The 57,671-nt window shown below is 35.6% G+C and carries 46 protein-coding genes (2 of these 46 only partly in view); 40 read left to right on the top strand and 6 right to left on the bottom strand.

Translation table 11 applies throughout. The features are described 5' to 3' along the window. The 9 genes from ACJJVP_RS02960 to ACJJVP_RS02920 all read left to right on the top strand — a co-directional run. Nucleotides 1-1,227: the 3' portion of a c-type cytochrome gene (locus ACJJVP_RS02960; protein ID WP_405410620.1), read on the top strand. The gene continues 147 nt to the left of window position 1, outside the view; 1,227 of the gene's 1,374 nt are visible here — the last part of the coding sequence; its start codon lies beyond the left edge, outside the window; the stop codon is at nucleotides 1,225-1,227. A 35-nt stretch (nucleotides 1,228-1,262) separates the two neighbouring features. Next, nucleotides 1,263-4,382, top strand: coding sequence for a TAT-variant-translocated molybdopterin oxidoreductase (locus tag ACJJVP_RS02955; RefSeq protein ID WP_405410618.1), 3,120 nt, complete (start codon nucleotides 1,263-1,265; stop codon nucleotides 4,380-4,382). Nucleotides 4,383-4,414: 32 nt separating this feature from the next. Further along, nucleotides 4,415-6,160, top strand: a complete 1,746-nt coding sequence (nrfD, locus tag ACJJVP_RS02950; RefSeq protein ID WP_276491962.1) for an NrfD/PsrC family molybdoenzyme membrane anchor subunit — start codon at nucleotides 4,415-4,417, stop codon at nucleotides 6,158-6,160. 2 nt (nucleotides 6,161-6,162) lie between these two features. Continuing rightward, nucleotides 6,163-6,693 carry a DUF3341 domain-containing protein gene (locus tag ACJJVP_RS02945; protein ID WP_076547283.1) on the top strand — a complete coding sequence of 177 codons (531 nt, stop codon included), beginning with the start codon at nucleotides 6,163-6,165 and terminating at the stop codon, nucleotides 6,691-6,693. Between the two features lie 2 nt (nucleotides 6,694-6,695). Then, a complete protein-coding gene (locus ACJJVP_RS02940; RefSeq protein ID WP_405410615.1) occupies nucleotides 6,696-7,256 on the top strand; it encodes a c-type cytochrome in 561 nt (186 codons plus the stop codon). A gap of 15 nt (nucleotides 7,257-7,271) precedes the next feature. After that, on the top strand, nucleotides 7,272-8,606 hold the full coding sequence (locus tag ACJJVP_RS02935) for a quinol:cytochrome C oxidoreductase (protein ID WP_405410614.1): 1,335 nt from the start codon (nucleotides 7,272-7,274) through the stop codon (nucleotides 8,604-8,606). 32 nt (nucleotides 8,607-8,638) lie between these two features. Next, nucleotides 8,639-9,742, top strand: a complete 1,104-nt coding sequence (locus ACJJVP_RS02930) for a cytochrome c oxidase subunit II (RefSeq protein WP_405410612.1) — start codon at nucleotides 8,639-8,641, stop codon at nucleotides 9,740-9,742. A 61-nt stretch (nucleotides 9,743-9,803) separates the two neighbouring features. After that, nucleotides 9,804-11,633 (top strand): cbb3-type cytochrome c oxidase subunit I, encoded by a 1,830-nt coding sequence (locus tag ACJJVP_RS02925; RefSeq protein WP_405410610.1) that lies wholly within the window; start codon nucleotides 9,804-9,806, stop codon nucleotides 11,631-11,633. Between the two features lie 135 nt (nucleotides 11,634-11,768). Beyond that, entirely contained in the window at nucleotides 11,769-12,596 is an 828-nt protein-coding gene (locus ACJJVP_RS02920) for a GIN domain-containing protein (RefSeq protein WP_405410608.1), read from the top strand. On the opposite strand, the gene ACJJVP_RS02915 is transcribed toward ACJJVP_RS02920, so the two are convergent. After that, nucleotides 12,593-14,857 carry an acyl-CoA dehydrogenase gene (locus ACJJVP_RS02915; RefSeq protein WP_405410606.1) on the bottom strand — a complete coding sequence of 755 codons (2,265 nt, stop codon included), beginning with the start codon at nucleotides 14,855-14,857 and terminating at the stop codon, nucleotides 12,593-12,595. The genes ACJJVP_RS02920 and ACJJVP_RS02915 overlap by 4 nt on opposite strands. 129 nt (nucleotides 14,858-14,986) lie before the next feature. Between ACJJVP_RS02915 and ruvB the strand changes: the two genes are divergently transcribed. From ruvB to tsaB, 26 genes are all read left to right on the top strand, one after another. Next, nucleotides 14,987-16,009, top strand: coding sequence for a Holliday junction branch migration DNA helicase RuvB (gene ruvB / locus ACJJVP_RS02910; protein WP_036151894.1), 1,023 nt, complete (start codon nucleotides 14,987-14,989; stop codon nucleotides 16,007-16,009). A gap of 2 nt (nucleotides 16,010-16,011) precedes the next feature. Beyond that, the gene (gene queG / locus ACJJVP_RS02905; RefSeq protein WP_405416123.1) at nucleotides 16,012-16,932 is read left to right on the top strand and encodes a tRNA epoxyqueuosine(34) reductase QueG; all 921 of its coding nucleotides are present in this window, start codon (nucleotides 16,012-16,014) and stop codon (nucleotides 16,930-16,932) included. Nucleotides 16,933-17,100: 168 nt separating this feature from the next. Further along, nucleotides 17,101-18,615: an MFS transporter gene (locus ACJJVP_RS02900; protein WP_405410604.1), complete on the top strand. Its 1,515-nt coding sequence runs from the start codon at nucleotides 17,101-17,103 to the stop codon at nucleotides 18,613-18,615. A gap of 126 nt (nucleotides 18,616-18,741) precedes the next feature. Continuing rightward, complete coding sequence (locus tag ACJJVP_RS02895; RefSeq protein ID WP_405410602.1) at nucleotides 18,742-21,036, top strand: NADP-dependent malic enzyme; 2,295 nt, start codon at nucleotides 18,742-18,744, stop codon at nucleotides 21,034-21,036. Nucleotides 21,037-21,111: 75 nt separating this feature from the next. Beyond that, on the top strand, nucleotides 21,112-21,693 hold the full coding sequence (gene ruvA, locus ACJJVP_RS02890) for a Holliday junction branch migration protein RuvA (protein ID WP_405410600.1): 582 nt from the start codon (nucleotides 21,112-21,114) through the stop codon (nucleotides 21,691-21,693). Between the two features lie 5 nt (nucleotides 21,694-21,698). After that, a complete protein-coding gene (sprA, locus tag ACJJVP_RS02885; protein ID WP_405410598.1) occupies nucleotides 21,699-28,892 on the top strand; it encodes a cell surface protein SprA in 7,194 nt (2,397 codons plus the stop codon). A 130-nt stretch (nucleotides 28,893-29,022) separates the two neighbouring features. After that, nucleotides 29,023-29,403 carry a glycine cleavage system protein GcvH gene (gene gcvH, locus ACJJVP_RS02880; RefSeq protein ID WP_405410597.1) on the top strand — a complete coding sequence of 127 codons (381 nt, stop codon included), beginning with the start codon at nucleotides 29,023-29,025 and terminating at the stop codon, nucleotides 29,401-29,403. A 37-nt stretch (nucleotides 29,404-29,440) separates the two neighbouring features. Next, the gene (locus tag ACJJVP_RS02875; RefSeq protein WP_405410595.1) at nucleotides 29,441-29,788 is read left to right on the top strand and encodes a VanZ family protein; all 348 of its coding nucleotides are present in this window, start codon (nucleotides 29,441-29,443) and stop codon (nucleotides 29,786-29,788) included. A 62-nt stretch (nucleotides 29,789-29,850) separates the two neighbouring features. Beyond that, nucleotides 29,851-30,555 (top strand): energy transducer TonB, encoded by a 705-nt coding sequence (locus tag ACJJVP_RS02870; RefSeq protein ID WP_405410593.1) that lies wholly within the window; start codon nucleotides 29,851-29,853, stop codon nucleotides 30,553-30,555. Between the two features lie 224 nt (nucleotides 30,556-30,779). Next, on the top strand, nucleotides 30,780-31,682 hold the full coding sequence (cyoE, locus tag ACJJVP_RS02865) for a heme o synthase (protein ID WP_405410592.1): 903 nt from the start codon (nucleotides 30,780-30,782) through the stop codon (nucleotides 31,680-31,682). A 2-nt stretch (nucleotides 31,683-31,684) separates the two neighbouring features. Further along, on the top strand, nucleotides 31,685-32,266 hold the full coding sequence (locus ACJJVP_RS02860) for a heme-copper oxidase subunit III (protein ID WP_405410591.1): 582 nt from the start codon (nucleotides 31,685-31,687) through the stop codon (nucleotides 32,264-32,266). Between the two features lie 96 nt (nucleotides 32,267-32,362). Then, complete coding sequence (locus ACJJVP_RS02855; protein WP_405410590.1) at nucleotides 32,363-33,337, top strand: cytochrome c oxidase subunit 3; 975 nt, start codon at nucleotides 32,363-32,365, stop codon at nucleotides 33,335-33,337. Nucleotides 33,338-33,390: 53 nt separating this feature from the next. Further along, nucleotides 33,391-33,774: a cytochrome C oxidase subunit IV family protein gene (locus ACJJVP_RS02850; RefSeq protein WP_276491976.1), complete on the top strand. Its 384-nt coding sequence runs from the start codon at nucleotides 33,391-33,393 to the stop codon at nucleotides 33,772-33,774. A gap of 125 nt (nucleotides 33,775-33,899) precedes the next feature. Then, complete coding sequence (locus ACJJVP_RS02845) at nucleotides 33,900-34,523, top strand: hypothetical protein (protein WP_405410587.1); 624 nt, start codon at nucleotides 33,900-33,902, stop codon at nucleotides 34,521-34,523. 3 nt (nucleotides 34,524-34,526) lie between these two features. Continuing rightward, nucleotides 34,527-35,261, top strand: coding sequence for an SCO family protein (locus ACJJVP_RS02840; protein ID WP_405410586.1), 735 nt, complete (start codon nucleotides 34,527-34,529; stop codon nucleotides 35,259-35,261). A gap of 4 nt (nucleotides 35,262-35,265) precedes the next feature. Next, complete coding sequence (locus ACJJVP_RS02835; RefSeq protein ID WP_405410584.1) at nucleotides 35,266-35,799, top strand: DUF420 domain-containing protein; 534 nt, start codon at nucleotides 35,266-35,268, stop codon at nucleotides 35,797-35,799. Next, nucleotides 35,789-36,007, top strand: a complete 219-nt coding sequence (locus ACJJVP_RS02830; protein WP_396632205.1) for a hypothetical protein — start codon at nucleotides 35,789-35,791, stop codon at nucleotides 36,005-36,007. The genes ACJJVP_RS02835 and ACJJVP_RS02830 overlap by 11 nt, the downstream gene beginning before the upstream one ends. A 116-nt stretch (nucleotides 36,008-36,123) precedes the next feature. After that, complete coding sequence (locus ACJJVP_RS02825) at nucleotides 36,124-37,371, top strand: ABC transporter permease (protein ID WP_405410583.1); 1,248 nt, start codon at nucleotides 36,124-36,126, stop codon at nucleotides 37,369-37,371. A gap of 37 nt (nucleotides 37,372-37,408) precedes the next feature. Continuing rightward, complete coding sequence (locus ACJJVP_RS02820; RefSeq protein WP_036151940.1) at nucleotides 37,409-38,665, top strand: ABC transporter permease; 1,257 nt, start codon at nucleotides 37,409-37,411, stop codon at nucleotides 38,663-38,665. Nucleotides 38,666-38,695: 30 nt separating this feature from the next. Further along, complete coding sequence (locus ACJJVP_RS02815) at nucleotides 38,696-39,811, top strand: efflux RND transporter periplasmic adaptor subunit (RefSeq protein ID WP_405410581.1); 1,116 nt, start codon at nucleotides 38,696-38,698, stop codon at nucleotides 39,809-39,811. Between the two features lie 93 nt (nucleotides 39,812-39,904). Next, nucleotides 39,905-40,606, top strand: coding sequence for an ABC transporter ATP-binding protein (locus tag ACJJVP_RS02810; RefSeq protein ID WP_027064946.1), 702 nt, complete (start codon nucleotides 39,905-39,907; stop codon nucleotides 40,604-40,606). Next, the gene (locus ACJJVP_RS02805; RefSeq protein WP_405410578.1) at nucleotides 40,599-41,828 is read left to right on the top strand and encodes an ABC transporter permease; all 1,230 of its coding nucleotides are present in this window, start codon (nucleotides 40,599-40,601) and stop codon (nucleotides 41,826-41,828) included. The genes ACJJVP_RS02810 and ACJJVP_RS02805 overlap by 8 nt, the downstream gene beginning before the upstream one ends. 1 nt (nucleotide 41,829) lies before the next feature. After that, on the top strand, nucleotides 41,830-43,086 hold the full coding sequence (locus ACJJVP_RS02800; RefSeq protein ID WP_405410576.1) for an ABC transporter permease: 1,257 nt from the start codon (nucleotides 41,830-41,832) through the stop codon (nucleotides 43,084-43,086). Between the two features lie 44 nt (nucleotides 43,087-43,130). After that, entirely contained in the window at nucleotides 43,131-44,255 is a 1,125-nt protein-coding gene (locus tag ACJJVP_RS02795; protein WP_405410574.1) for an efflux RND transporter periplasmic adaptor subunit, read from the top strand. 67 nt (nucleotides 44,256-44,322) lie between these two features. Then, nucleotides 44,323-45,663 carry a TolC family protein gene (locus ACJJVP_RS02790; RefSeq protein ID WP_405410572.1) on the top strand — a complete coding sequence of 447 codons (1,341 nt, stop codon included), beginning with the start codon at nucleotides 44,323-44,325 and terminating at the stop codon, nucleotides 45,661-45,663. An 85-nt stretch (nucleotides 45,664-45,748) separates the two neighbouring features. Further along, nucleotides 45,749-46,429 carry a tRNA (adenosine(37)-N6)-threonylcarbamoyltransferase complex dimerization subunit type 1 TsaB gene (gene tsaB, locus ACJJVP_RS02785; protein WP_405410571.1) on the top strand — a complete coding sequence of 227 codons (681 nt, stop codon included), beginning with the start codon at nucleotides 45,749-45,751 and terminating at the stop codon, nucleotides 46,427-46,429. Nucleotides 46,430-46,490: 61 nt separating this feature from the next. Here tsaB and ACJJVP_RS02780 read toward each other — a convergent pair whose 3' ends face one another. From ACJJVP_RS02780 to ACJJVP_RS02765, 4 genes are all read right to left on the bottom strand, one after another. Then, nucleotides 46,491-47,321: a mechanosensitive ion channel family protein gene (locus ACJJVP_RS02780; protein WP_405410570.1), complete on the bottom strand. Its 831-nt coding sequence runs from the start codon at nucleotides 47,319-47,321 to the stop codon at nucleotides 46,491-46,493. 77 nt (nucleotides 47,322-47,398) lie between these two features. Next, nucleotides 47,399-49,450 (bottom strand): thioredoxin domain-containing protein, encoded by a 2,052-nt coding sequence (locus ACJJVP_RS02775; protein ID WP_405410569.1) that lies wholly within the window; start codon nucleotides 49,448-49,450, stop codon nucleotides 47,399-47,401. Nucleotides 49,451-49,516: 66 nt separating this feature from the next. Beyond that, a complete protein-coding gene (locus tag ACJJVP_RS02770) occupies nucleotides 49,517-49,717 on the bottom strand; it encodes a dodecin family protein (RefSeq protein WP_036151958.1) in 201 nt (66 codons plus the stop codon). A gap of 73 nt (nucleotides 49,718-49,790) precedes the next feature. After that, a complete protein-coding gene (locus ACJJVP_RS02765; RefSeq protein ID WP_405410567.1) occupies nucleotides 49,791-50,702 on the bottom strand; it encodes a NifU family protein in 912 nt (303 codons plus the stop codon). 122 nt (nucleotides 50,703-50,824) lie between these two features. Here ACJJVP_RS02765 and ACJJVP_RS02760 point away from each other — a divergent pair, with 122 nt between their 5' ends. Next, complete coding sequence (locus ACJJVP_RS02760) at nucleotides 50,825-51,847, top strand: type IX secretion system membrane protein PorP/SprF (protein WP_405410566.1); 1,023 nt, start codon at nucleotides 50,825-50,827, stop codon at nucleotides 51,845-51,847. A gap of 42 nt (nucleotides 51,848-51,889) precedes the next feature. Here the strand turns inward: ACJJVP_RS02760 and ACJJVP_RS02755 are convergent, their stop codons facing one another. Next, complete coding sequence (locus ACJJVP_RS02755; protein WP_405410564.1) at nucleotides 51,890-53,065, bottom strand: vWA domain-containing protein; 1,176 nt, start codon at nucleotides 53,063-53,065, stop codon at nucleotides 51,890-51,892. A 202-nt stretch (nucleotides 53,066-53,267) separates the two neighbouring features. On the opposite strand from ACJJVP_RS02755, the gene ACJJVP_RS02750 reads away from it, so the two are divergent. The 4 genes from ACJJVP_RS02750 to fabD all read left to right on the top strand — a co-directional run. Next, complete coding sequence (locus ACJJVP_RS02750) at nucleotides 53,268-55,472, top strand: histidine kinase (protein WP_405410562.1); 2,205 nt, start codon at nucleotides 53,268-53,270, stop codon at nucleotides 55,470-55,472. Beyond that, the gene (locus ACJJVP_RS02745) at nucleotides 55,469-56,200 is read left to right on the top strand and encodes a LytR/AlgR family response regulator transcription factor (protein ID WP_405410561.1); all 732 of its coding nucleotides are present in this window, start codon (nucleotides 55,469-55,471) and stop codon (nucleotides 56,198-56,200) included. Before ACJJVP_RS02750 ends, ACJJVP_RS02745 begins: the two co-directional genes overlap by 4 nt. Before the next feature lie 10 nt (nucleotides 56,201-56,210). Then, nucleotides 56,211-56,720: a gamma carbonic anhydrase family protein gene (locus tag ACJJVP_RS02740; protein WP_405410559.1), complete on the top strand. Its 510-nt coding sequence runs from the start codon at nucleotides 56,211-56,213 to the stop codon at nucleotides 56,718-56,720. 77 nt (nucleotides 56,721-56,797) lie between these two features. Then, nucleotides 56,798-57,671 carry the 5' portion of an ACP S-malonyltransferase gene (fabD, locus tag ACJJVP_RS02735; RefSeq protein ID WP_405410558.1) on the top strand. The gene runs 14 nt beyond the window's last position, so the window shows 874 of its 888 coding nt (coding positions 1-874); it begins with the start codon at nucleotides 56,798-56,800; the stop codon falls past the right edge of the window.

The raw sequence follows: 57,671 nt of genomic DNA, 5'->3' as shown, positions 1-57,671 counted from the left end.
GCTAAAAATGGTAAGTCGCTGTTCAATCAGAACTGTGCTGCTTGTCATGCATTGAATCGTAAGATGACCGGTCCTGCATTGGAGAATGTGGAAGCTAGATTGAGTGAAGAAGAAGGCTTAGACAGAGAATGGTTGTATGCTTGGATTAAGAATAGTCCAGGTGTTATTAAATCTGGAGATGCTTATGCTAACAAATTGTACGCTGAGTACAATCAAGCGGCGATGACTGCTTTCCCAACATTATCTAATACTGACATTGATGATATTTTAGCGTATACTGCTGCCGCTCCGGCTGCCGCGCCTGCAGCTGCTGCGGGAGGTGCTGAAGTTGCTGCTGGCGGGTCTGGTGATTCTTCAGGTGTTTCTAATGAAATTATATTAGGAGCCTTGGTGCTTGTGTTCGGTTTGTTGGTAGTTATGTTGTTGTTGGTGAACAAGACGCTTCAACGTATAGCTCAGGCAAATGGTGTTGTTCTTGAAAAAGAGAATGCAGAGAAAAGAACACCGATTTGGAAAGCGTTCGCTCAAAATCAATTTTTGGTTTTGGTTACTGCAATATTTTTATTGTTGGGTAGTGCTTACTTTGCATACGGATGGATGATGCAAGTAGGGGTTGATCAAGGTTATGCGCCTATTCAGCCAATTCACTATTCGCACAAAATTCATGCTGGTGATAATAAGATAGAGTGTAAATATTGTCACTCTTCTGCTAGAGTCTCTAAGCATTCTGGTATTCCTTCGTTAAATGTATGTATGAACTGTCATAAATCTGTTTATGAGTACACTGGAAATCCAGAAGGTCCTTCTCAGGAAGATTTGGAAAACGGGTATACAAACGAATTCTACACTGGTGAGATAAAGAAATTATACAAAGCAGTTGGTTGGGATGAAGAAAATCAAAAATACACTGGTGAGAGTCAGCCTGTAGAATGGGTTAGAATTCATAACCTGCCAGATTTCGCATATTTCAATCACTCGCAGCATGTTTCTGTTGCTGGTGTTGAGTGTCAAACTTGTCACGGTCCGGTAGAGGAGATGGAAATTATGTATCAGTATTCTCCATTAACAATGGGTTGGTGTATAGATTGTCATAGAGAGACCAATGTTAAGGTTGAGGGTAATGAGTATTACGAGAAAATTCATGCTGAGCTTTCAAAGAAATACGGTGTAGATAATTTAACAGCTGCTCAATTGGGCGGACTGGAATGTGGTAAATGTCACTATTAATAATAATTTAAAGAAGCTAATTACAGATAATACGTATGGCATCAAACAAAAAATATTGGAAGAACGAGGCGGAGTTAAATCCTAATGATTCCATTGTTGAGGCGCTAAAGCAGAACGAATTTGTAGAGCAGATTCCTGTGGATGATTTCTTGGGTGACAAGGAAACTTTGTCTTCTACAAATACAAATCGTAGAGATTTCTTGAAGTATGTTGGGTTTAGTACTGCAGCTGCTTCTTTGGCAGCATGTGAAGGACCGGTTGTAAAATCTATTCCTTATGTTGTATTGCCGGAAAATATAGTTCCTGGTGTTGCTAACTATTATGCGACAACAATTGCTAACGGTTTTGATTTTGCTAGCATATTAATAAAGACTCGTGAGGGTCGTCCTATCAAGGTTGAGAATAATACTTTGGCTAAAATTGGTGGTTCTGCCAATGCTAGAGTGCAGGGTTCTGTTCTTTCATTGTACGACAGTACAAGATTACAGGGGCCAATGGCAAATGGTGAGCCTGTTGATTGGGATGTGTTGAAGGCAACGGTAAAAGCTAAGATGGGTGGACTTAAAGGTTCGGCTAAAAAAATAGCAATACTTACGCAGACATATGCAAGTCCGTCAACTGACCGTTTAATGTCTGATTTAGTAGCGGCGAACGAGAATGTTGTTCATGTTACTTATGATGCTATTTCTGAGGATGCGGCTTTAACTGCATTTGAAAATAAATATGGTGAGCGTGCTTTAGCTGATTATGATTTTGAAAAAGCAGGACTGATTGTTTCTTTCGGTGCTGATTTTATTGCTGATTGGCAAGGTGGTGGTTATGATGCTGGTTATTCTAGAGGTCGTGTACCTAAGAATGGTAAAATGTCAAGACACGTGCAGTTAGAGGCTAATATGTCATTAACTGGTGCTAACGCAGATAAGCGTGTGGCTATGAAGCCAAGTGCGCAAAAAGTGGTTTTAGCTAAATTATACGGAAAATTAAATGGTACTTCTGTTGGTGGTAACACTTCAGAGTATGATGCATTGGTTGATTCCATTGCTACTGAAATAAAGAAGGCGGGTTCTAATGCAGTTGTTGTAACTGGTTTGGACGATGTTAATGCGCAAGCGGTTGTTTTGGCAATTAATGAAATGCTATCAAGTAAAGCTTATGATGCTGCGGCGCCTAAGTATATTAGAAAAGGTAGTGTAAAAGCGGTGAATGCTCTTATAGCCGATATGAAGGCTGGTAGAGTTGGTGCTTTGTTGATGGACGGTGTAAATCCTGTTTATTCTTTGCCTAATGCTGCAGATTTTAAAGAAGGTTTGGAAAAGGTTGATCTTTCGGTTGCTTTCTCTACTAACTGGAATGAAACTACTGAGGCTGTGCAATATGTAGGTGCTACAAATCACTACTTAGAGTCTTGGGGAGATATTCAGATTAAAAAAGGGCATTACAGTTTAATGCAGCCTACCATTAAAGAATTGTTTGATACAAAGCAGTTTCAAACTGTAGTTTTAGAGCTACTTGGAAGCGAGCAAACGTATTATGATTATATAAAAGAAACTTGGTCTTCATCTGTGCTTAATGGTGCAAGTTGGAATCAAGCATTGCAAGATGGTGTTTTCAGTGCCGAAACAATGGTGGTAAACGCTGAGGGTGCTGCACAAAATATTGTGGCAACAGAAGATGCAACTGAGGTTGTAATCAATACTTCTTTAGCTTCTGCTGTGCGTAGTTTGGCAAATACCACTAGTGATGGAATGGAACTTACTTTGTATTCTAAAGTAGGTATGGGTGATGGTCAGCAAGCAAGTAATCCTTGGTTGCAAGAGTTTCCTGATCCAATTACTAGAGTATCTTGGGATAACTATGTGACTATTTCTAAAGCAGATGCTGCTGAATTAGGTGTAGAAAACGTTAATGTAGCCAATGGCGGTATGGACGGTAGCTATGTAAAGCTTACCGTTAATGGTGTTAGTTTGGAGCAAGTCCCTGTAGTTGTTCAGCCAGGGCAAGCTAAAGGTACAGTAGGTCTTTCTTTTGGTTACGGTAAGAAAGTAGGCTTGAAAGAAGATATGCAGACAGGGGTTAATGCCTTTGAATTGTATGAAGGTTTTAATGCCAATCAATCTGTAAGTGTAGAAAAAGTAGCGGGTAACCATGAGTTTGCTTGTATTCAATTGCATAAAACCCTTATGGGTAGAGGTGATATCATAAAGGAAACAACTTTAGAGATATTTAATACTAAAAATCATTCTGAGTGGAATGAGGTTCCCATGGTTTCTTTAGATCACCAAGAAGTTCCTGCAACTTCTGTTGATTTATGGGATAGCTTTGATCGTACCATTGGGCATCATTTCAATATGTCAATCGACTTGAATGCTTGTACCGGTTGTGGTTCTTGTGTTATCGCTTGTCATGCTGAGAATAATGTACCAGTAGTTGGTAAAGCCGAAGTAAGAAAATCAAGAGATATGCACTGGTTGCGTATCGATAGATATTATTCTTCAGAAGAAACTTTTGAAGGTGATAACGCTAAGAAAGATGGTTTTGAAGGATTATCTGGCGACAATGGTTCATTAGGTGGTTTTGGAGAGTTGGAAGATCCTTCTGCAAATCCGCAAGTTGCCTTTCAGCCTGTAATGTGTCAGCACTGTAACCATGCGCCTTGTGAAACTGTTTGTCCAGTAGCGGCAACTTCACATGGTAGACAAGGTCAAAATCAAATGGCTTATAACAGATGTGTTGGTACAAGATATTGTGCAAACAACTGTCCATATAAAGTACGTAGATTCAACTGGTTCTTGTATAACAACAATGACGAGTTCGATTTCCATATGAATAACGATTTGGGTAAAATGGTATTGAACCCAGATGTAAACGTTCGTTCTAGAGGTGTTATTGAGAAGTGTTCTATGTGTATTCAAAAAACACAAAAAACTATTCTTGATGCTAAAAGAGACGGTCGTGTTATTGAGGATGGCGAGTTCCAAACAGCTTGTTCTTCTGCATGTAGTAACGGTGCCATTGTATTTGGTGATGTTAATGACGAGAAGAGTAAGGTATCAGAATTAAAAGCGAGTGACCGTATGTACCACTTATTGGAGCATGTAGGTACTCAACCAAATGTTTTCTACCACGTTAAGGTTAGAAACACCAACGAAGCATAAACAATAGTAGAAAGTAATTATAACAAAAGTCTATGGCGTCGCATTACGAAGCACCTATACGTAAACCCCTAGTAATTGGAGACAAAGGCTACCACGATGTAACTGTGGATATTGCCGCTCCAGTAGAAGGTAGAGCTAATAAGCACTGGTGGATAGTATTTTCCATTGCTCTAGTAGCATTTCTTTGGGGAGTAGGTTGTATTATTTATACGGTCTCAACCGGTATCGGTACTTGGGGTCTTAACAAAACTGTAAACTGGGCTTGGGATATTACCAACTTCGTTTGGTGGGTAGGTATCGGTCACGCCGGTACACTGATCTCGGCAGTATTATTGTTATTCCGTCAAAAATGGAGAATGGCAATTAACCGTTCTGCAGAGGCAATGACAATTTTCTCTGTAGTTCAAGCAGGTTTGTTTCCTATTATTCACATGGGTCGTCCATGGTTGGCATATTGGGTATTACCAATTCCAAACCAGTTTGGTTCATTATGGGTAAACTTTAACTCTCCACTTCTTTGGGATGTATTTGCAATATCAACATATTTATCAGTTTCTTTAGTATTCTGGTGGACAGGTTTACTTCCTGATTTTGCTATGATTCGTGATAGAGCTGTATTGCCTTTCCAAAAGAAAATATATAGTTTATTAAGTTTTGGTTGGAGTGGTCGTGCTAAAGATTGGCAACGATTTGAAGAAGTGTCATTGGTACTTGCCGGTCTTGCAACACCTTTGGTATTATCTGTACACACCATTGTATCTTTTGATTTTGCTACATCGGTTATACCAGGTTGGCATACAACAATCTTTCCACCATACTTCGTTGCTGGGGCAATCTTCTCTGGTTTCGCTATGGTAAACACATTATTAATTATAATGAGGAAAGTGTGTCATTTGGAAAATTACATTACTATTCAGCATATTGAATTGATGAATATCGTAATCATGTTAACAGGTTCTATTGTAGGTTGTGCCTACATTACAGAGTTGTTCATGGCATGGTATTCAGGTGTAGAATATGAGCAGTACGCTTTCTTGAACAGAGCAACCGGTCCTTACTGGTGGGCATACTGGTCAATGATGACTTGTAACGTATTCTCTCCACAGTTCATGTGGTTTAAAAAATTAAGAACTAGTATCATGTTCTCTTTCTTCATCTCTATAGTGGTAAACATAGGTATGTGGTTTGAAAGATTCGTGATTATCGTAACCTCTTTACATAGAGATTACCTTCCATCATCTTGGACAATGTTCTCACCAACATTTGTTGATATAGGCATCTTTGTTGGTACAATTGGTTTCTTCTTTGTTTTGTTCTTGTTGTATTCTAGAACGTTCCCTGTAATTGCACAGGCAGAGGTTAAATCTATATTGAAAGCTTCAGGAGAGAAATATAAAGTGTTGAGAGATGCTGGAAAGCCACTTTATGAAATTAAAGAAACTAAAGTAGAGGTCAAAGAACCGATTACCGATGATGTTTTAATGGGTGAAGTTGTTCCTACGGTAGGTGACAAAGTAGGTGTTTCTGATCTGTTAAGTGCTGTCGGTACTTTTGATGCCACTACACAAGAGGCTGATGATTTAAAGAAGGTTAAAGGTATTGGTCCACAAATGGAAGCTACTTTAAACGAAATAGGAATTTACACATTTGCTCAGGTTGCTAGAATGACAGAGGGTGAATATAATTTGTTAGATTCTATTACAGGTTCTTTTCCAGGTAGAGCGCAACGCGACGACTGGGCGGGACAAGCAGCAATTTTATTAAATAACAAAAGATAAATATGGCATCTAAAGTTATACACGCTTTTTACGATGATGATGATGTGCTAATGCTTGCCGTTAAAAAGGTGAAAGCAGCAAAGCTTCATATAGAGGAGGTATATTGTCCTTTTCCTGTTCACGGGCTAGACAAAGCTATGGGCTTGGCTCCAACTAGATTGGCTATAACGGCTTTCTTATATGGTTTGGTTGGTCTTACAGTGGCAACGCTTATGATGAACTATATCATGATTGAAGATTGGCCACAGGATATTGGTGGTAAGCCAAGTTTTAGTTATTTAGAGAACCTGCCGGCTTTCGTTCCAATTATGTTCGAGTTAACGGTTTTCTTTGCGGCTCACTTAATGGTTATCACTTTTTATTTAAGAAGTAGATTATGGCCTTTTAAAGAAGCTGAAAATCCTGATGTAAGAACTACGGATGATCATTTTTTAATGGAGATTGAAATCCACGACAACGAGCAAGAATTAAGAGATTTATTAATGAATACTGGTGCAGTAGAAATTAATATTTCAGAAAAAAACAGTCATTAAATATGAACAGTTTTAAGAAAATAGCAATAATATTCGGTTTGGCTATCATGGCAACATCTTGTCAAGATGATAGTGTTCCTAATTATCAGTACATGCCAAATATGTACGAGGCTGTAGGTTATGAAACATACCAAGAGGTAGATTTTTTGCCAAATGAATCAGAGGCTATGTTGCCACCTGCAAATACAATTAATAGAGGTTGGTTGCCTTATGAGTTTGAAAATTCTCCTGAAGGTAAAGAGCTTGCAAGATTACAATCTAGTCCATTGGATTCAATGAATGTTGAAACCAATTTAGCTAAAGGTGGTCAATTGTATACTATTTATTGTGCCATTTGCCATGGAGATAAAGGTGATGGTAAGGGAACTCTTGTGAAAAGAGAAAAGATACTAGGTGTTCCTAGTTATGCTGACCCAGTAAGAAACTTGACAGTAGGATCTACATATTATACAATTCATTACGGATTGAATTCAATGGGGTCTTATGCATCTCAAATGAATACAGAAGAGATGTGGCAAGTATCTGAATATGTTATGACACTGAAACAAGATTTAACCAAATAATAGGTAAACAATACTATGTATACGTTTTCAAATAGACTCAAAATAGCTTCCATCGTTCTAATGATAGTAGGTGCATTAGGAATCATTGGTGGATTTGTTATGGCTCCTGGAACTATAGCAGAGGCAAAAGAAATGGTAGCAAGTCATGACGGAGGTCACGGTGATGCCCATGCAGCTGAAGCTGAACATGCAACTAAAGAAAGTGATCACGCTGTTGCCGAATCTCATGGTGAAGAACATGATTCTTCTCATGATCAGCATTTATTAGATCAATTAAAAAATAGACCATGGGCGGCATTATATGTTGCGGCATTCTTCTTTTTTATGATATCCTTAGGGGTGTTGGCGTTCTACGCTATACAACGTGCTGCACAGGCAGGTTGGTCACCGTTATTGTTTAGAGTTATGGAAGGTATCACCGCTTACTTGGTTCCTGGTGGAATCATAGTATTCGTAATATTACTTCTTTCAGTACTCCACATGAATCATTTATTCATTTGGATGGATGAAACTGTAGTTTCTCACGATGCATTACTTCAAGGAAAATCTGGATATTTAAACCCTACTTTCTTTTTGATTAGAGCTGCAATATTCTTAGCTGGTTGGATTGGGTATAGAGAATATTCTAGAAAATTATCAATAGCTCAAGATGAGTCTGATGATAATTCAAACTTTAAATTGAACTTTAGAATTTCAGCTGGTTTCTTGGTGTTTTATTTGATTTCAGAATCAATTATGTCTTGGGATTGGATAATGAGTGTTGAGCCACACTGGTTTAGTACGTTATTCGGTTGGTACATATTTGCTAGTATGTTCGTATCGGGTATTACAGTAATCGCTATGGTTACCGTTTATTTAAAATCTAAAGGTCACTTGCCAGATGTCAACGATAGTCATATACATGATTTAGCAAAATTCATGTTTGGTATCAGTATCTTTTGGACCTATTTATGGTTCTCTCAATTCATGCTTATCTGGTATTCTAACATACCTGAAGAAGTAACGTATTACGTAACTAGAATTGCAGACTATAGATTGCCATTCTTTGGTATGGTAGCTATGAATTTCTTATTTCCCGTACTGTTATTGATGAATAGCGATTTTAAAAGAATTAATTGGTTCGTAATTTTAACAGGTATTGTAATACTTGCAGGTCACTATATGGATATCTTTAATGCCATAATGCCATCTACGGTTGGTAAGAACTGGTATATTGGTATTCCTGAAATTGGTTCTGTATTGTTCTTTGCAGGCTTATTTATATTTTGGATTTTCAGAGCGCTATCAACACAGCCTTTACAACCAAAAAGAAATCCTTTTATTGAAGAAAGTAGACATTTTCATTACTAGTAATTAAGTAAAGTATAACATTTATATATACAATGACGACATTATTAACTTTAGCTGTACTTGTTCTTGTAGCCATTGCCATTTGGCAGTTGACTAAGATATTCGAATTATCACAGCTTAAAACTGAGCAACACCAAATAGCAACGGATAGCGATAATAAGAATAACGGTTATATGTTATTTGGATTTTTGGTATTCATTTACGGAATTACCATTTTCAGTTTTTGGAAATACGGTAAGTTCTTATTGCCTGAAGCAGGATCTGCTCACGGTGAGGAGTATGATAGCTTAATGTTGGTTTCTTTTATTATCATCTTTATAGTACAGACTCTTACACAAGCTTTATTACATTATTTTGGGTATAAATATGCAGGTAAAAAGGGACAAAAAGCATTGTTCTATGCAGATAATGATCGTTTAGAGTTTATCTGGACTATTATTCCTGTAATTGTATTGGCGGGTCTTATTCTATGGGGATTATACACATGGACAACCATTATGGATGTTAATGATGAGGATGATCCTTTAATTGTAGAGCTTTATGCACAACAATTTAGTTGGACAGCTAGATATGGTGGTGGAGATAATGTTTTAGGTGGTGCTAATGTTAGAATGATAGATATTGATAAAGCTAATGTATTAGGTTTAGATGAAGCTGATACGTATGCTCATGATGATGTTATCGTTAAAGAATTACACTTACCTGTAGGTAGAAAAGTAAACTTTAAAATGCGTTCACAAGATGTATTGCATTCAGCTTATATGCCTCACTTCAGAGCACAAATGAACTGTGTTCCAGGAATGATTACTGAGTTTTCATTTACACCGATTTATACAACAGAGGAGATGAGAACCAATCCAGATGTTATGGATAAGGTAAAGAGAACCAATAAAATTCGTGCAGAAAAAGCTGCAAGTACCGGTGAGCCTATAGATCCATGGCAATTCGATTATATTTTGCTTTGTAATAAGATTTGCGGTAAATCTCACTACAATATGCAAATGAAGATTATTGTTGAATCTGAAGAGGATTATAATGAATGGATGAAAGGTCAGTCTACCTTTGCAGAAACAGTAATGAAAGACGAATCTAGTCCTGAAGTTCATTCGTTAAGCGCTATATCAATAGGAGAGTAATACTTTAGTCTCTAGTCAACAAAGCTATAATTAGAAATTTAATAAAAATAAGAATACGATTATGTCAGCAACAGCACATGCACATGTAGATGATCACGCACACGACGATCATGGACATCATCATAAAGAAACTTTTGTAACAAAGTATATCTTTAGTCAAGATCATAAAATGATTGCGAAGCAATACTTTATTATGGGTGTTCTTGTAATGGGATTCATTGGTATTGCAATGTCATTATTGTTTAGAATGCAATTGGCTTGGCCAGGTGAATCTTTTCCAATTTTTGAAGCTCTTTTAGGTAAATGGGCACCTGGTGGTGTTATGGATGCTGATGTCTATTTGGCACTGGTTACTATGCATGGTACCATCATGGTATTCTTTGTATTAACACAGGGTTTAAGTGGTACATTCAGTAACCTTTTAATTCCGTTGCAGATTGGTGCACGTGATATGGCTTCTGGCTTTTTGAACATGGTTTCATTCTGGATGTTCTTTGTGTCTAGTATTATAATGATTATTTCATTATTTGTAGAAGCAGGACCTGCAGCAGCTGGGTGGACAATTTATCCTCCACTTAGTGCATTACCAATGGCACAGCCTGGTTCTGGTATGGGTATGACCTTATGGCTGGTATCTATGGCTGTATTTATTGCATCCTCTCTTATTGGTTCTTTGAATTATATAGTAACTGTAATCAATTTGAGAACTAAGGGAATGTCTATGACTAGATTGCCATTGACAATTTGGGCATTCTTTGTAACGGCAATTATTGGTGTTATTTCATTCCCAGTATTATTATCTGCAGCTTTATTATTAATAATGGATAGAAGTTTTGGTACTTCTTTCTTCCTGTCGGATATTTTTATACAAGGAGAAGTATTACATTACCAAGGTGGATCTCCTGTTTTGTATGAGCACTTGTTTTGGTTCTTAGGTCACCCTGAGGTTTACATTGTGCTTTTACCTGCATTGGGTATTACTTCTGAAGTAATGTCAACAAATGCTCGTAAACCAATTTTTGGTTACCGCGCAATGATAGCTTCTATTTTAGCTATTGCATTCCTGTCAACTATTGTTTGGGGTCACCATATGTTCATCTCTGGTATGAACCCATTCTTAGGATCTGTATTTACTTTTACAACATTATTGATTGCAATACCATCGGCGGTTAAAGCTTTTAACTATATCACTACCCTCTGGAAAGGTAACTTGCAACTAAATCCTGCAATGCTGTTCTCAATAGGTTTGGTATCTACTTTCATTACTGGTGGTTTAACTGGTATTGTTTTAGGTGATAGTACATTAGATATTAATGTTCACGATACGTACTTCGTAGTAGCGCACTTCCACTTGGTAATGGGTATATCTGCACTTTATGGTTTGTTTGCTGGAGTTTATCACTGGTTTCCTAAAATGTTTGAAGGTAAGTTATTGAATAAGAACTTAGGGTATGTTCACTTCTGGGTAACTGCAGTATGTGCTTATGGTGTATTCTTTCCAATGCACTTTGTTGGTATGGCAGGTGTGCCAAGAAGATATTATGAGAATACGGCTTTCCCAATGTTTGATGAATTAACGGATATTCAAGTTTTAATGACTGTATTTGCAATTATTGCGGCGGCAGCTCAACTAGTATTTGTAGCTAATTTCATATATAGTATCTTTTATGGAAAAGTAGGTCCTAAAAACCCTTGGAAATCCAATACGTTAGAATGGACTACTGATCAAAAGCATATTCATGGTAACTGGGATGGTCCTATTCCTGAAGTTCATAGATGGGCTTATGACTATAGTAAAGTATATGAGAACGGCGAATATATAATTGCTAGACAAGATTATGTGCCTCAACATATACCTTTACAGGAGAATGAAGAGGAAATGAATCATTAGAAAATATTATATTTATATAGAGCCCAACTAGCAATAGTTGGGCTTTTTTTTGGGTAATGATCCTAAGATATTATTAAGTTGTTCTAATTTTACTTAAAATTGGATATCTTCAAATATTAAACATAAGTAAACACTATGAAAAAGTTCGCCCTATTGATTATTCTGTTGGTTATCTCTGCTAACGGTTATTCGCAACGTAAACCCAAGATAAAAGGGAATAAAAATGTTATTGAAGTACGCGAGGATTTAGAGCCTTTTGATGCTATTGAATTGGTTGATGATCTTGACATCGTTATTCAAAAAGCAACTACAGAAGGTTATACTTTGGAGTTGGATGACAATTTGGTAGATGTGCTAAAGTTTAAAGTGGACAATGGCACACTAAAGATATCTTCATTCTATAATATTACGGGAAAGAAGAAATTGGAGATTACCATTTTCTTTCAAGAACTGAATAGTATTAGAATGATGAATGGTAAAATTAGCATGAAAGATGTTATCTCTACCGATAGGTTAAGGGTAGAAACTTTTGGTACATCTAGACTGGAGTTAAATGCCACTGCTGACATTATGGATATTAGCATGGAAGAAATCAGTTCTGGAGATTTTAACTTAGCGAGCGACTCATTAAATCTTACATTAAAAGATAGAATAGATGTGAAATTATATACCACTGGTGCTAGTAATAATATTTACATGTATAAAAATGCCTCTGCTAAAGTTGAGGGTACAACAGATTTTTTAATGGCTAAGTTGTATGGTAACACATCTCTAAAAGCATCTGATCTTCAAGCTAACTATGTTCTTGTAGTTGCCGAAGATTCACCAGATATAGAAGTTAGGGCTTTGAATACATTACAGCTTAGTTCTAAAGGTGGTACTAGAACCAAGCTCTATGGTGAACCCGAAATAACTATTCTTGATTTTTTAGATACATCAAGATTGGAGAAAGAGCGTAATTAGTTAGCTATTGGCGCGGTCATTAAGTGATCCGGTATTCCAAAACCATCTACAAGGCTATTAAGGTGCGGTCTCAGTTCTGTACAAAGGCGTTCAACTCTTTGGCGTATAGCTTTAGATTTAGTTCCGCTTATGTAGCCTTGCTCTAAATACCATGATGCATCTTTTCTTATTTCATGCAGAGCATATAATGTGCCTAGTTTTTTAAATAGCGCTTTATACTCTGGGTCTGTCATTGTGTCGTTGTGCGCTATAAATGATTTGTACGCCAGTTCCGCGCTATATGCCTTGCCAAGTGTCATTAAGTGTGTTTGTACCTTTAAAAAGGCTTGATATGACGGAATACCTTTCTTGATATAACCTCTAATACGCATTGCAATGGTATAGGTTAATCTTCTTGTTCTGTGTTCTAAAGCGTGTACATGAAATTTAGGATTGTATAAGTGGTCCTTATCTGTCTTGTTTGTGTACAACGGGTTTATAGTGGACAGTTTATCACTTAGCTGAGAACTCAATAATTTTAACACAGTTGAAAATCCTGCGCTGTTGAACTCCGCTTTAAAATCTGAGAGTACTCCCTTAGCGGCTAGTTGTAATAATACATTATTATCGCCTTCAAAAGTTGTGAATATATCAACATCACCTTTTAGGTCTGCAATTCTGTTCTCTAAAAGATAACCCTTGCCGCCACAAGCTTCTCTACATTCCTGAATGGCATCGTTGGCATACCAAGTAATAATGGATTTAAGTCCTGCTACCTGTGTTTCAACCTGTCTTTTGTCTGGTTGAGATTTATCGCAATAGAGCGCCATCATTTTATCTAATGTGATGTGATATACATATGCGCTGGCTACTAAGGGAGTTAAGCGTAGTTGGTGAGATGGGTAATCCATCAAAAGGTCTTCTTGTATTTTAACACTATCATTAAATTGTCTTCTTTTTAAAGCATGTTTAATGGCAACTGTTAATGCAAATTTTGCTCCGCCCAAACCTGCCCTGGCAACGCATATTCTACCTCCTACCAGAGTACCCAACATGGTGAAAAAGCGTTTGTTCGGATTCTTTATTTCTGAATAATAATCTCCATTAGCTAAGATTGTACCGTACTTATTCAGTAGATTCTCTTTGGGTACCTCTACTTGGTTGAACCAAATTTTACCATTATCAACCCCATTAAGTCCAAGTTTGTAGCCGTTGTCTTCAACCGTTATACCTGGTAATAACTCATGTGCTTCATTTCTAAGAGGAACTAGAATAGCATGTACTCCTTCATTTTTTCCGTTTACAATAAGTTGAGCAAAAACAGATGCCATTTTAGAATGTATGGCATTCCCTATATATTCTTTATTATCGTTTTTACCTGGGGTATGTATGACAATGGTTTCGGAATCTTTGTTATAAGTGGCCGTTGTTTTAATTCCGCGAACGTTAGATCCGTGTCCGGTTTCTGTCATGGCAAAACAGCCTAATAATTCAGCCTTTCCTGTATCGTTTAAATACTTGTCATGGTGTTTCTTGGTGCCCAATTTCTGAATACTGCCACCGAACAACCCGAATTGTACCCCAAACTTTATAGATAGACTTCCGTCCGCCCACATCATATTCTCAAAAATGTAAGCGTAGCCTTCCATATCATCGGTGCCGCCATATGCCTCTGGATATGCCATTGCGCCGTAACCCTTATCCGCCAAAAACTCAACTTGTTTTAGAACATGATTGCGAAACTCTTCTTTGTTACGTCTTACTTCCCAAGAGAAAATTGGATCACTAAGTACGGCTCTAAAAGAATCTATTGCCTTTGCATGTTTTCCTTTTAAAATAGTGTCTATGGTTTTTGCCGAATATTGAGAGGATTTTTTTTCTAAGTCAATATGTACGTCAAATAAATGATTGTAATGATTGGGTTGAATGCCCAAATTAATTTCAATACTTTTTATTTGATCGTTGTACGATATTTCATTGTGGTAGTGTGATACTACTTTTTGACTGAAAGCCGTTAATGGATACGTTTCGTGCTCCAGTAACTTTACACCGCTATTTATAATTAATTGTTTCCAAGACTTGAATAACTCGTTTTTTGGCGGATTTTTGACATTCATCCACACTTTAAGTTGTTTTTTGTCATCTGAGGATAAGGTAACATCATTTGATATGGCGTTTTCAACAACATTTATTTCTGATGCCGACAAGAGGTCGTCTGACCAGATAATATAAAAGACCGGAATATATTGTAATACTTGTGCTGTGTAATTTTCTTTTGTCATGCCATGAAATTACAATTTTTAGTTAGATTTCTTACAGGTATTTAACGGTCATTTGGGTATTTTCATAAATTGAATTAGCTATTGGTTTAAGTTAAAAGTTATCTGGTGTTTGTCTATCTTTGTTAGTGTATGAACGAGTATTTAGACCCATCTGCTGATGGTTTCTCTAATGAGGAACTTGATATTGAAAGAGCATTAAGACCTGTAAATTTTGACGATTTTGCCGGTCAAGATCAGGTGCTTGAAAACCTTAAGGTTTTTGTGGAAGCCGCAAATAGAAGAGGAGAAGCATTGGATCATACCTTGTTTCATGGTCCTCCGGGTTTAGGTAAAACTACTTTGGCTAATATTCTTGCTAATGAATTGGGGGTGTCAATTAAAATAACATCGGGTCCTGTATTGGATAAACCAGGAGATTTAGCAGGGTTATTGACCAATTTAGATGAGCGTGATGTGTTGTTTATTGATGAGATCCATAGATTAAGCCCTATTGTGGAAGAGTATTTGTACTCTGCAATGGAGGATTATAAAATAGATATTATGTTGGAATCTGGACCAAATGCCAGGTCTGTTCAGATAAATTTAAATCCGTTTACATTAATTGGTGCAACCACACGGTCAGGATTATTGACTGCGCCTATGCGTGCGCGTTTTGGTATCCAAAGTAGATTGCAGTATTATTCTACAGAACTACTTTCTACTATTGTAGAGCGTAGTGCAGAAATTTTGCGCGTACCTATTTCTCAAGATGCAGCTATAGAAATTGCCGGTAGAAGTAGAGGTACACCAAGAATCTGTAATGCCTTACTTAGAAGGGTGCGTGATTTTGCGGAGATTAAAGGGAATGGTTCTATTGATATGGAAATTTCAAAGTTTAGCTTAAAGGCATTGAATGTAGATGCCCATGGTCTTGATGAAATGGATAACAAAATACTAACAACTATAATTGATAAATTCAAAGGCGGTCCTGTGGGTATTACCACTTTGGCAACTGCAGTTTCTGAGAGTGCAGAAACTATAGAAGAGGTGTATGAGCCGTTTTTAATTCAACAAGGTTTTATTATGAGAACTCCCCGCGGTAGGGAAGTCACGGAATTGGCGTATAAGCACCTTGGAAGAATAAAAGGAGGAATTCAACCTGGTTTGTTTTGAGTATTGATATAAAACATAAATGGACAAATAGTATTAAAACCGAAGCCAAACGCCTCGGTTTTTTATCATGCGGTGTATCCAAAGCTGATTTTCTAGAAGAGGAAGCTCCTAGATTAGAGCAGTGGCTCAATAATAATATGAACGGCGAAATGAGCTATATGACAAATCATTTCGATAAAAGATTAGATCCTAGAAAACTGGTTGAAGGTTCAAAATCCGTTATTTCCCTTCTTTTAAATTACTATCCGGAAGAAACCCAACGAGAAGATTCTTATAAGATTTCTAAATACGCATATGGCCACGATTACCACCATGTTATAAAAACAAAACTTAGGCAGCTACAGGAATTCATATCTGAAGAAATAGGTGAAGTCAACGGACGTGCTTTCGTAGATTCTGCTCCGGTACTTGATAAAGCTTGGGCAGCAAAAAGTGGGTTAGGGTGGATAGGTAAGCATAGTAATCTGCTTACCCAACAAGTAGGGTCTTTTTACTTTATAGCAGAGCTAATAGTAGATATTGAATTGGAATACGATCATGCAGTGACAGATCATTGTGGTACATGTACGGCTTGTATAGATGCCTGCCCAACACAAGCCATTGTAGAGCCTTATGTGGTTGATGGTAGTAAGTGTATCTCTTATTTTACGATTGAATTAAAAAATGAATTGCCCAATGAAATGAAAGGGTCTTTTGATGATTGGATGTTCGGCTGCGATGTTTGTCAAGATGTTTGTCCGTGGAACCGTTTTTCTAAACCTCATAATGAACCTTTGTTTAATCCTAATCCAGAATTGCTGAGTATGACCAAAAAAGATTGGGAAGAAATTACCGAAGATGTGTTTAGAAAGGTGTTTCAAAAATCTGCAGTGAAGCGAACAAAGTATGGTGGACTCACCAGAAACATCAATTTTCTGAAATAATATTTTATTTTCAAACGTTTTCGTTGGCTTTTTTCTTTGCTGATGACATAGAGGAGACTTAATTATATTATATTGCTAGTCATGTAAAATTATGTTTTTCTAATAAAACACATGATTTTTGTAAGAATGTAATAAAATTTACCATCGAATCGATAACACTTTTCTTAGATGAAAATCAAAAAACCGAGTCTTAGTTTTTGGCAGATATTTAATATGAATGTTGGGTTTTTAGGTATCCAATATAGTTTCGGATTACAACAGAATGCGATTAATCCCATTTTTCTGTATCTAGGTGCTTCGGAAGAAATGATACCAATATTAAATATTGCGGGACCAATTACAGGTTTAATTATACAGCCCATTATTGGTGCAATGTCAGATAAGACATGGTCTGAGCGCTGGGGTAGAAGAAAGCCTTATTTTTTGATTGGGGCAATTTTGGGTAGTTTATGTTTGTTCGCCTTTCCAATGAGTCCGGTATTATGGTTTGCTGTTGGTTTACTTTGGATTTTAGATGTGGGTAATAATGTAGCTATGGAGCCTTACAGAGCATTTGTTGGTGATAAACTCCCGGAAAAACAATTGAGTTTTGGATATCAAATGCAAAGTTTATTTTGTGGTTTAGGTGTTTTACTCGCAACGGGTTCAATTATATTATTTAAAAACCTTTTTAGCGAAAGTATTGAAGAAGTTGGTTCAATTCCCGGATGGATTTATTACGCGTTCTTTATTGGTGCATTTTTATCACTAACTACTGTACTTTGGTCCATTTTCAAAACACCTGAAATTCCACCGACGGACGAAGAGCTAACTGAAATTAAACAATTCAAAGAAGGGAAACCTAATCCGTTGGTTCAATTTCTAACTGTTTTATTGGTTATTGCGACTGTACCTTTAGTTCTTGGTTATGTTTTAGTCCTTATATTTCCATTTTTAAATGAGAATTATAATCTCCTCGTTCTATTAGTCATTATAGTAGCAGGGTTTTGGCTTTGGTTTTTATATGCAAAAATAAAAAGTAATCCTGAAAGTAAGTTTTTTAAAAAATTCGGTGAACTATTACTACCATTTATGGAAACTTCTGAGGCAGTAACGGAAATGCCCAAGTTTATGTGGAAAGTTGGTGCTGTTTACTTGTTTCAATGGTATGCACTATTCGTCTATTGGCAGTTTTCCACGCCTTTGTTTATAAAAACGATGGGTTATTCAATATCAGAAGCTGCTTCGCAAGCGGCAACCATGAGTTTAATTTACAATGCGGTTACCATGTTGGTTGCTTTAATACTAGTTCCACTTTCCTTGAAATTTGGAAATAAAAATGTTTACTCCTTAAGCTTAATGGGTACTGCAATAGCATTATTCTCAATTCCTTTTATTAAAGATCCAATTTTAGTTTTAATTCCAATGGTGCTTTTTGGTATTGGATGGGCTGCAATGATGGGTATTCCGTATACCATGGTTTCGAAAGTAGTTCCGCAAGATAGACGAGGAGTGTACATGGGCATCCTTAATATGATGATTGTAATTCCTATGTTCATTCAAACTGTTACTTTCGGACCTATTTATAAATATTTACTTGGAAATAATGCGATTAATGCCATGTTGTTTGCAGGTGCATTCTTTGCTATTTCGGGTTTTTTGGCATTACGCCTTAATGTATCAAACAAGGAGAAGGTGGTTTAGTTGTATAAGGATAATAGACTTTTGACTATTAAAAAACATTACTATTTATTTTCTTTATATAAATACTGATCTGCTTAGCGCTTTCTTACAGAATACCTTTAAATTTGTTTTTTTAAATAGAAGAGTATGAGCAATGAAAAGCTAAGAAGAGAAGCACTTATTTATCATGCAAAGCCACAACCTGGTAAGATAAAAATAGTACCAACTAAACCTTATAGTACACAGCGTGATCTTGCTCTGGCTTATTCGCCAGGGGTAGCAGAGCCTTGTTTAGAAATAGCAAAGGATAAGGACAACGCTTATAAATATACATCTAAAGGTAATTTGGTAGCCATTATTTCTAACGGTACTGCGGTATTAGGTCTGGGTAATATTGGTCCTGAGGCTTCAAAACCTGTTATGGAAGGTAAAGGTCTTTTGTTTAAGATATTTGCTGATATAGATGGTATTGATATTGAAGTAGACACTGAAGATGTAGATAAATTTATAGAAACGGTAAAGATGATTGCACCAACTTTTGGTGGTATTAATCTTGAAGATATTAAAGCTCCAGAAGCTTTCGAAATTGAGCGAAGGTTAAAAGAAGAGTTAGATATTCCTGTAATGCATGATGATCAGCATGGTACCGCTATTATTTCTGCGGCAGCTTTGTTGAATGCCCTAGAGATTTCCGATAAGAAAATGGAAGATGTGCGCATCGTTATTAGCGGTGCAGGTGCAGCAGCTGTTTCTTGTACTAAGTTGTACAAAGCTTTTGGAGCAAAGGCTGAGAATATTGTAATGCTCGATAGCAAAGGTGTTATTAGAAAAGATGCCGATAATTTATCTCCAGCAAAGAAAGAATTTGCAACGGATAGAAAAATAGATACCCTAGATGAAGCAATGGTAGATGCCGATGTATTCGTTGGTCTTTCTATAGCGAATGTTGTAAGTCCGGCGATGTTGGAATCTATGGCAGAGAATCCTATAGTGTTTGCAATGGCAAATCCAGATCCAGAGATTGCTTATGACTTGGCGATAGATACGCGTAAAGATATCATAATGGCAACTGGTCGTTCAGATCACCCAAACCAAGTAAATAATGTACTTGGTTTTCCTTTTATATTCAGAGGTGCTTTAGACGTTAGAGCGACTGCTATTAATGAAGCTATGAAAATGGCTGCGGTAAAGGCATTAGCTGACCTGACCAAGCAACCTGTGCCAGAGCAAGTGAATATTGCCTACGGTGAAACAAGATTGACCTTTGGTAGAGAGTATATAATTCCTAAACCTTTTGATCAAAGATTGATATATGAAATACCACCTGCAGTAGCTAAAGCTGCAATGGATAGTGGTGTTGCAAAAGCGCCTATTGATGATTGGGATAAATATAAAGAAGAGTTAATGCTGCGTTCGGGTAACGATAATAAAGTCGTTCGTCTACTTCATGGTAGAGCCCGAAGTAATGCCAAGAAAATTGTGTTTGCTGAAGCAGATCATTTAGATGTGTTAAAAGCGGCACAAATAGTTTATGAGGAAGGTATTGCGACACCTATTCTTTTGGGTAGAAAAGATATAATTCTTGAATTAAAGAAAGAATTGGAATTTGATGCAGATCTTGATATTATAGATCCGATGTCAGAGGAATTTGATGAGCGTCATGTTCGTTATGCTACTAAATATTGGGAAAGTCGTAAACGAAGCGGAGTAACTTTTTATAGCGCGAAAATAAAAATGCGTGAGCGTAATTATTTCGGTGCAATGATGGTTCTTGAAGGTGATGCAGACGGAATGATTTCTGGTTACTCAAGGGCATATCCTACCGTAGTAAAACCAATTTTAGAAGTAATTGGTAGAGCAAGTGGAGTTAAAAAGGTAGCCACTGTAAATATTATGATAACAGATAGAGGTCCGTTATTTTTAGCGGATACTTCAATTAATATTGAGCCAAACGCAGAAGAATTGGCGGATATCGCACAAATGACCGCGAATGTTGCCTCTAATTTCGGATTTGATCCTGTATTGGCAATGTTGAGCTATGCAAACTTTGGCTCTTCAACGCATCCTAATGCTAAAAAGGTTAGAGAGGCTGTGCATATTCTTCATGAAACAAAGCCCGATTTAGTGGTTGATGGAGAGATACAAATCGATTTTGCTTTGAACAAAGAATTGCATGAGGGTAAATTCCCATTTTCTAAATTGGCTGGTAGAAAAGTAAACACTTTTGTATTCCCTAATTTAGAATCAGCAAACATTACTTATAAGTTATTGAAAGAACTTAATGGAGCAGACTCTATTGGTCCGATTTTGGTCGGATTAAGGAAAGCCGTCCATATTATGCAATTAGGAGCTAGTGTTGATGAAATAGTAAACATGGCGGCAGTTGCCGTAATCGATGCTCAAGAACGTGAAAAACGTAAAAAGGCTAAAGGTTCAAAATAAAATTTATTTAAATAATAACTCAAATAGGGAAATTGGTAGATATACTTCTTTCCCTTTTTAATTTTACAAAAGATCATGATACATCACTTAAGAGGAAAACTAGTAGAGAAGAACCCAACTCATGTTATTATCGAATGTGGAGGTGTTGGCTATTTTGTAAATATTTCTTTAAATACTTTTTCAAAACTACCAGAACAAGAGAACATTTCGGTGTTTACCCACCTTCAGGTGAAAGAAGATTCTCATACTCTTTTCGGATTTGTTGAGAAATCTGAACGTGAAATATTCAGATTATTACTGTCAGTTTCTGGTATTGGATCAAGTATAGCTAGAACTATGCTTTCTTCAATGTCTCCGTCTCAAGTTAGAGATGCTATTGCTAACGGAGATGTCGCATCAATACAGGCTGTAAAGGGTATAGGTGCTAAAACAGCACAACGCGTAATTTTAGATCTTAGAGATAAGGTCTTAAAAGTTTACGATATAGACGAACTTTCACTAAGTGCAAACAATACAAATAAAGATGAAGCGTTATCTGCTTTAGAAGTTCTAGGCTTCGCACGTAAACAATCAGAGAGGGTTGTCGATAAAGTGCTTAGTCAAGATGCTTCTTTAAGTGTCGAGAATATAATTAAACTCGCGCTCAAAAATTTGTAATAAGTTTGAAAAACGGGGTGACTAAATTTCTTAAAATTTCTTTTAAGCACATCTTTCTTTTCTTTATGTTTTTAGGTTCTGCAACTTTGGTTGAGGCACAAGAGACTGAAGAACAAGAAATTGATTCTGTGAAAACGGGTTTTGATCTGGGTAGAATACTAATTGAAAATCCAGAAAGTATTGTTTCTAAATATGTATACGATACAGAGCTTGATCGTTATATATATAATGAAAGTGTAGGTGATTTTAATATAGGTTATCCTGTAATTTTAACTCCTGATCAATATTTTAATCTAATAGAGAAAGAAGGAATAAAATCTTATTTCAAAGAAAAATCAGACGCTTATTCAGGTAAAAAAGAAGGAAGTGAAGAGGCTAGAAAAAATTTATTACCCAATTTTTATGTAAATAATGATTTCTTTTCAACCATTTTCGGTGGTAATACCATTGAGATAATACCGCAAGGCTCGGTAGCAATGGATTTAGGTGTTATATGGCAAAAGAACGATAACCCATCTTTGTCGCCAAGAAACAGAACTAATCTTTCTTTTGATTTTGATCAACGTATTAGTCTTAGTATGTTAGGGCAAATAGGAGAACGCCTACAGGTAACGGCTAACTATGATACTGAAGCAACTTTTGATTTTCAGAACATTGTAAAATTAGATTACACACCAACAGAAGATGATATTATTCAGTCTATAGAGGTTGGTAATGTTAATATGCCGCTTAACAGCTCTTTGATTTCAGGAGCACAGAGTTTATTTGGTGTCAAAACAAAACTTCAGTTTGGTAAAACATCCGTAACCGCTGTTTTTTCAGAACAACAATCGCAAAATAATACAGTAGTAGCACAAGGTGGTGGTACGGTAAACGAATTTTCTCTTACTGCGTTAGATTATGATGAGGATAGGCATTTCTTTTTAGGTCAATACTTTAGAGATAACTATAACAACGCTCTTTCTTCTTATCCTTATATACAAAGTCAAGTTCAAATAACACGTATTGAAGTTTGGATAACTAACAGAACACAGCAGACGCTGAATGTTCGTAATGTAGTGGCTATTCAAGATTTAGGTGAAGCTGATATTACCAAGACAAGGTTAGGTCAAAATAATGGTAGTGCTGGAGGTTTTTTCAATAACGTCGCAGACCTAAGACCAAGAAACAATGCAAATGATTATGACCCTTCATTAATTTTAACTGGTAGTGGGGCGTTAAATGATAATATTAGGGAAATAGCTACAGTAGAAAGCGGTTTTAATGCAGGTAGTTTTGCGGCTGGGTATTCTCCAAACCAAGGTTTTGATTATGCTTATTTGGAAAACGCACGAAAATTAGTAGAAGGTACAGACTTTGATTATGATAGTCAACTTGGGTACATTTCATTAAATCAGCGTTTAAGTAATGATGAAGTATTGGGCGTTGCTTATCAATATACTTTTCAAGGTCAGGTTTATCAAGTGGGTGAGTTTGCTAATGGAGATGTTGAAGCTACGACAGTGACAACTGATGAGACTAGTACCATTATAGAAAATAATACTCTTATATTAAAGCTGTTAAAAAGTAATATTACGAATATAACGGATCCTATTTGGGATTTGATGATGAAGAATATTTATTCAACTGGTGCTTATAGTTTAAGTGAAGAAGATTTTAAGATGAATATTCTATATTCTGATCCTACTTCTAGAAATTATATTACACCCATTGAAGAAGGTCTGACCTCTGGCTGGCCAGAAGGCTTGGAAGAGACCATCCTTTTAAATCTCTTTCATTTAGATAGATTAAATACCTATGATGATTTGCAACCGGGTGGTGATGGTTTTTTTGATTTTATAGATGGTCAAACAATAGATGTACAGAATGGGCGAATTATTTTTACCACTGTAGAACCTTTTGGTGAATATTTATTTGAAATTTTAGAAAATGGCAATAGTGGTCAATACGATGTTACTTCTGGTTATAATGCAAACCAAGAGCAATATGTATTTAGAAGTATGTACTCTTTAACTAAAACAGCTGCACTTCAAGACTCTGAGAAAAATAAATTTTTATTAAAAGGTACCTATAAATCAGAAAGTAGTAATGGTATTTCTATCGGTGCTTTTAATATTTCTCAAGGTTCAGTAACGGTTACGGCCAACGGTAGAACCTTGCAAGAGGGTATCGATTATACGGTGAACTACCAATCGGGTACCGTTCAAATTTTAGATCCAAGTTTAGAGGCTTCCGGCGTGCCAATTAATATATCTGTTGAAAACAATGCGGTTTTTGGTCAACAAACACGTCGATTTACTGGTGTAAATGTAGAACATCAATTCAATGAGAAATTTGTATTAGGAGGTACATTGCTAAACTTAAATGAGCGACCCTTAACTCAAAAATCTACCTATGGTGTAGAATCTGTAAACAATACTATTTTTGGATTGAACGGTAATTTTTCTACTGAAGTTCCTTTTTTAACTCGTTTGGTGAACAAGTTACCGAATATAGATACAGACGTTCCTTCTAATTTTTCTATAAGAGCGGAAATGGCCGCATTGATACCTGGTTCTCCAAGTAATGCAGATTTTGAGGGTGAAACCACTACATATTTAGATGATTTTGAAGGTGCGCAGGCTTTAATTGATATTAGAGCTTCACTTGGTTGGTCTCTTTCTAGTATGCCTATAGAATTTGGTAATGGTGATCAGCTTTTTGGTGGTTCGCCAGAAGATCCAACGAACTTATTAAATGGTTATGGTAGGGCTAAACTATCTTGGTATTCTATAGACCCTATTTTTTATACAACTCAAAGACCTTCATCAATTAGTGACGATGATATTTCAATAAATGCTACAAGAAGAATATATATTGATGAAGTATATCCTGAAACAGATGTAGCCCAAGGTACTACACAAGTGCAAACAACTTTAGATATGGTTTACTATCCTACGGAAAAGGGACCATACAATAATAACCCCGATTTTGAAACGGAAGTGTCAAATGAAAAATGGGGTGGTATGATGCGCTCACTAAGTAGTACGGATTTTGAACAAAGTAATGTTGAATTTGTTCAGTTTTGGGTAATGGATCCTTATGTAGATGGTGTTTCGAGTGGTTCGGGTGAGTTGGTAATTAATCTTGGTAACATTTCTGAAGATATTTTACGTGATGGTAAAAAACAATACGAAAATGGGTTGCCAGGTGTAGATAGTAGTGATTTGGTATCGGCAACTTCTTGGGGGGAAGTGCCTGCAACACAATCTTTGGTATATGCTTTTGATGCCGATGAAAATAATAGAGTGCTACAAGATACTGGCTTTGATGGTTTTGATGATATACGAGAAGCTGGTATTTATACTAATAATGATGGTGATGATCCAGCATTGGATAACTATACTTATTACTTAAATAAGGAGGGAAGTATATTAGAAAGGTATATTGATTTTAATAACCCGCAAGGTAACTCACCTGTTTCGGTTTCAGATACTGATAGAGGCTCTACAACTTTGCCTGATGTTGAAGATATTGATAGGGATTTAACTATGAATACGGTAAATAGTTATTATGAGTATCGTATAGCGATAAAGCCAAATACGAGCATTAACGATGACTATGTAACGGACATTATAGAAGGTACAGCTAGCGGAGATACAAGAATACCGAATGGAGATGATGTGAATTATCGTTGGATACAGTATAAAGTTCCATTGAGCGACTTTACTGATGCTATTGGTGGTATAACTGATTTTAGATCAGTTAGCTTTATGAGAATGTATATGACTGGGTTTACCGGCCAGACTATACTGCGTTTCGCAGCTTTAGATTTGGTAAGAGGAGATTGGCGTACATATACCAGTACATTGCAAGATACAGATATCGATAGTGATCCAACTGACGATGGTACTTCTTTAGACGTAAATACCGTAAATATTGAAGAAAATAGTAGTAGAACTCCAATACCTTATGTATTGCCGCCAGGTGTGGTTAGAGAGCAACTTAATAATAATAATACTATTATTCGTCAAAATGAGCAATCCCTTTCCTTAACGGTATCTGATTTAGAGTCTGAAGATTCGAGAGGGGTGTTTAAATATTTAAATGTAGATATTCGTCAATATGAACAATTAAAAATGTTCATGCATGCAGAGAAAATTGTAGATAGTGATTATGCAGACACTTCGACTCCATTAGTTGGTTTCTTGCGTATGGGTACAGATTTTACTCAGAACTATTACCAAATTGAATTACCATTAGAGTTTACACCTTTTACTGCAGTTGCAGATGATGAGGTGTGGCCAGAAAATAATGAGTTGAACATTTATCTTAGTGATTTGACAAAAGTTAAGTCGCAATGGATTTCAGATGGCGATTTAAATGATGTTCGATTCTTTGAGATTGAAAATGATGAAGTAATTCCCGTTGGTGAATTTGATGTTCGAACTCCAGGTAGAGTGCGTATAGGTATTAAAGGTAACCCATCATTAGGTAGTATTCGAACTATGATGGTGGGTATAAAGAATCAAGATATTTTGCCTGCAAGAGGAGAGGTTTGGTTTAATGAATTACGCCTTGCAGGTTTGGATAATAATGGAGGTTGGGCGGCTATTGCTGCTATTGATGCAAATATTGCAGATTTTGCTAATATTAGTGCAACCGGTAGTAAAAGTACATCTGGTTTTGGGTCTATAGATCAATTGCCAAATGAACGTGCTCGTGAAGATGCAGTTTCTTACGACGTTGTTGCTAATATGAATGTTGGGCAATTACTTCCAAAAAAATGGGGTATTCAATTACCGTTTAATTACGGAATTTCAGAACAAATGATTACACCAGAGTTTGATCCTGTGTACGATGATCTAAAATTAGTAGATAGAATAGCTGCTGAAGATACTCAAGAAGGTAAAGATGAGGTATTAGAGCAGGCTCAAGATTATACAAAGCGTACCAGTGTTAACTTAATTGGTGTAAGAAAGGATCGAGGAGAGGAAGCTGACGCTAATTTTTATGATGTAGAAAATTTCACTTTCAATTATAGTTATAATGAAACTGATCACCGAGATTTTGAAATAGCAGAGTTAAGAGAGCAAAGTGTAAATACGGGGTTTGTTTATAATCATAGTTTTGAGCCAGTAGAGGTAGCACCATTCGCTAAGAAAGACTCACTTTTAAGAGGTAAATACTGGCAATGGCTAAAAGATTTAAACTTAAATCTATTGCCATCTAATGTTGGCGTTACTTCCAATATTAATAGACAATTTAACGCGCAACGTTTTAGAGATGTATACACTGATGGGGAAGATAGAATAGAGTTGCCAGAACTGCAGCAACGTAATTATTTGTTTAATTGGCAATATGCGATTAACTATAACCTGACAAAATCTTTAAGATTGAACCTAACTGGGTCTAATAATAATATTGTTAGAAATTACCTTAATGAAGACGAGCCAATTGAATCTGCAGATAGAATTATGACCGAACTTGGTCTCTGGGACGGTTTCTTTGATGTTGGTGAGCCTAATAGGCACGCACAACAAATGCAATTAAATTATGAAGTGCCTTTTTCTAAGGTACCGGCATTAGATTTTATTAGTACTCAATATTCTTACACTAGTAATTTTGACTGGCAAAGAGGTGGAGATGCATTATTTGAAGTTGCAGGTGAATATATTAATACGGTGCAAAATGCCAACACCCATACTATAACATCATCGCTGACCATGCAAAAGTTTTATGACATGTTGGGTCTTAAAAAGCGAGAAGCTCCTAAAGCCAAAAGTTCTGGGCCTGTAAGAAGGGACAAATCTGGAGCTTTGGCGGAAAATCAAGAGAAAATTAAAGGAAAGACAAGCGATTTATTTAATACGGTGGTAGATATAGTAACTATGGTTAAGCGACTGAATCTGAACTATAGTGAAAACAATGGTACGGTATTACCAGGCTACACACAATCCGTTGGTTTTGTCGGTACTACCAAACCAACTGTTGGCTTTTTATTCGGTAGTCAGTCCGATGTTAGATATGAAGCAGCTAGAAATGGCTGGTTAACTGGTTATGAAGATTTTAATGAGCAATTTATTAAAAGAACGAATAAGCAATTGAATATTACCGCAACGGCACAACCAACAAAAGATATTACTATTGATTTGGTTGCCGACAGGCAGTATTCAGATAGTTATCAAGAAAACTTTAACGTGGTTGATCAAGAGTACAACTTACAATTAGGTAATAACTATGGTAGTTTTAGTATTTCCGCTATGATGATCGGTACTGCATTTGGTAAGAGCGATGAGTTTGATTCAAGTACTTTTCAACAGTTTAAAGATAATAGGATTACTATAGCGAATAGACTTATTGCCGATCGTTCTCAACCCATTGGTGATTTGGATGAAGATGGTTTTCCTGAATTATATGGTAAAACGCAACAAGAAGTATTATTGCCGTCATTTTTTGCTGCATATACTGGTCAAGATGCAAGTCGTGTAAATTTAGATACGTTTAGAGAGATTCCAATTCCTAATTGGAGTATTAAGTACACGGGCCTAATGAAAAATAAATGGTTTAAAAAGAAGTTTAAACGTTTCTCATTGAGTCATGGTTATCGTGCATCATATAGTATTAATTCATATCAAACCAATTTAGAAAAGGTACAGTTGCTTAATGATAATCCGGGTGAGTTTGCAATAAATGAAGAGAATCTCGATATTCTACCCGATTTAATTTTGAATAATGTGGTACTTACGGATCAATTTAACCCTTTGGTTCGTGTTGATTTTGAAATGATCAATTCGGTAAGTGTACTGGCTGAGGTAAGAACAGATAGGGCGTTGTCCTTAAGTTTTGATAATGATTTAATGACAGAAATTAACGGTAAGGAATATACCGTAGGTTTGGGATATCGATTTAAAGATGTAAAATTCGTTACTAATATTGGTGGAAATAAAACTAGATTAAAAGGCGATTTGAACTTAAAGGCAGATTTAACATTGCGCGACAATATTACTATAATCAGAAATTTAGATATCAATAGCAATCAAATAACCTCAGGTCAAAACCTTATGTCATTAAAATTTACGGCAGATTATGCGCTAAGTAAAAGTTTAAATGCCTTGTTCTTTTATGATCATTCGTTTTCTAAGTTTGCGGTTTCCACTGCATTTCCTCAAACCACAATTAATACCGGGTTTACAATTCGTTACAATTTTGGTAATTAATAAAGCTGTTTAATAAAAGTAAGGTATGTTAATTATATACCTATTAAACAGGTTATAACATTGGTAAATATTTTGATAACCTAAATTGAAAACTTTACATTTGTTAAAGAATAAATAATAAACAATTATAATGAATATACCAGCTGAATTAAAATATACAAAAGACCACGAGTGGGTGAAAATAGACGGTGATATTGCAACCGTAGGTATTACAGATTTCGCACAAGGTGAGTTGGGTGATATTGTTTACGTTGAAGTTGATACATTAGATGAAACTTTAGATCGTGAAGCTATTTTTGGTACAGTGGAAGCTGTGAAAACTGTTTCTGATTTATTTTCACCTTTATCGGGTGAAATTATTGAGTTTAATGAAGCGTTAGAAGATGAGCCGGAAAAAGTAAATACAGACCCTTATGGTGAAGGTTGGATGGTGAAAATTAAATTTAGCGAGGCAAGCGAATTGGAAGATTTGTTAACCGATGCTGCATATAAAGAGATAATTGGTGGTTAAAAACACTATTTATAAAGTATTTTTCATAAGCTGGATGATGTTTGTAACATTTTTCAGCTTATTTTCTTTGTCAGGTGTTGGAGCGTCAGAAGTCAATATTCCACACATAGATAAGGTTGTGCATTTTACATTTTATTCTGTTATGGTAGTGTTAGGTTACTTGGCAACCCCTACAGAGAAAGAACAAGGTATAGGTAGGTCTAAGTTATTGTGGTACATTGTTTTATTTGCTGTGTTCTACGGTATAATTATTGAAGTATTACAACATGTAGCAACTACAGACAGGCATGGCGATCCATTAGATGCATTGGCGAATTCAACCGGAGCGATAGTGGGAATGTTGGCTGTTAGATTTCTATTTTTTCGTGTGCCCTCGTTAAAATGAAAATTTTAGTTGCATTTTTATGGATTAATTAGTTAAATTAGCAATCACTAAATTGAATATATATGGAACCTAAAAAGAATCCAAAATCGGATTTAACAAAGAACAGCAGTCTTTATTTCGTTATCGGTTTGTTCGTAGTAATGCTATTTACTTTTGTAGCATTCGAGTGGAAAACGTATGATGAGGTAAATGATTATGATATTTCTATGAATGTAGATGATCTTTTAGATGAAGAAGTTCCGATGACAGAACAGATTAAAACTCCACCACCACCACCACCACCAGCTGCACCAGAAATCATTGAGGTTGTAGAAGATGAAGAAGAGGTTGAAGAAACTGTAATCGAGTCTACTGAAACAAGTCAAGAAGAAGAAATCGTTGAGGTTGAAGACGTCGTTGTTGATGAAATCGAAGAAGACGTTGATGTACCTTTTGCAGTTATTGAAGATGTGCCCGTTTTTCCAGGCTGTGAGAGCGAAAGCGATAAAAGAGCTTGTTTCAACAAAATGATTCAGAAGCACATTGGTAAAAACTTCCGTTATCCAGAAATTGCTCAAGAAATGGGTGTTCAAGGTAGAGTAAGTGTGATGTTTGTGATTCAGAAAGATGGTAGTATTGGTAACGTGAGAATGCGTGGTCCAGATAAAAACTTAGAAGCTGAGGCTGCAAGAATCATAGGTAAATTGCCTAAAATGACTCCTGGTAAGCAAAGAGGTAGAGCAGTACGTGTTCCTTTTAGTATTCCAATTAACTTTAAATTACAATAGTATTTTTTACTATTTCAAATAATAAAAAAATCCCGAGCAAATTGCTCGGGATTTTTTTTGCTTTCTATTTTAAAGAATAAGTTGTTGTTAAGATTTCATATGGTATTATTCTTTCCTTTATGTAATAATCAATAATGATGTGCTTTCATTAATACTAGAAATAAAGGTTTTAGGTTGCAGAAATATGACTAGGGCGTTATCTTTGCAGCCCTATTTAAAAAAATATGAAGACGGCTGTTGGTTCGGAAAAAGAAAGTGCGTTTGCATTGATTTTTGCCGATTTTAAGGAGATTACCAAAGCTAGATTAGCTGTTAGTGTCGTTTTTTCTTCTATTGCAGGTTACTTTCTTGGTGCATACGAGATACAATGGGTTCAAGTGTTATTATTGGCATTTGGTGGTTATTGTATGGTAGGTGCCAGTAATGCTTACAATCAAGTTATTGAGAAAGATTTGGACGTTTTAATGAAGCGTACTAAGAATAGACCTATTCCTGCCGGTCGTATGACGGTAAATACAGCTATGAGCCTTGCAATTGTTTTAACATTGCTTGGCGTATTGTCTTTATATCTTTTAAATCCTAAAACGGCAATGTTTGGGGCAATTTCTATATTTCTATATACCAGTGTATATACTCCTTTAAAAACAATTACGCCGCTTGCTGTATTTGTAGGGGCAATACCTGGAGCAATCCCCTTCATGTTAGGTTGGGTAGCCGCTACAGATGATTTTGGAATAGAGCCAGGTACTTTATTTATGATTCAGTTTTTCTGGCAGTTCCCACATTTTTGGGCATTAGGGTGGATGTTGGATGATGATTATAGAAGCGGCGGATTTAAAATGCTACCAACAGGAAAGAAAGATGCGGCAACAGTGCTGCAAATAATAATGTATACTATTTGGATGATGGCAGTTTCTATTATTCCAGTATTTGGAATTACGGGTAGATTGCAATTATCTGTCGTATCGGCCATAATTATCTTTTTAATGGGAGCGGTAATGTTAGGATTCGCTTTTCAGTTGTATAGAAAGAGAGATAATGTTTCTGCAAGAAAATTAATGTTAGCCAGTGTTAGTTACATAACACTGATGCAAATAGTATATGTAATAGATAAATTTTTAGCTTAATTATGGATTTAACACAAGGAACGGAGGAGCAGAAAAATGCAAGAGCCAAGAAGATGATGCTATGGTTTGGGATCATTAGTTTGTTGATGGGTTTTGCAGGGTGGACAAGTGCTTATATTGTAAGTAGTTCTAGAGAAGATTGGTCTAGTGATGTAGCGTTGCCAGATTCTTTTTTATATAGTACCATTGTCATCATTATAAGCAGTATTAGTTATATGCTGGCAAAAAATGCTATAAAAGACGGTGAAAATGCTAGCGGTACTAAATGGTTATGGATTACGTTAGGTTTAGGTGTTCTATTTATCTTTTTACAATTTTCTGGTTTTTCTCAGATGGTTGCAGAAGGGTATTACTTTACTGGGCCTACAAGTAGCATTAAAGTATCATATATTTTTTTAATAGCAATGGTGCATGTGGTGCACGTTGTGGCAGGTATGATTTCTTTGTTGGTGGTGCTGTATAATCAAAACAAAGGAAATTATAGTAAAGAGAACTATTTAGGTGTTACCTTAGGGGCAACATTTTGGCATTTCTTAGATTTTTTATGGGTCTATTTGGTGTTATTTATGTTCTTTGTGAAATAAAAAACAAATCAAAGTTAGTTTTGGGTCAAATTGCGTTTTTAAATAGTTCAAAAAAATGTAAATTTGCTAAAGTTTTATTAAAACGATAAATAGTATATGAATTCTACGGTGACTACGGGAACGGAAACAAGCGTATGGGGTGGTGGCAATCAGCCTTTAGGAGCAAGCTATGGAAAAATGATGATGTGGTTTTTCCTTGTATCGGATGCGTTAACTTTCTCTGGATTTTTAGCAGCATACGGCTTTTCAAGATTTAAATTTATTGAAACATGGCCAATAGCGGACGAGGTGTTTACACACGTTCCTTTATTTCATGGTAATTATCCCATGATATATGTTGCCTTTATGACCTTTATTCTTATTATGTCATCTGTTACAATGGTATTGGCAGTAGACGCCGGTCATAAGATGAAAAAGAACGCAGTGACATGGTATATGTTCGCTACGGTAATCGGTGGTATAATATTCGTAGGTTCTCAGGCATGGGAATGGGGTACCTTTATTAAAGGTGACTTTGGTGCTTTAGAAACTAAAGGTGGTAGAATTCTACAATTTGTAAAAGCTGATACTGGTGAAAGAGCATCGTTATCTGATTTCGCTACTTCTATACCTGGAGATAGAATTGTGCATGAAAGAAAAAACGGAATTTGGTTTTTCCAAGAACCTGCGTTGACCAGCGTTTCTTTAGATGAAGTGGTTGCAGGTTTTAAAGCTGATTCTAATATTTTGATTAGAACGGAAGTAATTAATGAAGAAGGGGAAAAGACACTACTAGATAGAAAAGCTTCATTAGCTAAATTGGCAGAAGCAACGCAAGTTGTAGAAGGTGCTAATTTGATTCATAATGAATATGGAAGCAGGCTTTTTGCTGACTTCTTTTTCTTTATCACAGGTTTTCACGGTTTCCACGTATTCTCAGGTGTTGTAATAAACATTATCATTTTCTTTAATGTTATTCTAGGTACTTACGAGAAAAGAGGGCATTATGAAATGGTAGAGAAAGTTGGTTTGTACTGGCACTTTGTAGATTTAGTTTGGGTATTCGTATTTACATTCTTCTACCTAGTATAATCCTTATAGAAATTAACAGCATTACTGTATAAAGAATTTTAGATTAAAGTAAAATGGCAGACGGACATAAATTAGAAATTTTTAGAGGACTTGTAAAGTTCAAATCTAACACACAGAAAATCTGGGGAGTATTAGCTTTTTTAACCTTAATTACTGCGGTTGAAGTAGTATTGGGTATTATTAAGCCAGAATCTTTGACTGATACTTATGTATTGGGAATGAAGTTGATTAACTGGATCTTCATTATTTTGACCTTGGTTAAAGCATATTATATTGCATGGGACTTTATGCACTTACGTGATGAGAAGTCTGCATTGAGAAGAGCTATAGTTTGGACACCAATATTCTTGGTTATTTATTTGACATTTATACTTCTAGTAGAAGCTGATTATATCTATAATGTATATAAAGATGGCTTTGTAAGCTGGAACTTCTAAGTTATAATTAACAGTATTAAAAGACGGTTTTATAGCCGTCTTTTTTATTTTTGTATAGTTTGTAATTTAATGACTATAACTGTTGAAACTTCTTAAGAGGTTTCAATAAACGGTCTTCCTTATTTATGAAAAAGACTTTTGTTCTTGTTGTCTTGTTTGTGCTACCAATAGTGGCCTATTTATTCTTTGCTTCTGGGGTTACCAATTTTGGTAAATTATCTCAGCTAACTAAAAATGTAGAGGAACTTCATTTCTCAGATCAAACTCAATTTAAAGATAAAATTACAGTATTGGGCTTTTTGGGTTCTGATGTAGAAGGTAGAAAGGGAAATGCCTTTAACTTGAATCAAAAAATATACAAGCGCTTTTACGAGTTTACGGACTTTCAATTTGTAATGGTGGTAGCTGATGATACTAATGATGAAGTTGATGCGCTAAAAAAAGAGTTGGCAACTTTAGCTGATAATGACAAATGGAAATTTGTATACGCCAGTGATGAAGAAATAAAGAATCTTTTTAATAGCCTTAAGATGGATATTGAATTAGATGCCAAAAACAGTACTCCGTATGTATTTATTATTGACAAGGATTTAACTTTAAGAGGTAGGTCTGATGATGAAGATGATGGCACCAAATACGGTTTCAATTCTACATTGGTTTCAGATTTGAATAATAAGATGGTAGATGATGTGAAAATCATTTTGGCGGAATACCGACTTGCCTTAAAGAAGAATAATGCAGAACGATAAGTAATGAATAAAAAATATACATACGTTTGGGTTTCGTTAATTGTTCTGATTTTTGGAATCATTGTAATACCAAAAATAGTTGATAGATTATCTTCTGGTTCTGTCGTTGAAAATGACCGTTTAAATTCAGATAGTAAAGATACTAGTGAAGAAAAGTTAGGTTATATTTTGTTAGATGGTAAAAGACGTAGAGTTCCTTCTTTTAAATTTATAAATCAAGACAGTGTTCTGGTATCAGATAAAGATTATCTGGGTAAAGTGTATGTGGTAGATTTCTTTTTTACTAGATGCCCAAGTATTTGCCCTGTAATGACAACTAACCTAGTAGATGTTCAAGATCATTTTAAGGATGCTAACGACTTTGCTGTAGCGTCTTTTAGCATTACTCCGGATTTTGATACACCACAGGTTTTAAGAGCTTATGTGGAGAAGTATGGTATTAATGGAGCAAACTGGAATCTAATGACGGGTGATCATGATGGTATTTACCAATTGGCAAACTCCGGATTTAATATTTTTGCTGCCGAAATGCCTGATGTTCCAGGAGGCTTTGAGCACTCAGGTCTCTTTGCTTTAGTAGATAAAGACGGTTTTTTAAGATCAAGAATGGATGAGTTTGGTAACCCTATAGTGTATTATAGAGGTGCTATTTTAGAAGAAAGAGGAGTTAACGATCAAGGAGAAACCGAAGAAATTGGTTTTCTTAAAGTTGATATCCAAAAATTGTTAGAAGAATAAGAATATGCAAGGGAGCGTTGAGAACGAGAAAAAGTTTAATAGGTTAATAGCGATTGTTTCAGTAGTTATACCAATAGTGGTAGCTATTCTTTTCGGTGTCAAATTGCCTAATGTTGAACCGCTTTCTTTTTTGCCTCCTATCTATGCTGCTATTAATGGACTAACTGCTGTTTTGTTGTTGGTTGCGGTTTGGGCTATTAAAAATGGAAATGAAAAACTACATCAGAATTTAATGACTACCAATATTGTATTGTCTTTATTGTTTTTAGTTATGTATATAGCATATCATATGACATCTGATTCTACCAATTATGGTGGCGAAGGTGCAATTAAATATGTGTATTATTTTATATTGATTACCCACATTGTACTGTCTATTGCTTTAATACCATTGGTTTTAAGAACATATGCCAAGGCATATTTAAAAAAGTTTGAAGAGCACAGGGCATTGGCAAAATATACATTTCCGGTTTGGTTGTATGTTGCTGTTACCGGTGTTGTGGTTTATTTAATGATATCTCCTTACTATGCGTACTAAACAAATCTTCTTATTGGTAGTGGTAACGCTTTTGTTGATTCCCATAGATGCCGAGGCGCAATGTGCTATGTGTAGAGCGGTTTTAGAAAGTGAATCTTCTGGTAAAGCAGCTGAGGGTATAAATAACGGTATTGTTTATTTAATGGCTGTACCCTATGTTTTAGTGGCTGGTCTTTTCTATTTTATCTACAGAAAAATGAGGTCTTAAGCCTTTTTTATATTTTTTTTACACAAAAAGTGTAACAATCTTCCATTTGGTTAGTCTTATGATTGTGTGATAGTTGTATCGCGCTCATCAATCAATCAAACTAATCAATCCATCTTATGTTCGACTTAGAACGTTGGCAAGAAATTTTCGATACTATTCGCAAGAATAAGTTACGCACTTTTCTCACAGGACTTTCCGTTGCTTCAGGAATATTCATTCTAGTTATTTTATTGGGTTTTGGTCAAGGCATGCAAAATGGTATAGCCAAAGAATTTGAGCAAGATGCTGCTACAAGTGTTTGGGTCTGGCCAGGAGTAACCACTATTGGTTATAAGGGTATGAATCCAGGTAGACCGATACAGTTCCGAAACGAGAACTATGACATGGCCGGTGCTTTGTTTGATGACCAAATTGAGAATAAATCGCCAAGGTTATTTGTAAGAGATGTTTTTGTAAACTATGGTAGCGAGTCTTTAGCTTATAATGTACAGGGTGTTTCTGATCAATTTCAATTTATCGAAAATGAGTATATGACCTTAGGTAGATTCCTTAATCAACAAGATGGAGTTTCTAAGGCTAAAGTTGCCATCATCAGTAATAAGATCAATCGAGAAGTATTTTCAGAATTAGAAAGCCCTATAGGAGCGTTTTTAGACCTTTCAGGTATCCCGTTTAAAATTGTTGGGGTATACGGTGATATTGGGGGTGAACGAGAAGAAGACCGTATTTATATTCCTGTAAGTACCGCGCAACAGGTTTTTAATGGAGCAGATCGTTTAAATAACCTTTCCTATACTTTGCCTCCGGTAGATGATTTCGAAACTGCCGTTGCACAATCCATCAAATTTAAAAACGAATTAAAATCGTATTTACAAAAAGCACATACCGTCGCTCCAGAAGATACAAGCGCAATTCAAGTATATAACCCTATGGAAGAGGCTAAGCGCTTTTATGCATTAATGGGTGGTATTAAATTCTTCTTTTGGTTTGTAGGTGTGTGTACTATCATCGCTGGTATTGTAGGTGTTAGTAATATCATGTTGATTGTCGTTAAAGAGCGTACAAGAGAAATTGGAATTCGAAAAGCTCTTGGTGCCAAGCCATGGTCAATTGTTGGGATGATTTTGCACGAAGCAATTTTTATTACTGCTATTGCAGGTTTTACAGGACTCATTTTAAGCATGGGTCTCTTGGAAATTGTGGGTCCACATATAGAGGTAGATTATGTGCTAAATCCCTCAGTGAACTTCAATGTTGCCTTGACCACTGTATTTGTACTAATTTTTGCAGGAGCGATAGCGGGATTTTTCCCTGCATGGAGAGCAGCTAAAATTCATGTTATAGAAGCATTGAGAGATGAGTAGTTCAAAAATGAAAAGTTTAAATAATTAAGATGTAACCATGTTCAATAGAGACCGGTGGAAAGAAATCTTAGAGGTATTGTCTAGCAATGTGTTTAGAACATTGGCTACTTCTTTTGGCGTGGGTTGGGGTATATTTATTTTGATTATACTACTTGCTGCAGGCAAAGGATTGGAAAATGGTATTCGTGCCGATTTTGGCGATATAGCTACCAATACAATGTTCATGTGGTCTCGTAATACGACCATGTCATATAAAGGACTGCCAAAAGGAAGACGCTTTAGTTTTAAAATTGAAGATGTACAGGCTATAAATGATAATGTTCCCAACTTAAGGTTTATTTCTCCCCGTAACCAATTAGGCGGTTTCGGTAGTGGGAATAATGTAGTAAGAGGTTTGAAAACAGGTGCTTTCAATGTCTATGGTGACTATCCTGAAATAATAAGGCAAGAACCTATGACCATAACATCTGGTAGGTTTGTGAACCATAACGATATTCAAGATAAACGAAAGGTGGCCGTCATTGGTGTTGGTGTAAGAAATGAACTTTATGACCAAGGTGAAACAGTATTGGGGACGTATATTAAAATTCAAGGAGTCAATTTCATGGTAGTGGGTACCTATCAAAAGAAAGATGATGGCGGTGGTGAAGAAGGTCAGAAAGAAATTTATGTTCCTTTCACGGCATTCTCGCAAGCTTTTAATATGGGTAATGATGTTGGGTGGATGGCTATTACCGCTCATGACGGTAGTTCCATATCTAATTTGAAAGAGAAGATAGTAGGTGTGGTCAAAGAAAAAAGAAAAATTCACCCAGATGATAAACGTGCCGTCGGGTATTTTGACTTGTATGAACAGTTTAATAGAGTAGAAAGTTTGTTCGGAGCATTACGCTGGGTAGCTTACTTTGTAGGTGTATTGGTTCTATTATCCGGAATTATTGGGGTAAGTAATATTATGCTCATTGTAATTAAAGAACGAACCAAAGAAATTGGAATCCGTAGGGCTCTGGGCGAAGCTCCTTGGTCTATTAAAAAACAAATTTTAATGGAGTCTATTTTCCTAACGATCATATCTGGTATGATCGGTATCGTTTTCGGTGCTGCATTTATATATGGCGTTAATGCGGTTCTTGATTCCGTAGGTCCGGTAGATATGTTTGTGAACCCAAGTGTAAGTTTGGGTGTGGTGGTCAGTGCACTGGTCATTTTAATATTTTCCGGATTGTTAGCAGGCTTCATACCAGCACAGAGTGCTATTAAAATAAGACCAATTGAAGCTTTGAGAACAGAATAAAATTATCATCAAAATATAACCAATCAAAAAATGAAAAAGTCAACAACAATCGTAATCCTGCTAATTATCGTACTAGCCTTTGGTGGCTCTATGTTCTATTTGTATTCTAAAAATGCAGAAGATCCCGTAGTATATCAAACAGAAGAACCTTCTAAGCAGACCATAATAAAAAAGACAATGGCTACGGGTAGTATTCTTCCGTTAGAAGAAGTACTTATTAAGCCGAATATATCAGGTGTAATAGAAAAGATTTTCGTGGAGGGTGGAGATTATGTAAAATCTGGCGATTTATTATGTACCATTAAAGTAGTGCCTAATTTGAGTTCATTGAACGATGCTAGAAACAATATCAATGAAGCCAAAATCAATTTAGATGATCAATTGAGAAACCTTGATCGTCAAAAAGGATTGTTTACCAAAGGGGTAATTTCTAAGGTAGACTTAGAGCGCGCTCAGTTGAGTTATGACCAGTCTAAGCAATCTTACGCAGCCGCCAATAAAAGGTATGACATTGTAAAAACGGGTACTACTTCTGGTTTCGGTAACGCCGCAAATACACAAATAAGAGCAACGGTTAGTGGTATGGTACTAGAAGTGCCTGTAGAAGTAGGTAACCAAGTAATTGAAAGTAATAACTTTAATGAAGGTACTACCATAGCAGCTATTGCAGATGTTGATATAATGATTTTTGAAGGTAAGGTCGATGAATCTGAGGTGGGTAAAATTAAGGAGAACCTTCCGTTAGAAATTACCGTTGGTGCCATAGAAGATAAAGTATTCGATGCCGTATTGGATTATATAGCTCCGAAAGGAAATGAAGAGAATGGCGCTATTCAATTCGAAATAAAAGGAACACTTAAAAAACAAGATTCCGTATTCATTAGAGCAGGCTTAAGTGCTAATGCCTCTATTATTTTAGCCCGTGCTGATAGCGTTTTAGCAGTAAAAGAAGCTTTGGTTCAGTTTGATGATAAAACAAAAAAACCTTTCGTGGAAATCGCTACGGGCGATCAAGAATTTGAAAGAAGAGATATTGAGTTGGGTATTAGTGATGGCATTCATGTACAGATCAATTCTGGTATAGAAGAAGGAGAAAAAATAAAGGTTTGGAACGAGGTAGTGCCAGATGAGCTTGCTGAAAACTAAAATTCAAAAAAAATAATTCAATTGATGTAACAAATATTACACAACATAGTCTAATGAATAGACAGTGTAAAATTGTTCAAAACAACAACCAACATGATTCAAATTAAAGATCTTCACAAGTCCTATAAAATGGGCAAGAATTCACTTCACGTTCTTAAAGGAATAAATTTTAATGTTGAAGAAGGTGAGCTAGTAGCTATCATGGGTTCTTCTGGTTCTGGTAAATCTACATTATTGAATATATTAGGAATGTTGGATAGCTCTGATTCCGGAGAATATATATTAGATAATGTTCCTATAAAGGATTTAAACGAAACTAAAGCTGCTAGATATAGAAACAAGTTTTTAGGTTTTGTTTTTCAATCGTTCAATCTTATCAATTATAAGAGTGCAGCAGAGAATGTGGCCTTACCGTTATACTATCAAAAAGTACCAAGAAAAGAACGTCAAGAAAAAGCTTTAAAATATTTAGAACAAGTTGGTCTTAAAGAATGGGCCGGTCATTTACCTAGTGAACTTTCTGGTGGTCAAAAACAACGTGTTGCCATAGCAAGAGCACTAGCTGCTGAACCTAAGGTATTGCTTGCCGATGAGCCTACAGGTGCATTGGATAGTAAAACATCTTACGAGGTAATGGACTTGATACAGAAGATTAACGATGCGGGAAATACCATATTGATCGTTACTCATGAGCCTGATATTGCAGATATGTGTAAGCGTATTGTGCATTTGAAGGATGGGGTTATTATCGAGGACAAGAAAATAGAACAAGTAAGAGCCGAGCAATATGTTTGATAGAGACATTTGGCAAGAAATATACCATAGTATAAGCAACAACAAGCTTAGAACTTTCCTTACCGGGTTTTCGGTAGGTTGGGGTATTTTCATTTTGGTATTGCTTTTGGCTTCTGTAAAGGGAATGCAAAACGGATTCACGCTTCAATTTAGTGATGACGCTACCAACTCCATTTTTGTAAGAACAGGTACAACTTCTTTGGCTTATGGCGGATTTGAAGCTGGGCGCAGAATTCAAATGACGAATGATGATGTTGAATACATTAAAAGAAGTTTTCCTAACGACGTAGAATATATAAGTCCTAGGGTATATCAAAATACATCGGCACGTTATAAGAGCGAAACGGGTAGTTACAATATACAGGCTGTTCATCCGGATCACCAGGCTATTGAAAAGACGATTGTAAATAAGGGTAGGTTCATCAATACTAACGATTTAATGAATGCTTCTAAAGTTGCTGTTATCGGCAGAAAAGTAGAGGAAGATTTATTCAAGAACGAAGATGCTATTGGCAAGTTCGTTGAGTTCAACGGGTTACCTTTTAGGGTCATTGGTACGTTTACCGATGATGGTGATGATAATGCAGAGCGAAACATTTATGCACCTACCACTACATATCAAAAAATGTATGGGCAAACGGATCATATTGACCAGATTGCTTTAACCTATAACCCAAATTACGATTTAACAGAGGCACTTGCTTTTTCAGATAGATTAGAAAATGTTTTTAGAAGACGTTTTAAAATTGCTCCCAAGGATCAATCAGGAATTAGAATCTTTAACTACGCAGAGGTTTTTGAAGACATCAGCAACTTTACAGGTGGTTTAGATATCGCGGTAATTATAGTGGGACTTCTAATATTGCTATCTGGTATTGTAGGTATAGGTAATATTATGGTGTTTATCATAAAAGAACGCACGAAAGAAATTGGTGTGCGTAAAGCCTTGGGTGCCGAGCCGTGGTCTATTATAAAATTAGTATTGTTCGAATCTGTTTTTATAACGGCCTTATCCGGATTTATAGGATTAGGAATTGCAACGGGATTATTGGCAGCCATTGGCCCAAGTATTAAAACAGGTGCATTCGCCAACCCGTCCGTTAGTATGTCAATGGTTGTGACCGCAACTATAATATTGATTGTTGCAGGAGTTTTAGCAGGATTGATTCCTGCAATGAAAGCGGCAAGAGTAAAACCAATTGTAGCATTAAGCGATAAATAATATGTGGATATTTGATAGAGATTTATGGTCAGAGATTTTTGCCACATTAGGTAAGAACTTGTTTCGCACATTCTTAACCATGTTAGGGGTTATTATCGCTATGATAATTCTTGTATTGCTTTTAGGTGGTGCAAACGGAATGAGTAATGGTTTTCAAAAAATATTTGCAGGTACCGCATCTAACAGTCTGTTTGTATGGAGTCAAAGTACATCAGAGCCTTATAAAGGATTTGAAAGAGGACGTAGAATTCAATTTAAACTTGAAGATGCTACCATTTTAAAAGAACAGATTCCAGAAATAGAAGTTCTTGCCCCAAGAATAGAACTTGGTAGTCATAGGGGCGTGGTTACCGTATATAGAAATGGTTTGACTAGTGGATCGGCAGTTTATGGTGATTATCCTAATGTGGATGAAATCATGAAGAAGAAGCTAGTAGAGGGTAGGTTTCTGAATGAAAATGACATGACCGAGTCTAAAAAGGTCTGTGTTATTGGAGAAGAAACGTATAAACTTCTATTTGAAAAAGGCGAAAATGCGATAGGGGAAGATGTTCGTATCAACGGAGTGTTCTTTAATATCGTCGGAATATATAAGCCAAATCAAAACATCAATATTGATGGAGAGAATTCAGTGTATATTCCGTTTTCAACATTTCAAAAAGCATTTGGCTCTGGAGATAGAATGGGATGGATGGCAATTTCGGTTCAGTCAGATACCAAAGTACCTGTAGTGGAAAGTCAGATAAAACGTTTGCTGAAGAACAAATATGATATCAACCCAACAGACGAACGCGCCATTGGTAGTTTCGACATGTCTGAAGTTTTTAATAATGTATCGGCATTTACAGGTGTATTACAAGGCGTCTCTTTCTTCGTAGGAATTTTGACCTTACTGGCAGGTGTCATTGCTATTAGTAATATTCTTTTAATTACCGTAAAAGAGCGTACCAAGGAAATAGGAATTAGACGCGCCTTGGGTGCAACCCCCAAAGTAGTAAAAAGACAAATTGTACTGGAGTCTATCGTAATTACGGTATTTGCTGGCTTTGTCGGTTTTGCAATCGCAATCGGGTTTCTGGCTATTGCGAATAATATGATAGGTGAAAATAGTGATATGCCATTTTATAATCTGATGATTAGTATACCACAATTTTTAGGTTCCTTTATTTTAATGGTAGGTCTTAGTGTTTTGATCGGATTGATACCTGCAAATAGAGCCATTAGAATAAAACCAATAGACGCCTTAAGAGAAGAGTAACAGACCAAACAACAAAAGAATAAATAACAATCAAATAGTTGAGCATGAACAAGTATGTAAAGTACGCATTAATAGGAGTAGCAGTTATAGGGATACTGGCTGCAGTAGTCTATTTTTTAAAGAAGAATAGTACTCCTTTAAAAACATATGAAACGGAGACCGTTGAAAAAAGAGATATTACCAATAAGGTTGTTGTTACCGGTAAGGTAATACCACAAGATGAAATTGAGATCAAACCTCAAATTTCAGGTATTATTCAAAAAGTATATTTAGAAGAAGGTGTTCAGGTAAAAGCGGGTGATTTAATTGCTACGATAAAAGTTGTACCTAATGAACAGTCTTTAAATCAGGCTCGTGGTAGAGTAAACAATGCCAAAATTTCTTTAAGTAATACAAAGATTGAATACGACCGAAATAAAACGCTATTCGATAAAGGGGTGATCTCTAGTCAAGATTTCAATGCGTTACAATTACGTTTTGACCAGGCTACACAAGAACTGCAAAATGCTCAAGCCGATTATCAAATTATTAGAGTGGGTTCTGCAGGTGGCTCAACTAGTGCAAATACTAATATTAGGGCTACGGTAACTGGTACTTTATTGGAAATCCCTGTAGAGGTAGGTGATCAAGTTATTGAAAGTAATAATTTCAATGACGGTACTACGATTGCATTTATTGCAGATATGTCTAAAATGATTTTTGAAGGCGAAGTTGATGAAGCTGAAGTAGGGAAACTTAAAGTAGGCATGCCATTAGAAATTAGCATGGGTGCTTTACAAGATGAAAAATTCAATGCCAAATTAAAGTTCATAGCACCTAAAGGTGTTGAGGAAGAGGGTGCCGTTCAGTTTAAGATTGAAGGTGATTTGGTAGTGTCTGATAGTACTAATATAAGAGCTGGTTATAGCGCAAACGCTGCAATTGTCTTAGAAGAAAAGAAAGATGTCCTTTCTATTAAAGAAGCATTGTTGCAGTTTGATAAAGAAACTAATAAGCCATACGTTGAGGTAGAGACAGGTGATAATGAATTTGAAAAAAGAGAACTTGAGCTTGGTGTAAGTGATGGTATCGACGTAGAAATTGTTTCAGGTATCGATGAAGATTCTAAAATAAAAATTTGGAACAAGTTAGAAGCTAAGAGTGAAGATAATGGTCCTAATGAGGATTAAGAATAGTCAATCAAATCAAAAAACGAATCGAGCAACCTATGTATAGGTTGGTTTAAAAAAGAATAAAATGAAAGTAAAAATCACGGGATTACTACTATTATGTTCTGTTGTAATAGGTATGGCTCAGCAAAAAAAATGGACTTTAGAAGAGTGTGTGGCTTATGCTGTAGAGAATAACCTTACCGTTAAACAATCAGAATTAGATTTAGAAAGTACACTAATAGACAAGTCAGATGCAATAGGTGCTTTACTACCAAGTTTAAATAGTACAATAAGTGCATCGGCAAATACAGGTCTTGCTTTGGATCCTACAACTAATAATTTGGTTTCTGCTACGATCTTTTCAGCATCAGGTAGTATGACCTCTTCTGTTACTCTGTTCGATGGTCTTCAAAACTATAATACTATTGAAAGAGCTAAACTTAGTGCTATTAGTAGTCAATATAGAGTTGATGATATCAAAGATGATATTAAATTGAGTGTCGCTAATGCCTATTTGAATGTTTTAGCGAATAAAGAATCATTAAAGGTTTTTGAATCACAATTGGCAATAACTCAACAAGATTTAAAACGTACTCAAGAGTTAGTTGATTCTGGGGTATTACCTAGTGGCGATATTTTGCAGATAGAGGCAACTGCTGCAACTCAAGAGCAGCAAATGATCAATGCACAGAATTTGATTTTAATTTCAAAAATTAGTTTGGCTCAATTACTAAGTATCACTGATTATGAAAGTTTCGATATAGCAGAGGAAGAGTTCGATATTCCGCCGTCTGAAATCTTGAACAACTCAGCGAAAGTTATTTTTAACACTGCTTTGACTTTTAGGAATGATATAAAGTTAGCTTTGACTGGAGTGGAATTAGCGCAAAAAGATATGGAGATTGCCAAGGGAGCTAAATACCCAACTGTAGGAGCCTTTATTAATTATAATACCAGATATTCTGATCAAAATAACGATCCTTTTACTGGTGAGGCAATTCCTTTTAAAGATCAATTATATATCAATGATGGTATTTCTTATGGTGCTCAAATGAGTATTCCTATTTTCAATGGTTGGAGTGTTCGTAATAATATTGAACGTTCTAAGATAAATATCGATATTGCTCAAATTGAATATGAAAGAACCAAGTTGCAATTAGAGACAGATGTGAATCAAGCCTATGTTAATGTTACTAACTTTTTCAAGACCTTTCAAGCAGCTGAAAAAACACTTGAGGCAAGATCACTAGCTTTTCAATATTCAAAAGAACGTTATGATGTAGGTTTGATGAATGCTTTTGATTTCAGCCAATCGCAAACATTGGTCGATAACGCAGAAGCAGATTTAATACGAGCCAAGTACGATTACATATTCAGATTAAAAATACTAGAATTCTATTTTGGTATTCCTATTTCGTTAGAGTAGTTTAAATGAGTTTATAATCTAAGAGCCTGTAACATTTTCATGTATACAGGCTTTTTCATTTTACAGTATGTAATACCTTTGCAATATGGGCATACTATTAAATCTAGAAACTTCATCAACAAATTGTTCGGTTTGTGTTGCTAAAAATGGCGAGATTCTTACAATCAAAGAATTGAATTCGGCTAACTATTCGCATGCAGAGAAATTACACATTTTCATTGAAGAGGTAATGCAAGAGGCTTCTTTGAAAATGGAAGATTTAGAAGCTGTGGCAGTCAGTAAAGGTCCGGGTTCTTATACAGGACTTCGAATTGGAGTTTCGGCGGCAAAAGGTTTGTGTTATGCTTTGGGCATTCCGTTAATATCTGTTTCTACTTTGAAAAGTATGGCATCCCAAGTAAAGATTAAGAACGATGAGGTATTAATACCTGTTTTAGATGCGAGACGTATGGAGGTGTATTCTTCGGTTTTTGACGCTGAACTCAATGAAGTACGAGAAACGAAAGCTGAAATAATTGATGAGCATTCTTTTCAAGAATATATCAATACAAAACATATTCATTTTTTAGGTAGTGGAGCAGAGAAGATAAAAGAATTGTTTCCATTAGAAACGATATCCTATCATTGTGAAGTAGTGCCTTCTGCTAAAGAAATGGCTTCTATTTCATCGGACAAATTTAATGATTCTGATTTTGAAGATGTAGCCTATTTTGAGCCGTATTATCTAAAAGATTTTGTGCTCCAAACCAAGAAAGTAAAATCTTAAAAGTTTAAATAATAAAAAAAGCCCTTAAGTAATCAAGGGCTTTTTAAATTTGTAATATCTATTAATCCGTTTTCATTTGAGTAACCACGCGTTGTGGGAACGGAATTTCAATTCCGGCAGCATCAAAACGGTATTTTATTTCTTCCATCACATAAAAATGTGCTGCCCAAAAATCACCATTATTGGCCCAAAATCGTAATGTTAGATTAACTGAACTATCACCTAACTCACCCACATAAACTTCAGGTGCTGGTGTCTTATGAATTGTTTCACGTTCATTACATATGGCTAAAAGAATTTCTTTGGCTTCTTTGATATTTGAACTATAACCAATACCCACATCAATTTTGTCTCTTCTAGTGTCTTGCGCGTTATAGTTTGTAATGGTGTTATTGGATAGTTGACCATTTGGTATTATTGCAATTTGGTTTCCAAATGTGCTAACCTTGGTAGTAAAAATTGAAATCTCTTTTACTGTGCCATCTACACCCTGAGCAGATATAAAATCTCCTATTCTAAAGGGTTTAAATAATAAGATAAGAACGCCCCCGGCAAAATTAGCTAAGGAGCCTTGTAACGCTAAACCAATAGCCAAACCTGCAGAAGCTAAAATAGCAACTAAAGAACTTGTTTGAACTCCTAATTGGGTGATTACCAATATGAAGAGTATAATTTTTAAAGCAATATTTATGAAGCTTTGAAGAAAAGTTTCAAGAGCAAGGTCATAATCTTTCTTTAAAAAGAATTTACGAATCATTTTGTTTATGAAACGTATAACGTATGTGCCGGCAATTAAAAGGAAAAGAGCCCATAGCAAACTGGGTAAAGCTGCCCATATCCATTCTATTGCTTTATCTGCATGTTCTTGCAAATTCATTATTTTATCCATCATAATCTTTAATTTTATTTTGAGCTGCTAACTTAATCTTATAACATAAATCAAATGAAAAAGTAGAGGCTAAACAATTGTTAAATGATTGTATTAACAAGATTTAAGGCCTTGCTAGGTTCTTCTACGGGCATTTGGCAGCTACCGTGATTACAAACGTAAATAAGCGTCTTGTTCATTACATATCTATTCATCAATAAAGGTAAGTTGCTAGTTTTAGCATTTGAAGCAGCAAATATAGCGTTTGGCATATAGTTCTTCATGAGGCTTGCGCATATGAGTTCAAAGTTTTTACCGATAACGACCAATTCATAGAAATTCTCACTCATTAGCTGTGCCAGGTGAAGCCAATTGGCATGATTTTGCGGATTCTCAGTGATAGATGGTTTCATGCTTTTCATCATTTGATGCAAACGACTATCGAAATTATCTTCAGGAAAATATTTTGAGAGCTTATGTAAGTTGTGTGCCATCATAGAATTAGAAGACGGAATTACGTTATCTGAAACTTCTAAGGTTCTTCTAATAAGACCGTTGTCATTGCTAGATGTAAAAAAGAATAGCCCCGTATCAGAATCTGAGAAATTTTCAATGACATATTTTGTTAACTCTAAACTATGATTAAGCCATTTTTCATCAAAAGAAACTTCATATAGCCCAATGTATCCATCGATTATAGAAGCGTAATCTTCTAGAAAACCATGAATAGTACTTTTTCCATTTTTGAAGTTACGGTATAAACCACCATCTTCTGTGGTCATATGTTCTAGAATAAAATTAGCATTATTAATAGCAAGGCTCAAATACTTGTTATCTTCTAAATATCTATAGGCATCTGTGAGTCCTTTTAGTGTTAAGCCATTCCAAGAAGTTAAAATTTTATCATCTAACCTAGGTTTGTTTCTTTTTTCTCTCTCTACCTTCAATAGTGAAAGACACTTGGTAATTATTTCTTGCAATTCTATTTTGGTGATAGAATGATTCATTGCAATAGCTAAGGCTTCTGAATCTCTAATAAGTACATAGTTATTATCTTCCCAATATCCATAAGAGTTAATACTGAAGTAATTACTAAAAATAAAGTAATCGTCTTTTAATAGATCTTTAAGTTGTTCTTCTTGCCAAACATAAAATGCACCCTCTACTAACTTGTTGTCATCAGTTAAACTATCAGCATCTAAAGAAGAGTAAAACCCATTGCTTTTATCTAATAATTCTTCTTCTAGGAATATGATACTTTTTTCTACGACAGCTTTATAGAGATTATTGTTAGTCTTAGCATATGCATTTGCGTAAAGACTAATTAACAAGCCGTTGTCATATAACATTTTTTCGAAATGGGGTACATGCCATTTGGTGTCTACGGAATATCTAGAGAATCCACCACCGACATGATCAAATATGCCGCCCCAGGCCATTCTTGTTAGGGTGGTATTTACATATCCATTTACAGTATTATCTTGTTTTGCGTAAGAATAGTATTGTAAAAAGTTAAGATTGGTAGGCATCATGAATTTTGGAGCCCTTTTGTATCCCCCTAAAAAAGTATCGAAGTACTTGCTCCAGTCACTAACCATAAGGTCAATTTCAGAATCTTGAATTACTTCTTGATTTTCTGTCACTGTTACAGCATTTATTTCTTTTAGGCCTAGAGCCATATTTTCGGCATATTCAATTATTTTATTGGGATCTTCTTTGTAGAGCTGTTGAAGTTGATTTAAGACTTGTATCCAATTTTGTTTTTTAACGAAAGTGGCACCCCAAAATGGTCTGCCATCAGGTAAAGCCAATATGTTTAAAGGCCAGCCACCGCTACCTGTCATCATTTGCAAGGCATCCATATAAATATGGTCAATATCCGGTCTTTCTTCCCTGTCCACTTTAATGTTAATAAAGTGAGCGTTCATTGTTTCTGCGACTTCTTCATCTTCAAAACATTCATGTTCCATAACATGGCACCAGTGACAAGCTGCATAGCCAATGCTTATAAGTATCAGTTTTTGCTCTTTTTGGGCTTGTTTCAATACATCATCATTCCAAGCTTCCCAGTTTACCGGATTATGTGCATGTTGTAGTAAATAAGGACTACTTTCTTTGATTAGATTGTTTGTATGCTTCTGTGGGGTTGGCATGGAGTATATTTTATTTTTAAACAAAAAAAAGCGCCATTTGGCGCTTTTAATCCTTTTGAGTAATTGTTATTTCACTTCGAAAGTGATTTTTACGTTGACTCTGTAATTCTTGATTTTTCCGTCTTCAACAGTAGCACTTTGCTCGTTGATGTAAACTGATTTAATATTTTTCACTGATTTAGATGCCTCTGCAACTGCTTTTTTAGCTGCGTCTTCCCATCCATTATCAGAATTTGCTAATATCTCGATTACTTTTAAAACTGCCATAATTAATGATTTTTAGATTTATTACAAGTTACAAAAATTGAGGGCAATCGTTTTGATCCATTTCAATGATTAATTAGCCGTTTAACGCAACAACTTCATTTACTTTATCTCCCATCATATTTTTTAGCATAGTTTCTATACCGTTTTTTAGAGTGAAAGTGGATGAAGGGCAACCGCTACACGCACCTTGTAGTATAACATTAACAGTTTTACTGTTGGTGTCATATGATTTAAACATAATATTGCCACCGTCACTTGCTACGGCCGGCTTTACATATTCTTCTAGTATATCTACTATTTCTTGTGAAATTTCATCAAGTTCTACAGTACTTTCTGCCGAAACTGTTTCAGAAACCTGTGCTTCTTCACCTATTGATTTTGCGTTATCTGCAACTATTTCATTTCCTGCAGCTATAAAGTTTCTAATTACCTCGCGTAGCTCAATAGTAATATCATCCCATTCAGCTACTTCATATTTAGAGACCGAGACATAATTTTCGTCTATAAATACTTGTTTTACGAACGGAAATTGAAACAACTCCATAGCTAACTTCGAATCTCTAGCTTCGTCAATGTTCTTGAACTCAAAAGCAGAACCTACTATTTTTTTACTTGCTACGAATTTCATAGTAGATGGATTGGGGGTTACCTCTGCATAGACCGTTACCGGTATAGGTTTATCCATATCCTCTTCCATAACTATAGGTTCGCCAGAATTTAAGTATTCTACTAACTGCTGGGCAACTTCATCTTTGACATCTTCCCATTGAACAATATCGTAACGTTCTAATCCAATAAAATCACCAGAAATATATACCGTTTTAATGAATGGCAAATAAAATAATTGCTGAGCTAAAGGTGAATTATTAGCTTCATCAATATTCTTGAATTCGTAATTTTTACGTTGAACTAATAGATGGTTAGTTTCGAACTTTAATATATTTGGATTATTGGTCTTAACAACCGTAATTGAATACTCTTTCATTTTTCGAAAATTTTAGACAAAAATACAAAGGAAATCTTAGTTAACACCTACATAATAATGTTAGGGTTAACCCGTTATTAACTTTATATTAGCAAAACTAAACTTAGTTTTAAAGTCCCAAGATGAAATACCATATTCTATTATTTTTCACTTTACTTACTGTTAGTTTAAAATCTACAGCTCAAGAAGGTATTCCTGTTTATTTCGATTATTTATCAGATAATTATTATTTGGTTTTTCCATCTATGGCGGGTATAGGTGAAGGTGGTAAGATTAGGGCGACTGCTAGAAAACAATGGTTTGATGTAGATGATGCCCCAAGTTTACAGACAGTTAACGCTCATTTTAGATTAGGAGATTCGCCAAGTGGTATAGGAGCAATTATATTTAACGACGCAAATGGTTATCATTCGCAAACGGGAGCAAAATTAACATATGCCCACCATTTAAGAATGGGTGGTGGTGATCTTAGACAATTAAATCAATTATCTTTTGGTTTAAGTGCGACATTACTTCAGAGTAGTTTAGATGAGAGTGAATTTAGATCTGTTACGCCAGATCCTGCTGTTTCAGGTATAAAATTAAGCGCATCATATACCAATGTCGATATTGGTATATCATATAATTATCAAGAGTTTTACACGCACTTTGCAGTTACTAATGCATTAACTGGTAGTAAAAGAAACCTATATTATCGAGATAGAGAAGATAACCCCGATGAGTTGGTTATTGATAATATTAGACGATTTTTAATGTCTACAGGATATGTGTTCGGTAAAAGTGAATGGCAATTTGAGCCATCTGTGCTTTTTCAATTAACAGAATTTACCAAAGAGAAAAGCTTGGATATCAACGCTAAAGTTTATAAAGATGTAGATTTTGGTCGTATTTGGGGCGGTCTTTCCTATAGAAGAAGTTTTGATGGTGCCCAATATCAAGATGGTACCGCTTTTGGAGAACAGCGTTTACAATTGGTAACTCCTATTGTGGGTGCTAATATTAATAATTTTATGGTGTCTTATAATTATTCGTACCAAATGGGAGATATCCGTTTTGATAATGGAGGGTTTCATCAAATTACTATCGGTTACGATTTTGGTCAAACAGAGCGTAAGTACGATTGCTATTGTCCGGCAGCAAATTAAAAAGGTCTGTCCGTGCTTGAACAGACCTTGGATGATTATTCATTATTCCCAACTATAGTTTTTTGTTTTGGCTTGTTTTTTTATTGCCTTAATCATAGCATTTTCAAGCTCTCCTGAATTTTTATCTTTTTGATGTTCAGAAATATAAGCTAATCGTTTCGTGTTGTATTCTTGAATTTCTTTTTGAATATTTTCTCTTTCGGTCTTTTTAAATTCTACGTAAGCTATTATCTCTTCTTCATCTTTGCCTTGTAGCTCTTGAGGTAAATCTTTATTGTCTACTGAGCTGATTTTAAATTCGGCATCGTCATAAGCATCGACTAAATCCCATTTTTTATTATTATACAGTCTTGAACTTTTACTGACCGCTCTTTTTACTGCAACAGCTTCTTCCATTTCTAAAGCATTGTCATCTTGTACTTTTTGTGCGATATACTTCGATTTGCCCATAGAACCGTAAGAAATATATGTAGTGTTCAACTTAGAGTTCAGTTTAATGATAATATCATCATATGGGGTGTTAATGTGTACTACTTTTTTATTATGGTCAATAGCCATATACTCTCCACCGGTTAATGAGGCACCGTTTTTCCAGTTCGTGTTTACTCCTAAGTTATAGTTTCCGCAGAAAATAGTATTTACTACAACGTCTTTTTCATTGGCATTGGTAAGTGCTGTTCTGTAATTATATCTTCCCTGGTCAAAAGGCTCATTGCCTGCAATAAAAATCATACGTAATAAATCTGGATTCTTATTCCATGGTAATTGGTGTAAAGAGGTCTGTAATACCTTTCCGCAATACTCTTCGCCGCCATTGGTAGTCAAAGAAAATAACTTTTCTGAGATTTCATCTAGATCACTGCTAAAGCCTAAGACTTGTTGAATATAACCTTCATTTGCAGAAAGATTATCATTGCCATATTGGTATAATGCAATTTGTAAATTTGGTCTGGTATCGTTTCCACATTTTGCATAACTGAACTCATTTACAATATCCCAAAGCTGAGATTTTGCTTGGTTTATTAATCCGTCCATACTATTACTAGTATCTAAAAGCAATGCAATTTGAACGATATTCTCCTTTTCTGGTTCAGTGATTTCTGCTGCATGTGCAATTAGTTCAATTGGCTTCTTTTTTTCGTTAACATTGCATGCGTAAACCGTAGACAAAGCTAATAGAGCTATTGTAATGGAACATAGTTGTTTAATGATTTTCATAATCTTCGTTTTAAATTCAGAACTAAACTATACGCAAAGTATTTATTAGAATAATGAAAATGAGGGAAGTGGTCTGTACACTTAGTAAAATAGTCTGCCGCGTTTGTAAAAGGGTAAAATGTTATGTAGAAGGTATGGAATTTGGATATAGCCCAATTTTTTCTTCCATAATAATCAGCTAAGTTTACATTCATTAAAACAGATGAAAAATCTTTTTCTATACATATTAATAAGTTTTGTTTTGGGGCTGAATACCATTTATTCTCAATTGCAAAATGAAGCGGTAAAGTTCAATCTTAAAGGTAGGGTAGAGGCTAGAAATACCGGTAAACCAATTTCAGGTGTTTCGGTAACTAATAATTTTGGTGACTTTGTAGTTACTAATGGTTTAGGTGAATTTGAGATTAAAACAAATATTGGTGATCAATTGGTTATTACACACAATGATATTGAAACATTACGTTACAATGTACAGAAAAATGATGATGTTTTAATTTTGGTAGAAGACTTTGAATCTAACACCTTAAGTAGAACGTCTAAGGTATTGCCAGATATTTCTGTTAAGCATCAGCAGCTAATAGATTCTGCAGAAAAATACAAAACGAAAGATATAGAAAAGAGTATCGACTTAGTGGCACAGTCAATTTCTATATTAGGTAAAAGAGGTAGAAAGAAAGAATTGGCCAGGTCTCTTTCTAAGCTTGGTGAAATTTATCAATACCATAAGCAGTTAGATTTGGCTATAGATAATTATGAAGATGCTTTAGAGGCTAATAAAACTATAGCGACATCATTGTTGTTGGGCAAGGCATTTAATATTACAGGCAGGTATGAAGAGGCATTGTTTTTATTAAATCCTTTACAAGAAATTAAACCTATGCTGCCTAAACAAAGTGCAGTGTTGTATGAGTTGTTAGGCGATGCTAATAAAGGGAAAGGAAATGTTGCGGTGGCTATAGACCTATATAATAGGGGACTACTTATTGCAGAAAAAAATCAATTAACTCCTAAAATGATTGATTTGAACTCTAAAATTGCTGAAACGTATTCTTTAGGCAATCAAAATATGGAGGCAGAGGCATATTATGATAATTCATTAGAATTAGCAAATAGTTCAGCGCCGAAAAGAGCTTTGCAAGAAAAAGAAAAGGTAGCAGATTTTTATAATACTAAAAACAGATTCAATGAAGAGATTACTATGCGTAAAAGTAGCCTTCAAGAACTGAAAAAAATAAATTCACCTAATGCTAGAGTCAAGAAATTTGAGCTTGGTGATACAATAACATCGCAACGTATTAATTACAAAATTGCGAATGCATACATTTCTCAAGATAAGTATAACGAGGCAATTCCATTTTTAGAAAAAAGTATTGTTGAGGCAGATTCAGAAGATGATTTGGTTGTTCAAAAAGACGCAACCAGAAAGCTGTCTGAAGTATATAAGGTAAAGGGAGATTTTACCAAAGCTTTAGATACCTACCAAACTTATGTCGCGTTGGTAGATTCTTTATATGTTAGAAAAGAACAAGAGATTTCAAGGGCTAATCGTTTTAATAGAGAAATTTCAAATGCTCAAAATAGACTTACCGGTTTAGAGCAAGAAAGAGAATTGTCGCAAAGTAAATATGATCTTGCTTTAACAGAACAAGAGTTGGTTCAAGAAAGTAATAAGCGACAACAATTGGTTATTTACTCGCTTATATTCGGATTGTTATTGACCTTAGTAGCTGCTTTCTTCTTTTATCGTAGCAATCAACAACAGAAACTGGCCAATAATCTTTTGGCTTTAAAATCGTTACGGTCGCAGATGAATCCTCATTTTATATTCAACGCTCTTAATTCTGTAAATAATTTTATTTCTAAAAGTGATGAGCGAAGTGCAAATAGATATTTAAGCGATTTTTCAAAATTAATGCGTTCTGTGCTTGAGAATTCTGAAGAAGATTTTATTCCATTGGATAAAGAATTACAACAACTTGAACTTTATATGAAATTGGAGCATTCTCGATTTGAAGATAAGTTCGATTATCGAGTTGAAATTGATGAAGATGTTCAAGTTTCTAAATTTCAAATTCCGCCAATGTTACTTCAACCTTATATCGAAAACGCTATTTGGCACGGACTAAGATATAGGGATGAAAAAGGGGAGTTGCAGGTGACGGTCAAAGTAAATAGCCCAGATTCTATCATTATTTGCATTACAGACGATGGTATAGGAAGAAAGAAATCTGCGGAGATTAAAACCCAAAATCAGCGAAAACAAAAATCTAAAGGAATGGGTATCATTAAAAAGCGTGTAGCTATTTTAAACGATATGTATACCGATAAGGTAGATATCAAAATTTCAGATTTACAGTCCGACGGTTCAGGAACTAAGGTCCTATTCATTTTAAAAAGAGAAAAATGAGCTTAAACGCAATTTTAGTAGAAGATGAGGCAAATAGTAGAGAGATATTAAGAAATTATATTGCTAAATATTGCCCAAGCGTAAATTTTTTAGGGGAGGCTTCATCAATTAAAGAAGCCTTGGTCTTAATTGGAGAGAACGATTTAGATTTAGTGTTTTTAGATGTAGAGATGCCTTTTGGTAATGCATTCGATTTACTTGATCAATTACCGGACAGAACCTTTGAAACCGTTTTTGTTACTGCTTATGACCATTATGCAAAAGATGCTTTAAACAACCATGCTGCATATTACTTAACAAAACCTATTAATATAGATGAGTTGGTAAACGCGGTGGAATATGTAGAAGGTGTTCGTGAGAAAGAAGCTAGTTTGGAGGGAGAGGTGTTAAGCACAAAATCTAACGGAGTTGAAGGGAAGTTGACATTGCCACAACAAGACGGATTTCAAGTTTTGAATATTGCCGAAATACTGTATTGCAAGGCAGATGATAATTATACCGAAATCTACTTGTTGAATAAGAAGATTTTGATCAGCAAAACATTAAAATATTTTGAAGATGCTTTAACTGACTATCCGTTTGCACGAGTTCATAAATCTTTTTTAGTAAATGTAAATGAGGTGGTAAAGTACAGAAAAGGTAAAGGTGGTAGTGTGGTAATGTCCAACGGTAAAGAAGTGATGGTTTCCGCCTCAAAGAAAAAAGATTTTTTATCTTATTTTAATTAAACGAATTACAATGATAAAAGCAGTTAGAGGTAAAGAACCTATCATAGGCGAAGATTGTTTTATTGCAGAAAACGCAACAATTGTTGGTGAAGTAAGCATGGGTAGGCAATGTAGTGTCTGGTTCAATGCAGTATTACGTGGCGATGTTCATTTTATAAAAATGGGCGATAAGGTAAATGTACAAGATGGAGCCGTTGTACATTGTACATATTTAAAATCCCCTACTACAATTGGCAATAATGTTTCTATTGGGCACAATGCTCTTGTGCATGGTTGTACCATACATGATAATGTGTTGGTAGGTATGGGCAGTATTATTATGGATGATTGTGTAGTAGAAAGTAATAGTATTATTGCTGCTGGTGCTGTTCTCACCAAAGGGACACATGTACCATCTGGGAGTATTTTTGCTGGTATGCCTGCTAAAAAAATCAAGGATATAAGTCCTGAACTAAGTTCTGGGGAAATCAATAGAATTGCAGAAGCATATACAATGTATTCCGGTTGGTTTAAGGAGTAAAGGTTGACTCAAAAAAATCAATTGCTTGTTACAATCTATCTAAATTATGTACTTTTGAGCCACCAAAACTAAAAGTTATGAACGCGTATGTTTTTCCTGGGCAAGGTGCTCAATTTGTTGGAATGGGATTAGATTTATATGAAAAATACCCTATTGCAAAAGAGTTATTTCTTAAGGCAAACGATATATTAGGCTTTGAGATTACTGAGGTAATGTTCAGAGGCACTGCAGAGGGATTGAAAGAGACCAAGGTTACCCAACCTGCTATTTTCCTACATTCTGTTATTTTGGGTAAAGTAATGGGAGATGCATTTAAACCAGATATGGTTGCTGGTCATTCATTAGGAGAGTTTTCTGCCTTGGTGGCTAATAACACCTTAAGTTTTGAAGACGGATTAAAATTAGTATCGCAACGTGCTTTGGCTATGCAGAAGGCATGTGAACTTAAACCATCGACTATGGCAGCTGTTTTAGGTTTGGAAGATGCTGTTGTAGAAAAAGTTTGTGCAGATATATCGGGAATTGTGGTTGCCGCAAATTATAACTGTCCTGGTCAATTGGTGATTTCCGGGGAGATATCAGCAGTAGAAGAAGCTTGTGAAAAATTAAAAGAAGCAGGAGCAAGACGTGCTTTGATGCTTCCTGTAGGTGGCGCTTTTCATTCTCCGTTAATGGAGCCTGCTAGGGAAGAATTAGCTGCTGCAATAGCAAATACTACTTTCTCTACACCTAGTTGCCCAATCTATCAAAATGTACCAACAACTGCAGTGAATAGTGCAGATGAGATCAAAAAGAATTTGATGCTGCAGTTGACAGCTCCTGTAAAATGGACTCAGAGTGTTCAGCAAATGGTAAAAGACGGAGCTACGATTTTCACGGAAATTGGTCCGGGTAAAGTATTACAAGGGCTGGTAAGAAAAATAGAACCTTCTGTTACTACCCAGTCTCCAC

The sequence above is a fragment of the Maribacter sp. Asnod1-A12 genome (assembly GCF_045063735.1).
Taxonomy (GTDB): domain Bacteria; phylum Bacteroidota; class Bacteroidia; order Flavobacteriales; family Flavobacteriaceae; genus Maribacter.
This window is presented reverse-complemented; position numbering and strand designations above follow the sequence as displayed.

Bases quoted from the DNA above. Each gene is read 5' to 3' on its own strand.
- ACJJVP_RS02955 (WP_405410618.1), top strand. From the start codon at position 1,263: ATGGCATCAAACAAAAAATATTGGAAGAACGAGGCGGAGTTAAATCCT.
- nrfD (WP_276491962.1), top strand. From the start codon at position 4,415: ATGGCGTCGCATTACGAAGCACCTATACGTAAACCCCTAGTAATTGGA.
- ACJJVP_RS02945 (WP_076547283.1), top strand. From the start codon at position 6,163: ATGGCATCTAAAGTTATACACGCTTTTTACGATGATGATGATGTGCTA.
- ACJJVP_RS02940 (WP_405410615.1), top strand. From the start codon at position 6,696: ATGAACAGTTTTAAGAAAATAGCAATAATATTCGGTTTGGCTATCATG.
- ACJJVP_RS02935 (WP_405410614.1), top strand. From the start codon at position 7,272: ATGTATACGTTTTCAAATAGACTCAAAATAGCTTCCATCGTTCTAATG.
- ACJJVP_RS02930 (WP_405410612.1), top strand. From the start codon at position 8,639: ATGACGACATTATTAACTTTAGCTGTACTTGTTCTTGTAGCCATTGCC.
- ACJJVP_RS02925 (WP_405410610.1), top strand. From the start codon at position 9,804: ATGTCAGCAACAGCACATGCACATGTAGATGATCACGCACACGACGAT.
- ACJJVP_RS02920 (WP_405410608.1), top strand. From the start codon at position 11,769: ATGAAAAAGTTCGCCCTATTGATTATTCTGTTGGTTATCTCTGCTAAC.
- ACJJVP_RS02915 (WP_405410606.1), bottom strand. From the start codon at position 14,857: ATGACAAAAGAAAATTACACAGCACAAGTATTACAATATATTCCGGTC.
- ruvB (WP_036151894.1), top strand. From the start codon at position 14,987: ATGAACGAGTATTTAGACCCATCTGCTGATGGTTTCTCTAATGAGGAA.
- ACJJVP_RS02900 (WP_405410604.1), top strand. From the start codon at position 17,101: ATGAAAATCAAAAAACCGAGTCTTAGTTTTTGGCAGATATTTAATATG.
- ACJJVP_RS02895 (WP_405410602.1), top strand. From the start codon at position 18,742: ATGAGCAATGAAAAGCTAAGAAGAGAAGCACTTATTTATCATGCAAAG.
- ruvA (WP_405410600.1), top strand. From the start codon at position 21,112: ATGATACATCACTTAAGAGGAAAACTAGTAGAGAAGAACCCAACTCAT.
- gcvH (WP_405410597.1), top strand. From the start codon at position 29,023: ATGAATATACCAGCTGAATTAAAATATACAAAAGACCACGAGTGGGTG.
- ACJJVP_RS02875 (WP_405410595.1), top strand. From the start codon at position 29,441: ATGTTTGTAACATTTTTCAGCTTATTTTCTTTGTCAGGTGTTGGAGCG.
- ACJJVP_RS02870 (WP_405410593.1), top strand. From the start codon at position 29,851: ATGGAACCTAAAAAGAATCCAAAATCGGATTTAACAAAGAACAGCAGT.
- cyoE (WP_405410592.1), top strand. From the start codon at position 30,780: ATGAAGACGGCTGTTGGTTCGGAAAAAGAAAGTGCGTTTGCATTGATT.
- ACJJVP_RS02860 (WP_405410591.1), top strand. From the start codon at position 31,685: ATGGATTTAACACAAGGAACGGAGGAGCAGAAAAATGCAAGAGCCAAG.
- ACJJVP_RS02855 (WP_405410590.1), top strand. From the start codon at position 32,363: ATGAATTCTACGGTGACTACGGGAACGGAAACAAGCGTATGGGGTGGT.
- ACJJVP_RS02850 (WP_276491976.1), top strand. From the start codon at position 33,391: ATGGCAGACGGACATAAATTAGAAATTTTTAGAGGACTTGTAAAGTTC.
- ACJJVP_RS02845 (WP_405410587.1), top strand. From the start codon at position 33,900: ATGAAAAAGACTTTTGTTCTTGTTGTCTTGTTTGTGCTACCAATAGTG.
- ACJJVP_RS02840 (WP_405410586.1), top strand. From the start codon at position 34,527: ATGAATAAAAAATATACATACGTTTGGGTTTCGTTAATTGTTCTGATT.
- ACJJVP_RS02835 (WP_405410584.1), top strand. From the start codon at position 35,266: ATGCAAGGGAGCGTTGAGAACGAGAAAAAGTTTAATAGGTTAATAGCG.
- ACJJVP_RS02830 (WP_396632205.1), top strand. From the start codon at position 35,789: ATGCGTACTAAACAAATCTTCTTATTGGTAGTGGTAACGCTTTTGTTG.
- ACJJVP_RS02825 (WP_405410583.1), top strand. From the start codon at position 36,124: ATGTTCGACTTAGAACGTTGGCAAGAAATTTTCGATACTATTCGCAAG.
- ACJJVP_RS02820 (WP_036151940.1), top strand. From the start codon at position 37,409: ATGTTCAATAGAGACCGGTGGAAAGAAATCTTAGAGGTATTGTCTAGC.
- ACJJVP_RS02815 (WP_405410581.1), top strand. From the start codon at position 38,696: ATGAAAAAGTCAACAACAATCGTAATCCTGCTAATTATCGTACTAGCC.
- ACJJVP_RS02810 (WP_027064946.1), top strand. From the start codon at position 39,905: ATGATTCAAATTAAAGATCTTCACAAGTCCTATAAAATGGGCAAGAAT.
- ACJJVP_RS02805 (WP_405410578.1), top strand. From the start codon at position 40,599: ATGTTTGATAGAGACATTTGGCAAGAAATATACCATAGTATAAGCAAC.
- ACJJVP_RS02800 (WP_405410576.1), top strand. From the start codon at position 41,830: ATGTGGATATTTGATAGAGATTTATGGTCAGAGATTTTTGCCACATTA.
- ACJJVP_RS02795 (WP_405410574.1), top strand. From the start codon at position 43,131: ATGAACAAGTATGTAAAGTACGCATTAATAGGAGTAGCAGTTATAGGG.
- ACJJVP_RS02790 (WP_405410572.1), top strand. From the start codon at position 44,323: ATGAAAGTAAAAATCACGGGATTACTACTATTATGTTCTGTTGTAATA.
- tsaB (WP_405410571.1), top strand. From the start codon at position 45,749: ATGGGCATACTATTAAATCTAGAAACTTCATCAACAAATTGTTCGGTT.
- ACJJVP_RS02780 (WP_405410570.1), bottom strand. From the start codon at position 47,321: ATGATGGATAAAATAATGAATTTGCAAGAACATGCAGATAAAGCAATA.
- ACJJVP_RS02775 (WP_405410569.1), bottom strand. From the start codon at position 49,450: ATGCCAACCCCACAGAAGCATACAAACAATCTAATCAAAGAAAGTAGT.
- ACJJVP_RS02770 (WP_036151958.1), bottom strand. From the start codon at position 49,717: ATGGCAGTTTTAAAAGTAATCGAGATATTAGCAAATTCTGATAATGGA.
- ACJJVP_RS02765 (WP_405410567.1), bottom strand. From the start codon at position 50,702: ATGAAAGAGTATTCAATTACGGTTGTTAAGACCAATAATCCAAATATA.
- ACJJVP_RS02760 (WP_405410566.1), top strand. From the start codon at position 50,825: ATGAAATACCATATTCTATTATTTTTCACTTTACTTACTGTTAGTTTA.
- ACJJVP_RS02755 (WP_405410564.1), bottom strand. From the start codon at position 53,065: ATGAAAATCATTAAACAACTATGTTCCATTACAATAGCTCTATTAGCT.
- ACJJVP_RS02750 (WP_405410562.1), top strand. From the start codon at position 53,268: ATGAAAAATCTTTTTCTATACATATTAATAAGTTTTGTTTTGGGGCTG.
- ACJJVP_RS02745 (WP_405410561.1), top strand. From the start codon at position 55,469: ATGAGCTTAAACGCAATTTTAGTAGAAGATGAGGCAAATAGTAGAGAG.
- ACJJVP_RS02740 (WP_405410559.1), top strand. From the start codon at position 56,211: ATGATAAAAGCAGTTAGAGGTAAAGAACCTATCATAGGCGAAGATTGT.